This is a genomic window from Alteromonas sp. CH_MED4-4, assembly GCF_037029575.1.
In the GTDB taxonomy this organism is placed as follows: domain Bacteria; phylum Pseudomonadota; class Gammaproteobacteria; order Enterobacterales; family Alteromonadaceae; genus Alteromonas; species Alteromonas macleodii.
Genome location: NZ_JAYMEU010000018.1, coordinates 1 through 57671, shown reverse-complemented (window position 1 = coordinate 57671; position 57671 = coordinate 1). Strand labels below are relative to the sequence as shown.

Annotated in this window: 48 protein-coding genes and 1 pseudogene (1 of these 49 running past the window's edge); 23 read left to right on the top strand and 26 right to left on the bottom strand. The window is 44.7% G+C overall.

Annotated elements, in window-relative coordinates; translation table 11 throughout:
- A protein-coding gene (locus WA381_RS13400) for an ABC transporter permease (protein ID WP_156086161.1) crosses the window boundary here: on the top strand, positions 1–414 show its 3' end. 2109 nt of this gene lie to the left of the window's left edge; only the last 414 of its 2523 coding nucleotides appear in the window; its start codon lies off the left edge, out of view; the stop codon is at positions 412–414.
- A gap of 335 nt (positions 415–749) precedes the next feature.
- Here the strand turns inward: WA381_RS13400 and WA381_RS13395 are convergent, their stop codons facing one another.
- Both WA381_RS13395 and folX read right to left on the bottom strand, forming a co-directional pair.
- Positions 750–1646, bottom strand: coding sequence for a TIGR01777 family oxidoreductase (locus WA381_RS13395; protein WP_156086162.1), 897 nt, complete (start codon positions 1644–1646; stop codon positions 750–752).
- A 23-nt stretch (positions 1647–1669) separates the two neighbouring features.
- Positions 1670–2038 carry a dihydroneopterin triphosphate 2'-epimerase gene (folX, locus tag WA381_RS13390; RefSeq protein ID WP_012517852.1) on the bottom strand — a complete coding sequence of 123 codons (369 nt, stop codon included), beginning with the start codon at positions 2036–2038 and terminating at the stop codon, positions 1670–1672.
- Between the two features lie 73 nt (positions 2039–2111).
- Between folX and WA381_RS13385 the strand changes: the two genes are divergently transcribed.
- Positions 2112–3152 carry an AI-2E family transporter gene (locus WA381_RS13385; RefSeq protein WP_014948934.1) on the top strand — a complete coding sequence of 347 codons (1041 nt, stop codon included), beginning with the start codon at positions 2112–2114 and terminating at the stop codon, positions 3150–3152.
- A 204-nt stretch (positions 3153–3356) separates the two neighbouring features.
- Here WA381_RS13385 and WA381_RS13380 read toward each other — a convergent pair whose 3' ends face one another.
- The 3 genes from WA381_RS13380 to WA381_RS13370 are packed head-to-tail and all read right to left on the bottom strand — an operon-like array spanning position 3357 to position 5630.
- A complete protein-coding gene (locus WA381_RS13380; protein ID WP_156086163.1) occupies positions 3357–4688 on the bottom strand; it encodes an ATP-binding protein in 1332 nt (443 codons plus the stop codon).
- Positions 4685–5359, bottom strand: a complete 675-nt coding sequence (locus WA381_RS13375) for a response regulator transcription factor (RefSeq protein ID WP_014948936.1) — start codon at positions 5357–5359, stop codon at positions 4685–4687. Before WA381_RS13375 ends, WA381_RS13380 begins: the two co-directional genes overlap by 4 nt.
- Before the next feature lies 1 nt (position 5360).
- Positions 5361–5630 (bottom strand): PepSY domain-containing protein, encoded by a 270-nt coding sequence (locus tag WA381_RS13370; RefSeq protein ID WP_014948937.1) that lies wholly within the window; start codon positions 5628–5630, stop codon positions 5361–5363.
- Positions 5631–6261: 631 nt separating this feature from the next.
- Between WA381_RS13370 and WA381_RS13365 the strand changes: the two genes are divergently transcribed.
- The gene (locus WA381_RS13365) at positions 6262–6726 is read left to right on the top strand and encodes a pyridoxamine 5'-phosphate oxidase family protein (protein ID WP_156086164.1); all 465 of its coding nucleotides are present in this window, start codon (positions 6262–6264) and stop codon (positions 6724–6726) included.
- Positions 6727–7210: 484 nt separating this feature from the next.
- On the opposite strand, the gene WA381_RS13360 is transcribed toward WA381_RS13365, so the two are convergent.
- Genes WA381_RS13360 through WA381_RS13330 form a run of 7 tightly spaced genes read right to left on the bottom strand, consistent with a single transcriptional unit; the run spans position 7211 to position 14317 of the window.
- Positions 7211–7510 (bottom strand): YciI family protein, encoded by a 300-nt coding sequence (locus WA381_RS13360; protein ID WP_014978829.1) that lies wholly within the window; start codon positions 7508–7510, stop codon positions 7211–7213.
- Between the two features lie 4 nt (positions 7511–7514).
- Positions 7515–8324, bottom strand: coding sequence for a tryptophan synthase subunit alpha (trpA, locus tag WA381_RS13355; RefSeq protein ID WP_014978830.1), 810 nt, complete (start codon positions 8322–8324; stop codon positions 7515–7517).
- Positions 8324–9505 carry a tryptophan synthase subunit beta gene (gene trpB / locus WA381_RS13350; protein ID WP_014978831.1) on the bottom strand — a complete coding sequence of 394 codons (1182 nt, stop codon included), beginning with the start codon at positions 9503–9505 and terminating at the stop codon, positions 8324–8326. The genes trpA and trpB overlap by 1 nt, the downstream gene beginning before the upstream one ends.
- Positions 9506–9525: 20 nt before the next feature.
- A complete protein-coding gene (gene trpCF / locus WA381_RS13345) occupies positions 9526–10935 on the bottom strand; it encodes a bifunctional indole-3-glycerol-phosphate synthase TrpC/phosphoribosylanthranilate isomerase TrpF (RefSeq protein WP_014978832.1) in 1410 nt (469 codons plus the stop codon).
- The gene (trpD, locus tag WA381_RS13340; RefSeq protein ID WP_014978833.1) at positions 10928–11959 is read right to left on the bottom strand and encodes an anthranilate phosphoribosyltransferase; all 1032 of its coding nucleotides are present in this window, start codon (positions 11957–11959) and stop codon (positions 10928–10930) included. Before trpD ends, trpCF begins: the two co-directional genes overlap by 8 nt.
- Positions 11952–12584: an aminodeoxychorismate/anthranilate synthase component II gene (locus WA381_RS13335; protein WP_014978834.1), complete on the bottom strand. Its 633-nt coding sequence runs from the start codon at positions 12582–12584 to the stop codon at positions 11952–11954. Before WA381_RS13335 ends, trpD begins: the two co-directional genes overlap by 8 nt.
- Positions 12581–14317: an anthranilate synthase component 1 gene (locus WA381_RS13330; RefSeq protein ID WP_014978835.1), complete on the bottom strand. Its 1737-nt coding sequence runs from the start codon at positions 14315–14317 to the stop codon at positions 12581–12583. Before WA381_RS13330 ends, WA381_RS13335 begins: the two co-directional genes overlap by 4 nt.
- Positions 14318–14595: 278 nt before the next feature.
- Between WA381_RS13330 and WA381_RS13325 the strand changes: the two genes are divergently transcribed.
- From WA381_RS13325 to dkgB, 6 genes are all read left to right on the top strand, one after another.
- Complete coding sequence (locus WA381_RS13325) at positions 14596–15453, top strand: PHP domain-containing protein (protein WP_041449827.1); 858 nt, start codon at positions 14596–14598, stop codon at positions 15451–15453.
- Between the two features lie 226 nt (positions 15454–15679).
- The gene (locus WA381_RS13320) at positions 15680–16300 is read left to right on the top strand and encodes an L-threonylcarbamoyladenylate synthase (RefSeq protein ID WP_014948946.1); all 621 of its coding nucleotides are present in this window, start codon (positions 15680–15682) and stop codon (positions 16298–16300) included.
- A gap of 194 nt (positions 16301–16494) precedes the next feature.
- A complete protein-coding gene (locus tag WA381_RS13315) occupies positions 16495–17358 on the top strand; it encodes a segregation and condensation protein A (protein WP_156086165.1) in 864 nt (287 codons plus the stop codon).
- On the top strand, positions 17345–17938 hold the full coding sequence (gene scpB, locus WA381_RS13310) for an SMC-Scp complex subunit ScpB (RefSeq protein ID WP_061485340.1): 594 nt from the start codon (positions 17345–17347) through the stop codon (positions 17936–17938). The genes WA381_RS13315 and scpB overlap by 14 nt, the downstream gene beginning before the upstream one ends.
- A 40-nt stretch (positions 17939–17978) precedes the next feature.
- Positions 17979–18875 carry a 23S rRNA pseudouridine(2605) synthase RluB gene (rluB, locus tag WA381_RS13305; RefSeq protein ID WP_061485342.1) on the top strand — a complete coding sequence of 299 codons (897 nt, stop codon included), beginning with the start codon at positions 17979–17981 and terminating at the stop codon, positions 18873–18875.
- Between the two features lie 215 nt (positions 18876–19090).
- Complete coding sequence (dkgB, locus tag WA381_RS13300) at positions 19091–19894, top strand: 2,5-didehydrogluconate reductase DkgB (protein ID WP_061485345.1); 804 nt, start codon at positions 19091–19093, stop codon at positions 19892–19894.
- A 225-nt stretch (positions 19895–20119) separates the two neighbouring features.
- Here dkgB and WA381_RS13295 read toward each other — a convergent pair whose 3' ends face one another.
- The gene (locus tag WA381_RS13295; RefSeq protein ID WP_061485347.1) at positions 20120–20683 is read right to left on the bottom strand and encodes a sugar O-acetyltransferase; all 564 of its coding nucleotides are present in this window, start codon (positions 20681–20683) and stop codon (positions 20120–20122) included.
- A 40-nt stretch (positions 20684–20723) separates the two neighbouring features.
- Positions 20724–21395: a hypothetical protein gene (locus WA381_RS13290; RefSeq protein ID WP_061485349.1), complete on the bottom strand. Its 672-nt coding sequence runs from the start codon at positions 21393–21395 to the stop codon at positions 20724–20726.
- Positions 21396–21988: 593 nt separating this feature from the next.
- Between WA381_RS13290 and WA381_RS13285 the strand changes: the two genes are divergently transcribed.
- A complete protein-coding gene (locus WA381_RS13285; RefSeq protein WP_156086166.1) occupies positions 21989–22483 on the top strand; it encodes an arsenate reductase family protein in 495 nt (164 codons plus the stop codon).
- 12 nt (positions 22484–22495) lie between these two features.
- A complete protein-coding gene (locus tag WA381_RS13280; RefSeq protein WP_156086167.1) occupies positions 22496–23782 on the top strand; it encodes a DUF445 domain-containing protein in 1287 nt (428 codons plus the stop codon).
- A gap of 133 nt (positions 23783–23915) precedes the next feature.
- Here WA381_RS13280 and tmpT read toward each other — a convergent pair whose 3' ends face one another.
- The 6 genes from tmpT to WA381_RS13250 form a co-directional block, all read right to left on the bottom strand.
- Positions 23916–24569, bottom strand: a complete 654-nt coding sequence (gene tmpT, locus WA381_RS13275; RefSeq protein WP_156086168.1) for a thiopurine S-methyltransferase — start codon at positions 24567–24569, stop codon at positions 23916–23918.
- A gap of 104 nt (positions 24570–24673) precedes the next feature.
- Positions 24674–25030: an outer membrane protein assembly factor BamE gene (locus WA381_RS13270; protein WP_012517879.1), complete on the bottom strand. Its 357-nt coding sequence runs from the start codon at positions 25028–25030 to the stop codon at positions 24674–24676.
- Positions 25031–25154: 124 nt separating this feature from the next.
- Positions 25155–26840 (bottom strand): DNA repair protein RecN, encoded by a 1686-nt coding sequence (gene recN / locus WA381_RS13265; RefSeq protein ID WP_061485355.1) that lies wholly within the window; start codon positions 26838–26840, stop codon positions 25155–25157.
- 402 nt (positions 26841–27242) lie between these two features.
- Positions 27243–27752, bottom strand: a complete 510-nt coding sequence (gene dps, locus WA381_RS13260; RefSeq protein ID WP_014976104.1) for a DNA starvation/stationary phase protection protein Dps — start codon at positions 27750–27752, stop codon at positions 27243–27245.
- A 259-nt stretch (positions 27753–28011) separates the two neighbouring features.
- Positions 28012–28887, bottom strand: a complete 876-nt coding sequence (gene nadK / locus WA381_RS13255) for an NAD(+) kinase (protein WP_014948959.1) — start codon at positions 28885–28887, stop codon at positions 28012–28014.
- A gap of 90 nt (positions 28888–28977) precedes the next feature.
- Positions 28978–31320 carry a fatty acid cis/trans isomerase gene (locus WA381_RS13250; protein WP_061094673.1) on the bottom strand — a complete coding sequence of 781 codons (2343 nt, stop codon included), beginning with the start codon at positions 31318–31320 and terminating at the stop codon, positions 28978–28980.
- Positions 31321–31530: 210 nt separating this feature from the next.
- On the opposite strand from WA381_RS13250, the gene WA381_RS13245 reads away from it, so the two are divergent.
- Positions 31531–32718: an iron-containing alcohol dehydrogenase gene (locus WA381_RS13245; protein ID WP_336182968.1), complete on the top strand. Its 1188-nt coding sequence runs from the start codon at positions 31531–31533 to the stop codon at positions 32716–32718.
- Positions 32719–32788: 70 nt separating this feature from the next.
- On the opposite strand, the gene WA381_RS13240 is transcribed toward WA381_RS13245, so the two are convergent.
- From WA381_RS13240 to WA381_RS13225, 4 genes are all read right to left on the bottom strand, one after another.
- Positions 32789–33556, bottom strand: a complete 768-nt coding sequence (locus WA381_RS13240) for a 3-hydroxybutyrate dehydrogenase (RefSeq protein WP_156086169.1) — start codon at positions 33554–33556, stop codon at positions 32789–32791.
- Positions 33549–34619, bottom strand: a complete 1071-nt coding sequence (locus tag WA381_RS13235; RefSeq protein ID WP_156086170.1) for an extracellular catalytic domain type 2 short-chain-length polyhydroxyalkanoate depolymerase — start codon at positions 34617–34619, stop codon at positions 33549–33551. The genes WA381_RS13240 and WA381_RS13235 overlap by 8 nt, the downstream gene beginning before the upstream one ends.
- Positions 34616–36037: an E22 family MetX-like putative esterase gene (locus WA381_RS13230; protein ID WP_156086171.1), complete on the bottom strand. Its 1422-nt coding sequence runs from the start codon at positions 36035–36037 to the stop codon at positions 34616–34618. Before WA381_RS13230 ends, WA381_RS13235 begins: the two co-directional genes overlap by 4 nt.
- A gap of 105 nt (positions 36038–36142) precedes the next feature.
- Positions 36143–37438 carry a GntP family permease gene (locus WA381_RS13225; RefSeq protein WP_014976110.1) on the bottom strand — a complete coding sequence of 432 codons (1296 nt, stop codon included), beginning with the start codon at positions 37436–37438 and terminating at the stop codon, positions 36143–36145.
- Positions 37439–37701: 263 nt separating this feature from the next.
- Between WA381_RS13225 and WA381_RS13220 the strand changes: the two genes are divergently transcribed.
- The 3 genes from WA381_RS13220 (at position 37702) to WA381_RS13210 (ending at position 42075) form a co-directional block, all read left to right on the top strand.
- A complete protein-coding gene (locus tag WA381_RS13220; RefSeq protein ID WP_156086172.1) occupies positions 37702–40080 on the top strand; it encodes a TonB-dependent receptor in 2379 nt (792 codons plus the stop codon).
- Between the two features lie 243 nt (positions 40081–40323).
- A complete protein-coding gene (locus WA381_RS13215) occupies positions 40324–40992 on the top strand; it encodes a response regulator transcription factor (protein WP_061485364.1) in 669 nt (222 codons plus the stop codon).
- Positions 40993–41181: 189 nt separating this feature from the next.
- Entirely contained in the window at positions 41182–42075 is an 894-nt protein-coding gene (locus WA381_RS13210; RefSeq protein WP_156086173.1) for an aspartyl protease family protein, read from the top strand.
- 81 nt (positions 42076–42156) lie between these two features.
- Here the strand turns inward: WA381_RS13210 and WA381_RS13205 are convergent, their stop codons facing one another.
- Complete coding sequence (locus tag WA381_RS13205) at positions 42157–45672, bottom strand: hybrid sensor histidine kinase/response regulator (protein ID WP_156086174.1); 3516 nt, start codon at positions 45670–45672, stop codon at positions 42157–42159.
- Positions 45673–45918: 246 nt separating this feature from the next.
- Between WA381_RS13205 and WA381_RS13200 the strand changes: the two genes are divergently transcribed.
- From WA381_RS13200 to WA381_RS13180, 5 genes are all read left to right on the top strand, one after another.
- Positions 45919–46824 carry a tetratricopeptide repeat protein gene (locus WA381_RS13200; protein ID WP_156086175.1) on the top strand — a complete coding sequence of 302 codons (906 nt, stop codon included), beginning with the start codon at positions 45919–45921 and terminating at the stop codon, positions 46822–46824.
- 212 nt (positions 46825–47036) lie between these two features.
- Positions 47037–47660, top strand: coding sequence for a nucleotide exchange factor GrpE (gene grpE, locus WA381_RS13195; RefSeq protein WP_014948971.1), 624 nt, complete (start codon positions 47037–47039; stop codon positions 47658–47660).
- Positions 47661–47779: 119 nt separating this feature from the next.
- The gene (dnaK, locus tag WA381_RS13190; RefSeq protein WP_014948972.1) at positions 47780–49708 is read left to right on the top strand and encodes a molecular chaperone DnaK; all 1929 of its coding nucleotides are present in this window, start codon (positions 47780–47782) and stop codon (positions 49706–49708) included.
- Between the two features lie 200 nt (positions 49709–49908).
- Complete coding sequence (gene dnaJ, locus WA381_RS13185; protein WP_014948973.1) at positions 49909–51039, top strand: molecular chaperone DnaJ; 1131 nt, start codon at positions 49909–49911, stop codon at positions 51037–51039.
- A 311-nt stretch (positions 51040–51350) separates the two neighbouring features.
- Complete coding sequence (locus WA381_RS13180; protein WP_156086176.1) at positions 51351–51836, top strand: c-type cytochrome; 486 nt, start codon at positions 51351–51353, stop codon at positions 51834–51836.
- Positions 51837–51958: 122 nt separating this feature from the next.
- Here WA381_RS13180 and WA381_RS13175 read toward each other — a convergent pair whose 3' ends face one another.
- Entirely contained in the window at positions 51959–52105 is a 147-nt protein-coding gene (locus WA381_RS13175; protein ID WP_156086177.1) for a hypothetical protein, read from the bottom strand.
- 101 nt (positions 52106–52206) lie between these two features.
- On the opposite strand from WA381_RS13175, the gene WA381_RS13170 reads away from it, so the two are divergent.
- The 3 genes and pseudogenes from WA381_RS13170 to WA381_RS13160 all read left to right on the top strand — a co-directional run.
- Positions 52207–53469 (top strand): hypothetical protein, encoded by a 1263-nt coding sequence (locus tag WA381_RS13170; protein ID WP_014976117.1) that lies wholly within the window; start codon positions 52207–52209, stop codon positions 53467–53469.
- A 306-nt stretch (positions 53470–53775) separates the two neighbouring features.
- Positions 53776–56364 carry a bifunctional diguanylate cyclase/phosphodiesterase gene (locus WA381_RS13165; protein WP_156086178.1) on the top strand — a complete coding sequence of 863 codons (2589 nt, stop codon included), beginning with the start codon at positions 53776–53778 and terminating at the stop codon, positions 56362–56364.
- Positions 56365–56553: 189 nt separating this feature from the next.
- Positions 56554–57594: pseudogene (locus WA381_RS13160) on the top strand (AMP-binding protein); the annotation flags it as partial.
- Between the last annotated feature and the right edge of the window lie 77 nt (positions 57595–57671).

Below are 57671 nucleotides of genomic sequence, written 5' to 3'. Positions count from 1 at the left end.
CAATTGCGAGAGATCGTTGATCAGGTGTCTGTTGCCGTTGAATTTATTTTGGTGCTGGTATTGTTAGCGGGCAGTCTGGTATTGATTGCACAAGTACAGGCGAGTATGGATGAACGCAGACAGGAAATAGCCATACTTCGGACGCTCGGTGCAAAGGGGGCGTTGATAAGAAAAAGTGTTATTTTTGAGTTTGTTATCATTGGTGTAGTAGCAGGCTTTATGGCAGCAATGGCCAATGAGTTGAGCCTTTATTTACTTCAAACCTCTGTATTCCAAATGGAAGCAAGCTTACACCCAGAATACTGGGCAATAGCGCCAAGCGTTGGCGCTATCGTTGTAGGCATATTAGGTGCGTTTGGATGCTGGCGTCTGCTTACACTTAATACCGGTCAGATGCTGCGGAACATGGTTTAGGTATTGTTGCGTTAGTTTAAAATGCGCTTTAATACAAAACGGACAGACACTCGGTTAAGTGCCGTTTAGATTAAGGGCAGTGTAAGGGTAGTGGACAGTCACTCAATTCAAATGAGTGTCTGTCCACAGTGTATTTCACAGCAAAGTTCGCTAATTATGAAAGAGTGATTTTCGCTAAGAGTTTGAGAAGTACTCTGGTTTGAAAGTAAATAGAAGTTTTTGAGGTCTGTGACTAAGCAGCATGCCTCGCGATAATGTTGTGCAATGAATGTGGACACACTTGCTTGGCAATTCAAGTGACTGTCCACAAGGCATAACGAATTTCAGTTATTCAACTAAGCGCTATATATATCACTTAGCGCCTCGTCGATAGAAGGGAATTCAAAACTGAAGCCGGCGGTAGTAAGCTTTTGAGGAATGACTCTTTGCCCCTCAAGTATCATCGTCGACGATTCGCCCATGGCTACTTTCATCACAAAGCCCGGGACATTGAACAGGCAAGGTCGGTTGAGTGATTTTGCGAGCGCTTTAGAGAACTCCTTGTTCGTCACTGGTTCTGGTGCCGTTAAATTAAATGCACCAGAACATGTACTATTCTCGAGCAAGAAGGAGATAGCACGCACCATATCTTGTAAGTGGATCCAGGCCAAATACTGACTACCACTCCCAAGTGTACCTCCGGCCCCCAATTTAAACGGTAGTGCCATTTTCCCTAACGCTCCGCCTTTTTCGGTGAGAACTACACCAGTTCGAAGCGTTACGACACGTGTCTTAGCTTGATCTACACTTTGGGCAATAGTCTCCCATTTAGCGCACAGTTCATGGGTGAACTCGTTATGAGGAGGAGTTTCTTCAGTTACAAGCTTGTCTCCTTGATTGCCGTAGTAACCAATCGCGGAGCCCGATAAGAAAACAGGCGGAGGCGCATCACAACTATTTATTTTTGAGACTAGCTCAGAAGTGATGTCCCAGCGGCTATTGCAAATTATTTTCTTTTGAGTGTCTGTCCAGCGCTTATCGGCGATAGGCTCACCAGCTAAATTAATTACTGCGTCGAAACTTTCAAAATTTTCTATCGAAGAAACGTTCTCGACGATTTTGACGTTATCCCCCAATTTGCTCTTTGCCTTTAAAGTGTCGCGAGAAATCACCGTGAATTCATGTTCTCGAGAATATTGACGAATAAATTCGCTTCCTATCAGCCCTGTTCCACCGGTCAAAAGAATGTTCACAATTAGCTCCTCGAGGTATGACCTTATCCTGTCTTATTGCAAGATAGTGTCAGTGACACGGAATCAGAAAATCTAAGGGCATGTGGCTTATCGACCTCAACCTCAGCGTAGCGCACCGAAGAATGTTCTGCGGCAATGCTTAGCACATCGGCGGTAAGTTTTTCCAGAAGAGAAAAACGGTTGTCTTCTACAAGCTTGATGATTGCCTTTGTAATCGTTTTATAGTTAAGCGCATCACTCATATCGTCGGTGTTCGTCGCTTTTTCAGCGTCGTAATCAATTTTCACGTTAACAACAACGTCCTGCTTGTTTTTTATTTCATCTTCATTGATGCCAATGTACGTGCGTAGTCTTAAGTTTTTAATTTTAATAGTGGCAAGATTAAAGTTCATTGAAGTCTCTTGTTTGTAGTTGTTTATAAGTCGTTGTAAAGTGTTGTCGTTTCAGTCAGGAATGTAGCACAAAATGTCAATGGAACTACGCTCGCCAACAGCAAAAATTCTAATTGTTCTAGCATGTTTAGTAGTGGTAATGGCTGGTATTAAAGCCGCCAGTACGATCATGGTACCGTTTTTTCTCTCTATTTTTATAGCGATCGCGTGTAGCCCAATAATACGTTGGACCTCGAAATTCGGCGTGCCTAAATGGCTCTCTATAACTTTTGTTATACTGCTTATCGTTGTTTTTGGTTTTCTTTTAGCTGGCTTAGTCGGCCAGTCTATGACCGAGTTTCGAGAAAATTTGCCAGAATATAGAAGTAAGCTTGATACAGAGTTTGCTTGGGTTGTGTCCAAATTGGCTGAATTTAATATTCACATCAATAGAGAGTTAATTGCTTCGCACCTTGATCCAGCAACGGCTATGTCAGTAGCAACAAATTTCATCAGCGGGATGGGCGGCGTACTTTCAAACCTATTCCTTATTCTTCTTACTGTCATATTCATGCTTTTTGAAGCAGACAGTATTCCACGCCGGTTGCATATTGCCCTTGCTGATCCTGGAATGAAACTAAAGCATATCGACAGATTTATTCGTTCTGTGAACAGTTACTTAGCGATAAAAACTGTGGTCAGTTTAGGGACAGGTTTAATTATTGGCATTTGGTTGTATGTGATGGGAGTAGATCATTTCATGCTTTGGGCTGTCCTGGCGTTCATGCTCAACTTTATTCCTAACATTGGATCTATCATTGCAGCTGTGCCAGCTGTACTCATCGCATTTGTTCAACTTGGCCCTGCCTCAGCAGGTTTCGCCGCACTTGGCTTTGTGCTTGTTAATACCATCATGGGAAATATGGTGGAACCGAGATTGATGGGTAAAGGCATGGGGCTCTCGACACTTGTGGTATTCCTTTCGCTAATATTTTGGGGGTGGCTGCTAGGCACCGTTGGAATGTTGCTATCAGTTCCGTTAACCATGGTGGTTAAAATAGCACTAGAGTCTCGCGAAGAGAGCAAGTGGCTTGCGGTGCTGTTATCGAGTGAAGGTGAGAAGTCTGCGTCGTAACTTAGTGGAAGTAGAAAGTGGACAGACACTCTATCGATTTAAAAAAATCTCTCATTGGTCCCTAGCTAAACAGTCAATTGAGAATGTGTCAGTCCCCCAAAAACTTTTGTGCAAGATTAAGTGTCTGTCCACTTTCATACTCGAGCAATTGAAAGCTCAAGGATTTAACGGTCATGCACAAACTTCGTTGTACTTTTTAAAACACTATTCGTGATTGGGAAATTGAATAACGATACGAGCGCCGCCAAGCGAACAGTCCTCGATGAGCATTCTACCTTCGTAGATTGAAACTAAATCGGCCGCCAACGCCATGCCTATTCCGTGGCCTTCTGTATAGGTATCAAGTCGAGTTCCTCGCTCTAACAAAAGCACCTTTTTGTCGTCAGGAATACCAGGGCCGTCGTCTTCTACTTTAATTGTTAGCCAACCAGCACGCTTCGACGCTGATACGATAATTCTATTGGTCGCTGCTTTGCATGCATTGTCTAGAAGGTTGCCACACAGTTCCATGAAGTCGGTCTCGTCTCCTTTAAACTGAGCATCCTCATCCAGTTCAAACTCAATAGTAAGGGCTTTATCTTGGTAGACCTTGTCCATTGCATCGGCAAGCTTGTGCAAAATGGGTAATATATAGATAGCTTGTTGCCAGCCAGATTTTCCAGCACTCGCTCTTTTCAGCTGGCGTTTAATGATTCGGTCAATTTGCTGTAATGCTTCGTTTACCTCAGTAGGTAAATCGCTAGTGCCCGATGCTACTGCCAAAGGCGTTTTCAAACTATGTGCTAAGTCTCCTAAACTGTTTTTATATCTCGCCCTTTGGGCGGCCTCAGTTTGAAGCAAACCATTAATGGATTGTTTTAAGGAATCGAATTCAACTGGATAGCGTGATTCTAACTGGCGTTTATGTCCACTTGAGGCTTGTGAAATTTCGTCAATTAACTTCCTAACAGGAAGAAGTACTAGGCTAATCCCGATAATAATAAAAATTAGGAGCGCTATACAGAGCGTGAAAATCCACTGCCACGTCGTGTCTAAGAACGTATTCCGCTCTGCTTCAAAAAGTGCTTTATTGTTAAATATATAAAACCGAACAGGCTCGAAGTCTCTACTTGAAGCAAATTCCGCAGTAAAGGCGTATACAAAAAACTCGGAATCTTTTTCAAACTTAGGTGTATGAGAATCCAAAAATAACTCGTTACCGACTGCAACGTCTATCTCAGGTGGTGCAAAGGTATATTCAAGAGCTGAGGCTGACTGCCAAATTACTTCGTCTCGAAACACAATCACGCCAAGATAACCTGATCCCGGAAGGTTTAACTGCTCTTCGTATAAAATTTCAGGCATATAGGGCAGGTCGCCATCTAACTCGAAAGCCGATAGCAGACCTAAGTTCATCAACCTAAGCTCACTCATCTTGGCTTGCGTAAGGCTATCAGTATATGCCTCATCTAAAATGACAACAGTAAAGGGCGCAAATAACGCTAGAAGAACAATCGCTAGAAAGATACTCCGAAGACGTAGCGACAATTGCCTCATAAACTTCTATTTATCCTATAGCCTCTACCTCTAAGGGTTTCGATTGGCTTTAACTCACCGGTCGGGTCCAGCTTTTTCCGCAGTCTTCCCACGAAAACCTCTATGACATTACTATCTAAATCGAAATCTTGGTCATAAATGTGCTCGGTTAGCTCTGTTTTTGAGATGACCTTTTGCGGGTTAAGCATAAGGTACTCCATGACTTTGTATTCGTAAGCTGTTAGATCCAGAGCTTGACCGTTTAACGATAGTTCTTCACTAACGGTATCCAGCGAGATAGGGCCGAACTGAATGGTTGGGTTCGCTTGTCCTGAAGCTCGTCGAATTAGTGCTTTTGTTCGAGCAAGTAACTCTTCGTTATGAAAGGGTTTGGTGAGGTAGTCATCGGCTCCGGCATCAAGGCCTTCCACTTTCTCTTGCCACCTATCTCTAGCAGTTAAAATGAGTATAGGGCAGGAAATATCAGCTTGACGAGCTTTTCGTATAACCTCAAATCCGTCTAGCTTTGGCATGCCGATGTCGACGATAGCCAGGTCATAGCTATATTCTTTAATGAGAAAAAGCGCGTGCTCACCATTATCTGCGAGGTCTACGCTATAGCCATTTTGCTGAAGGAGCGCATCAAGCTGGGTTAATAATCTGCTATCGTCTTCGGCTACGAGGATACGCATGTTAGTCCTTATCTTTATTTGTTTTTACCTTGCCTGAGCGCTTGTCTACATCTACTGATACTACTCGCCCTGACTTTTTAAGTACTTTTACCCGGTAGTTTTTTGAGGTCTGTTCAACTTTTAAGACGCGTCCATTTACAGCAACGCGAGCACGCTCAGCAGCTTCGCTTTTTGATATATCGCCGCCAGAGTCTTGAAACGCCAAAGCTGGCGCTGTGTTAGACAAAGCTAACACTAAACAAACTACTGCAACACGAAGCGATAATTTCATACAACCTCACAATTATTATCCCACTCAGGCCAAACTACAGATAAGTATAACTTGGTTAACTGAACCCATTCTGAACTAGGTTTAGTCTACCTTGCGGAGCAAAAGCTGTATATAAGCCTTAAGTAAATGGCATTTACGAAAGAGCAAATATTGTGGACAGACACTTAATTGCTAAGAGGCCGGAAGTCAAAATGAGAGTGTCTGTCCACAAGTCTATTTCTAAGCTTCAAAGTGACGCATATATTTAAGTGCTCTCGTTAGTAAATCATATTGAGTAATCTTTACTCCTACTTTGAAAAAGTGTCTGTCCACTTTGTTGATTGTTATTAAGGGGAACCAATGTTTATCGTGCAAACGAGTGACTGTCCTCGGTTTTTGTAAAATAGTTCACAACGCTCATTTGGATGTACGAGTGTGTGTCCAAAGCTGTACCTAACTGGCGTGTAGTGAAGAGCTTACGTTTCTCAATAACTCTTTTGGCAGCTGAGCGGGGAGATATTGACTTTTCTGGCATACCACGTGCGAGGAATAAGCTTCAGATGAATCAATAAAATGAAAATAAGGCGTTTAGTTCAACTGCTCAATTCAATAGTAACGTCGGACAGACACTTATTTTCAACAAGGAGGAGCTATGTCTAACGATATTAAGAAAACAATGTGGAAAGCAATGTCAGATAGTCCAAAAGTCATGGTAAGTCTGGTTGGTGAGGATATGCATGCCGAGCCTATGTACGCCCAACTTGATAAAGACGCTGATAGCGAGTTTTGGTTCTACACTAGTCGAGAAAACCGCATTGCTAAAGGTGGAAAAGCCATGGTTCATTTTGCATCCAAAGGTCATGATGTATTTGCTTGTATACGAGGCAACCTCACTGTTGAATCACGTAAAGAGGTGATTGATAAATACTGGTCTAATCCAGTAGAAGCATGGTTCGAGAAAGGTAAAGATGATCCTTCTTTATTAATGCTTCGCTTTGAACTTATAGATGCAGAAGTGTGGGATGCAGACCCTTCACTCAAAGGTATGTTTAAAATGCTTACTGGCAAAACGGTGAAGCCAGAAGAGATGGGTGAGCACGAAAAGGTCGACCTTTAAACGCAGCATCATGGGCCAATTTTATGACGAAGCTTTGAGGCGTTGGGGCACTTACTCAGAGGTGCGAGTGTCTGTCCACAAGGGATTGTTTAAAATGCTTACTGGTAAAACGGTAAAGCCAGAAGAGATGGGTGAACACGAAAAGGTCGATCTTTAAACGCAGTATTATGGGCCAATTTTATGACGAAGCTTTGAGGGGCTGGGACGCTTACTCACAGGAGCGAGTGTCTGTCCACAAGGGATTGTTTATTACGGTTGTTGGCTGATTATTAAGTGACTGTCCATTATCAACCAAAGGACGCTTGGCAAACAATTCCGAGTGTGTGTCCTCATTAGTCTAGCAAATGAGTGTCTGTCCACACTAGTTTAATAAATAAGTGTTAGCTTCATTACTGTTGAAGCAACGAAAAAGCCCCTAAAAACCAGATTAATCCGGTCTTAAGGGGCTTTCGTTATTTTTTACGCTACAGCGTTTAGCTAAAAACTAAGGCAAAACCTTTTTGTAAGGTTTAACTACAACACTATCGTAAACACCTGCTTCGATGTACGGGTCAGCGTCTGCCCATGCTTGAGCAGCTTCTAGTGAATCAAACTCTGCGACTACTAGCGAGCCGGTAAATCCGGCTGGGCCTGGGTCTGGGCTATCTACAGCAGGGAAGGGGCCTGCCATAACTAAACGGCCCGCATTTTTTAATGCATTCAAACGTTCAAGGTGAGCAGGTCGCGCCGCTAGGCGCTTTTCTAGACTGTCCGCCACATCGGTTGCACAAATCATGTATAGCATGCGCTTATCCTTTTGCCGTAGCGGCTTTCATGCTTTCAACAAAGCTGCCGAGCTCGCTCAGCATTTTGTGGCTGTCCGATAAATTAGCGGCGATGATATTCACTGTCGCCGAGCCTGAAATTGCGCCAGCGGCACCTGCGTCAATAGCAGATTTAACCTGTTCAGGTGTAGAAATACCAAAGCCTAACAATGCTGGTGCTGCTTTGTGTTTGTTCAAGCGCTCAATAAGCTCTGAAGCAGGCACGTTTGCGGCAGTTTCTGCGCCAGTAACGCCCGCACGACCCAGCAAATACGTGTAGCCTTTCGAGTATTCCCCGATTTTTTCCATGGTTTCGTCAGTAGCATTGGGCGGTGCAATCAAAATCTGAGAAATGCCAGTGGCTTCGGCTGCTTTTTGGAAAGGTGCAGCCTCGCGAATAGGAACGTCAGCGACCAAAATTGAGTCAACGCCTGCCTCTTGCGCTTTATTGTAAAAATTCTCAATGCCTTGTGCCATTACTAAGTTGCTGTACAGTAGCAAGCCGATAGGCACATCTGGATATTTTGCGCGAACACGTAAAATAACACCCAAGCAATCTGCTACCGTCACCTTGTTACTTAATGCGCGAATGGCAGAAGCTTGGATAGTCGGGCCATCAGCAATGGGGTCAGAGTAAGGTATACCTAACTCAAGTGCGTCAGCACCGCTTTCTACCAGCTGGCAAATAATGTCTTCAGATTGCGCTAAATCGGGGTCACCTATCATTACGAAAGGTACGAATGCGCCTTGGCTCTTTTCATCAAGGCCGGCAAACATCTGTGCATATCTATCCATTATAAATCGTCCCCTAAAATGTTGATAACGTGCGCTAAATCTTTGTCGCCACGACCTGATAAGTTAACTACGATGATGGTCTCTTCTTCCGCTTCATCCGCCATATTAAGTGCGTGCGCTAAAGCATGCGACGATTCAAGGGCTGGAATAATACCTTCTTTCCTGGCAAGCAATTGGAATGCATTCAGTGCTTCTTCGTCGGTAGCGGCAACGTATTCCGCTCGACCAATGTCGTGAAGGTAAGCATGCTGAGGGCCAACAGCAGGGTAGTCGAGACCAGCAGATACTGAGTAGCTCTCTTCAATCTGGCCTTCTTTGTCTTGCATGATGAAGGTGTAAGCGCCGTGAAGAATACCTTTTGTACCCGTCACGATAGTTGCGCCGTGCTCTTTGGTGTGCACGCCTTTACCTGCAGGCTCAACGCCCACTAAGCGCACAGAGGGCTCATCAATAAAGTCTGCAAACATACCGATAGCATTTGAGCCTCCGCCCACGCATGCTACTACAGCGTCAGGTAAGCGACCTTCTTTTTCCATAATTTGAGCGCGAGTCTCTTCACCAATCATGCGGTGATATTCACGAACAATGGTCGGGAAGGGGTGAGGACCCGCTGCTGTGCCTAACAAATAGTGCGCTTTATCATAGTTCGCTGACCAGTCGCGCATAGCTTCGTTTACGGCATCTTTAAGGGTACCAGAGCCTGCATTTACAGGAATAACCTCTGCGCCCATAAGCTTCATACGGAACACGTTTGGCGCTTGACGTTCAACGTCTTTTGCACCCATATAAATACGTGCTTTAAGCCCAAGCAACGCACACGCTAAAGCGGTTGCAACACCGTGCTGGCCCGCGCCAGTTTCGGCAATAACTTCTTTTTTACCCATGCGCTTAGTAAGTAGCGCTTGGCCTAATACCTGGTTAGTTTTGTGTGCGCCACCATGAAGTAGGTCTTCACGCTTTAGATATAATTTTACCTTTGGGTTACTCACAAGGTTGCGAGTTAACGTCATTGATGTTGGACGGCCGGCATAGTCTTTTAACAGAGATAAAAACTCTTCGTTGAACGCTGGGTCGTCCTTGGCATCCAAAAATGCTTTTTCCAGTTGGTCTAGTGCTGGAATAAGTAGCTCGGGCACGTACATGCCACCAAATTCACCAAATTTTGTATCTAACTGGTTCATTACGTTGTCCTGTATTTAAATTAGTAACGGCGGCAAATGGCAAAAAGCGCGTCGAGTTTTTCTTCGCTTTTCACGCCGGGTGCGGTTTCTACGCCTGAATTCACATCAATAGCACCACAGCCGGTTGCAATAGCTTCTGCAACATTCTGGGCGTTAATACCGCCAGCAAGCACTAACTTATGCTTCGCTTCGATATCGTTTAATAACTGCCAATTGAACGCTTCGCCTGTACCGCCTTTGGCATCACCCACTTGGCAATCCAGAAGAACGCGGCTGATAAGGCTGTTATTTAAGTGTCTGTCCACTGTTTCTGGTAGTGCGTCAGAAGAGGTTGCTTTAACACCTTCGACTTTCCAAATTTCACAACCTACTGGAAGCTTGGCAGCAAGCGCTGAAATGTAGGTATCATCTTCGCTGCCGTGAAGCTGCACGGCAAAAAGGTTGAGCGAGGCGGCGAGTGATGCCACTTCATCAATGTCGTGATTAACGAGCACACCAACAAAAGCACCGTCAACGCTCTGCGTTATAGTCAAAGCCTGTGCTTCGCTCACACAGCGTGGCGATTTTTCAGCGAAGATAAGCCCGCCAAAGCTAGCGCCTTTATCAAACGCCATTTGTGCTTGTTCGGGGCTGGTAAGCCCACACACTTTAACTGCACCATTCACTAACGTTTTTACTGCGCGCGGTAGGTCAGCCTCGGCCATTAACGCACTGCCCACCAAAAAGCCTTGGGATACAGGCGCTAAACGAAGCACGTCTTGGTGCGTGTATATGCCCGACTCTGAAATAACCACGTAGTCGTGCGTGGCTTTTTCAAGCATGGGCACAAGGCGTTCGGTGGTGGCTAAATCGGTAGAAAGGTCGCGTAAGTTGCGATTATTGATACCAATGATGTTGGCTTCAAGGGCAATAGCGCGCTCCATTTCTTCTTCATTACTTACTTCGGTAAGAATGTCTAATGACAGAGCATTGGCAACGTTTGCCAACTCGCGATATTCGTCATCATTTAGCACACTAAGCATTAATAGCACTGCGTCGGCATTATAGTGACGGGCTAGATACACTTGATAGGTATCAACGAAGAAATCTTTGTTAAGCACAGGCTGAGCAACACGCTCAGTAACATAAGCTAAGTACTCAAATTTACCTTGGAAGTACTTCTCGTCTGTCAGCACAGAAATACCGGCAGCATAAGGCGTGTAAGCCGCTAAGATCTCGTCTAAATCGAAATGCTCTCGAATAAGGCCTTTTGAAGGCGATGCTTTTTTGCATTCGAAGATAAAGCCTGCATTTGGCTCACTAAGTGCCGCAAATAAACTCTTTTCAGAAGGAACTAGATTCGCCTTGAAGCTTTCTAGCGGCAGTGCTTCTTTGCGTGCGGCCACTTCTTCTCGTTTGTCTGCAACAATTTTCTCAAGCACATTAGCCATTCGTGCTTACCTCCTGAGTAATTTTGGCAACCTTCGTTAATAACTGCATGGGTAACCCTTCGGCCATAGCGTTCATCGCCATTTCAGCCCCTTCTTTGAAGGTTGATGCTTTGCCGGTTACTTTCAACAGTGCCCCGCAGTTCATAGCGATAGCGGCACGGTGCGCCTCTTTACCTTCGCCGTTTAGCGCTGCTTCAACAAATTGTCTGTTTTCTTCAGGTTCACCGCCCTCAATCGCAGCAAGAGGATAATGAGGTAAACCGAAGTCTTTAGCGGTAACGGTAAGCTTGCGAATATCACCGTGCTCAAGGTCGTAAATCATTGATTCGCCGTGAAGCGCCAGTTCATCCAAGCCATCGCCATGCACTATCATTGCGCGGTGTTGGCCAAGCAGCATAAGGGTTTTTGCGTAAGGTTCAAGCAGTTCAGGCGAGTATACGCCGAAAACGCCGTGAGTTGGACCTGCTGGGTTTGCCAGTGGCCCAAGAATATTGAACAGGGTTCTGGTCTTCATCGCAGCGCGCACGGGGGCTGCGTGGCGCATACCTGCATGATAAACCGGTGCAAAAAGAAATGTGAAATTTGCTTCATCTAAGCACTTGCGAGAAGTTTCTGGGCTAATTTCTAAATTAAGACCGAACTGTCGAAACAAATCAGCAGAGCCAGACTTACTCGACACACTGCGATTACCGTGTTTCGCCACCTTCACGCCACAAGATGCGGCAACTACACCGGCTGCACTGGAAATATTAATGGTGTTGTGGCCATCTCCGCCTGTACCAACGATATCTGCAAACTCATAAGACGGTGTGGGAAAGGGCAGTGCATTAGCCACCATTGCGCTCGCCGCACCCGCAATTTCGCTGGGTGATTCTTTTTTCATTTTCAGCGCAGTCAGCACTGAAGCAATCATCACCTCGCTTTGCTCACCGTGCATGATGCTGTTAAACAAGCTGTATGCCTCGGTTTGCGACAGTGATTCTCGCAACATAATTTGTTCTAGTAGAGGGCCTGCGTTAAGCATGGTTCGCTCCCTGTAACGTTAAATAGTCAATACTTTGCTTTAACAGCAAACTGCCGTGGGCTGTTAAAATAGATTCTGGGTGAAATTGGAAACCCAACATGCGATCTTCGCTGTTGTAAACTGCCATTACGGCCTCACTGCCGTCATCGTTTACCGTAGATGCGCAAACGTTAAGGTTTTCAGGCAATGAATGTGCCACTAAAGAGTGGTAGCGTGCTACATGTAAGGGCTGCTGTAAGCCTTTGAACATGGCGTCTTCAGAATGGGAAATAGCAGAAGACTTGCCGTGCATAACTTGGCTGGCGCGACCTACGGTGCCGCCGTAATGCTCAACAATAGCTTGATGGCCTAAGCAAATACCAATTACGGGGAACACGCCGTGTACTTTTTTAAGTAGCTCAGGCATACAGCCGGCTTCACTTGGTGCGCCTGGACCTGGCGACAACATAAGAAGCACAGGGCCTTTCGTTGCTTGTTCCTGCATTCTTTCAAACAGAGCATTTGCTGAAACCGTGTTGCGATAAACCTTAATGTCTAGGTTTAAGGTACGCAGTTCATCCACAAGGTTGTAGGTAAATGAGTCTACATTATCGAGCAAAAATAGGGTGGTCACTTGCTGATTCATGCGTTGCCTCCTTCATTTAATGCAACGTTGATACTTTCAGCTTCTTCTTGTAGCGCTGCTTTTACTGCACCAATTACCGCTTGCGCCTTAGCGCGGGTTTCATCAGCTTCAGCTTGTGGAACCGAGTCATATACTACACCTGCACCCGCTTGAATATAAGCCGTGCCGTTTTTCACAAACGCTGAGCGAATGACTATACAAGTGTCCATATCGCCTTGACCATTCAAGTAGCCAACCGCGCCGCCATAACTGCCGCGGCGTTTTTTCTCTACTTCACGAATTAACGTCGCTGCGCTTACTTTTGGTGCGCCAACTAGGGTGCCCATATTCATGCAGGCTTGATAAGCGTGCAGTGGATCTAAGTCGTCACGTAGCTGGCCAACCACGCGCGATACTAAGTGCATCACGTGTGAGTAACGGTCAACTTTTAGCAAGTCTTTCACATAGCGCGTACCTGGGCGACTCACTTTTGCAACATCGTTTCGGGCAAGGTCAACCAGCATAATGTGCTCAGACTTTTCTTTGTTGTCTTCGCGAAGGTTAAGCTCAATACGGCTGTCTAAATCTCTGTCGATACTGCCATCAGGGCGCTTGCCACGTGGACGGGTACCGGCAATCGGGTAGATCTCTACCTGATTACTTTCTCTTTCGTATTTAAGCGCTGATTCAGGAGAGGCGCCAAATATGATGAAAGCGGCATCTTGCATGTAAAACATGTAAGGGCTTGGGTTTGATTCTTTAAGTTTAGCGTAAGCAAGTAGCGGCGACGGGCAGGGGAGAGAGAATGTACGCGAGGGCACAACCTGAAAAATGTCGCCGGCTAAAATGTGCTGTTTTAAGTCCAGCACATGGTTGCAGAACTGTTCATCACTTAAATCAACACTCACTTCGACGCTTGGGTCAAAAGAAGAAAGTGACTGTCCGTTTTCAGTTGCGTTTGAGTTTTCTGAGTTGGAAACGAGTGACTGTCCGCTTTGTGCTTCACTTTCTACATCAGCAATCTTTGCTGTATTTGCACCTACTAGTGCTGGCTCAGCGGGCATATCGTGTAGCTGCTGATGAATTGCTTCTAAACGCTGAGCAATGGCAAAGTATTGCTGGGCAACGTCTTGTCCGCTAAAAACACTGCCAATTAAATGTGTCTCGCGGGTTTGGTGGTCAACGGTAATTAAGGTCTCTGCTAAGTAAAACACAAAGTCTGGACAGTCATTTTCACCTTCTGCAACATCAGGTAGCTTTTCAAAGCCTGCCAGCATGTCGTAGGCAAATACACCGCCTAAGAAAACCGCGTGGGGATGTTGGCGAATTGGCGTTATTTTATTGATAACAATGCGAAGCGCGTCCATTACGCTTGCGGCCTTTAAGCGGCTGTCTTCGTCAAGTTCACCGTCGGCTTGATCGCACACCAATGTAATTGAAGTGTCTGTCCTTTCTTTGATGTGTAGGCCGTCAGGGGCGTGGTCAACAAATAAAGGTAACACTGAAGCGCCGTTGCCTGTCAGTGCTTTCACTTCAACGCGGTTGCCCCGGCATTCCATGCGCAGTGCTGCATCAACCATTAACAAGCTTTGTAAATCGTCTTTAGAATCAATTTCTGCCGACTCTAAAAGCAGTGCGTTATTTTTATTGCCACAAAGGTGGGCAAACGCGGCAAGTGGATCATCGACATAGTGTCCCACCTGCTCAATTGTCTCTACCTTACCTGGAGAAATCCCCAGTTCCGCTAAACTCATTTTTGCTACTCTCCAACTGCAAAAAGACAAAAAAAAGGCCCGTATAAACGGGCCTTTATGTGTATTCATTCACGCACTACAGTGCACACCGCCCGTTAAGTTAGGGAGTGCCACCACCAAGCTGCAACTGTCATTGCTGTCGAAATGTCGTATGAATGCATGAATTACTCGTTGTTTTTCCAAACTTCAATAGGATTTGAAGCCGTTAGTACGTATACTTTGTGTGTATAGAAGAAAACAAATTGCCCTTTGTGTCAACCTAAAATTTGCATAAGACATTGAAAATAGATCTACATAGTCATACAAAATTCTCTGATGGCCACTTAACCCCAGAAGAATTAATCCTTCGCGCGCACACCATGCAGGTGGATGCGCTTGCCGTTACCGACCACGATACCGTAGCCGGTTTAGAAGAAGCGCACGCTACTCAAGCAAAACAAAAACGAGCACTCACCATAATTGATGGTGTTGAAATTTCCACCACTTGGCACAGTTTCGATATCCATATAGTTGGATTAAATGTGGACAGACACTGCCCAACGTTTCTTGAGCGGCTGCAAGGCCAGTCTCAAACCCGAGAAGCCCGAGCTGAAAAAATTGCTGATAAGCTCGAAAAGTGTGGGTTTGAAGGTGTTCTAACGCGAGCAAAAGCGCTAGCGGGCGTTGGCCAGGTGACACGGGCGCACTTTGCGCGCGTATTAGTAAACAACTACGGTGTGCCAAGTATGGACGCCGCGTTTAAAAAGTATCTTGGCAAAGGCAAACGAGCTGCAGTTAAAGCAGAGTGGCCAAGCATTGAAACGGCTATCGAGTGGATACACGATGCAGGTGGACAAGCGGTACTGGCTCACCCAGCCCATTACGACATGACAGCAAAATGGCTACGGCGCTTGGTGGCCTTGTTCGAACAAGCCAGTGGCGACGCCATTGAAACCGCATTTCCTGGCATAAATAAAACTAAACAAGAGCTTATTAACGAGCTTGCGCAAACCCATCAGTTGTTAGCATCGGCGGGCTCTGATTTTCACTTTCCGTCTCGTTGGACTGAGCTGGGTAAGAACCTCGGCATTAGCAGTAAGCTCACACCCGTATGGCATAATTGGAAACAATTTGAAGGGCAGATGGCCGAGAGCTAAGGAAATCTAATTTGTAACGCTCTCGGTATAAATGGGCAAGGTAAGGCAAATGGTTCACGTACGGTTGATGAGCGCTAAAGCTAATTAAAATGCCGAGAGTTGGTTGGTAAAAAGCTTAAAAGCGAGTTTTACCAACGAGCTTAACCAGCAAGCTTTACGAGTGGACAGACACTTACCTCGTTGGCAAAGTAGTATAGTTCTGCGCGTTTAAGAAAAGGAAGTAATTATGAGTCAATTTTTCTATGTGCACCCCGACAACCCGCAAAAGCGCCTAATTAGTCAGGCTTGTGAGTTAATTCGAGAGGGGGCAGTGGTGGTGTATCCGACAGACTCAGGCTACGCCATAGGTTGCCAAATGGAAGACAAAAAGGCGCTTGAGCAGTTGTGTCGTATTCGTCAAATCGATAAAGATCACAACTTTACCTTAATGTGTCGAGACATGTCTGAGCTATCAATTTACGCAAAGGTAGACAACACGGCGTTCAGGCAAATTAAGAACAACACACCAGGGCGTTACACCTTCGTGTTGAAAGCGACCCGCGAAGTACCAAAGCGTTTGCAAAACCCTAAACGTAAAACCATTGGAATTCGCGTGCCCGATAACGCCATTGCACTTGCATTATTGGAAGAGCTGGGCGAACCATTGATGTCTACGTCTTTGATTCTGCCAGGTAACACCATGGCTGAATCAGACCCAGATGTCATTCGCGACAACTTAGAAAAGCAAGTAGGGCTTATTATTCACGGTGGTTACATTGGAGAGCAGCCCACTACCGTGGTTGATTTGTCGGAAGACACGCCAGTCATTGTGCGGCATGGCACGGGCGATCCGTCTCCCTTTGAGTAACTTTCGTTAGGCTGGTTTTAAATAGCTTGTTTTGCTAGTTGCAGGTGAAAGTTATTGTAGGAAGCTATAAGCTAAATTTCTGGGGCCTGGTGAGCGTTGATGTACAGCAACGCACATCAGGCCCTTTTATGAACGCGTAAATAATAATATCAATAATCGCCGCTTTGTTAGCGCGTAAAAACGGTTGTGGAACTGTGTCAGAGCTTGTTGAAGAAAATAACAATGATAATAAGGCTCCTGTTGAGCAGGGGCTTTCGACACCTGTTCAGCAACCGTTGCCACTTGCGTTTATTAATGGCGAAGCGCTAATTGAAAAGCCTGAAGATCTCTTCATTCCCCCCGATGCCCTAGAGGTCATATTAGAAACCTTTGAAGGGCCGCTCGACTTACTGCTTTATCTTATAAGAAAGCAAAAGTTTGATATCACTACATTGCCCATCGCTGATGTTACCAAACAGTATATGGAATATGTGGATGCCATGATGTCGCTAAAATTAGAGCTGGCGGCAGAGTACTTGCTGATGGCAGCCATATTGGCAGAAATTAAGTCCAGACTTCTACTGCCTAAACGCAGTGACGATTCCGACGAAGAAGAAGACCCTCGCGCAGAGCTTATTCGCCGATTAAAAGAATACGAGCTAGTAAAGCAAGCGGCAGAAGATTTAGATATTCAGCCTAGACTTGAACGGGATATTTTCACCACTCACGTTGAACTAAGTGAGAATGTGGCGCCAATTCGTATTGAGCCCGATGTGTCTTTAGCTGAAATTGTATTGGCGTTCAGTGCGGCCATGAAGCGCGCTGAAGCGTTTGAACACCATACCATTGCACGGGAAGCACTGAGCACGCGAGAGCGCATGTCGCTCATCTTGTCTTTACTCACAACAACAGAATATACGCCACTTGAACGCCTATTTACGGTTGAAGAAGGTAAAGCTGGCGTAGTGGTTTGCTTCTTAGCAATTTTAGAATTAGTAAAAGAACAGCTAATTTTATGCATTCAGGCAGGTCCTTATGCAAAAATTCATGTAAAATTAGGTGCCCATGAAGAAAATTAACACGGCGCAGCTTAAACAATTGGTTGAGGCAGCAATATTTGTTGCTGATAAACCTATTTCAAAGCAGCATTTAAAAGAAACGGTACTCAATGAGTTTACCGTCGCTGATAGAACCTTGAGTAAGGTGCTTAACGAGCTAAAGTTAGATTATCAGCCAAGAGGCATTCAACTGGTGGAAGTAGCAAGTGGCTATCGCTTTCAATCGTTAGATGCGTTAAGCCCGTGGTTAAGCAAATTGTGGCAGGAAAATGCGCCAAAGTATTCTAGAGCAATGCTCGAAACCTTGGCACTCATTGCTTATCGGCAACCTATAACCCGCGGAGAAATAGAGCAGGTAAGGGGCGTGGCGGTAAGCAGTAATATTATAAAGACACTCACAGAACGAGACTGGGTAAAGGTAGTGGGCCACAAAGAAGTGCCTGGGCGACCAGCGCTTTACGCAACTACCAAAGGTTTCTTAGACTATTTTTCGATGACGTCGTTGAGCGATTTGCCCAATGCCGACGCTTTTGAAAATATGGCAGAAAGCGTTGCATCAGACTCGCCGCTTAAGGTGTTAAATGAGGCACCGTCTGAATAGACCGTGCGACCGTAAACAAGCAATTAAAGAGTGAAAAACCATGACTGAAAAGTTGCAAAAAGTGCTAGCTAACCAAGGGCTAGGCTCGCGACGAGAAATGGAACGTTGGATTGAAGAAGGCCGAGTATCGGTTAATGGTACAAAAGCGACATTAGGAGATAGAGTCGATCATACTGCACAGATTCGTGTGGATGGTCATTTGTTATCTCGTCAAACAGAACAGCCTGTCTGCCGTGTGTTGATGTACAACAAGCCTGAAGGTGAATTGTGTAGCCGTCACGACCCTGAAGGGCGCGATACGGTATTTGACCGTCTTCCCGCTATTCGATTAGGACGTTGGATCACGGTTGGTCGTCTAGACATGAACACCAGTGGTCTACTGTTATTCACCAACGATGGTGAATTGGCTAACCGCCTAATGCACCCAAAATGTGAAGTAGAGCGCGAATATGCCGTGCGTGTGTTCGGCGAAGTTACTGGAAAAACGCTTCATACCCTGCAAAAAGGGGTAGAGCTGGAAGACGGCGAAGCAAAATTCCTGACAATTTCAGGTGCGCCTACGCCGCAGCATGCTGAAGAAGAAAGCATGAACCGTTGGTACAATGTAACGTTGAAAGAAGGGCGTAACCGCGAAGTACGTCGTCTTTGGGAGTCGCAAGGCGTGCAGGTAAGCCGTTTGATCCGTGTTAAATATGGTCCAATCGAACTGCAAAAGCGTTTACCGCAAGGTGCGTGGGTAGAACTAGGATTAGAAGACGTGAACGCCCTTCGTACCCATGTTCAACTGCCGGATGAAACGCAAACTATGGTTAATGTACGCCAGGGTAAACTTGACCACGCGCGTTTAAGTCGCATGCGTCGCTCGGTTAAAAAGCATAAAGTGCGTAAGCAACAAGGTTTGAATAAACGAGCTGGGCGCCCCGCTAAACGTAAGTAATATCCAACTATATCTATTTGAATACTCAAGGCCGCGAGCAAATGCTAGCGGCTTTTTTTATGCCAGCATAAAACACAAACCTACTAACAATCAGAGTGGGTAACTTAATGCTACTAATCAATTAGCGCATTGCGATCTTCTTTTCAAACGATGGCGTAGGAACGTATGAATCTGCTACATCAAGTAGCAAATGTCACACGGAAAAGGAGAGAGTAATGAAAGATATGCCTCAGTTAGGAATGGGAACGTTTCGATTGAAAGGTGACGAGGCCCGTGAATCAGTCAGTAAAGCACTAGAGGTTGGTTTCCGACACATTGACACCGCACAATTTTATGGCAACGAAGCACAAGTTGGCGATGCAATAAAAACCAGCGGCCTTGATAGAAGCGAACTGTTTGTCACCACCAAGGTGTGGTATGAATCTTTGGGAGACGATCACTTTATACCAAGCGTTCACGAAAGCTTAGAAAAGCTGAAGCTAGAATATGTTGATTTGCTTCTTATCCATTGGCCATATCCAGGAAATGATATTTCACTAGAAAGTTACTTAGGCAATCTTGCCAAGGCGAAAGAGCTTGGGCTTACTCGTCATATTGGGGTGTCTAATTTCACTATTGATTTGTTAGATAAGGCCGAAAAGATTCTTGGTAAAGGCGAGATTTACACTAACCAAATTGAAATCCATCCTTTCATGCAAAATAAGAAAGTTGTTGAAGCGTGTAAGGAAAAAGGCATAAAAGCGACCGCATATATGCCATTTGCGGTAGGAAAAGTAATGAAGGACGAAACTTTATTGCGAATAGCGCAAAACCACGATGCGACGCCGGCGCAAGCTGTTCTGGCGTGGATGGAGAAACGCCACATTTACGCCATTCCTTCATCAACCAGTAAAGTACATTTGGCGGAGAATTTAGCTTACGGTGGTGTACATCTCACTGATTCAGAGCTCGAGCTTATTGATGATCTAGATAACGGTGACCGAATTGTAAGCCCAGATTTTGCTCCAGACTGGGATTAACGATTAATAAAGCACGTTTGTCTTTAGACTACTAACGGGGATAGCGTTTAATTTTACCTAGCTCTGTTTACTAGGCTAAACTTTGGGGCCGCCTTTGAGGTACTGATGGCGGCCCTTGAAGAGTCTTTGAATTATCGGTTCAGATTAAATCGATAGATGTGACTTGGTATGGACTCGTGTAAAGGTGTTTTTTTAAGGCATGTGATACCGAAAACATCACATGCTCTATTCGGCTTGCTCTATTTCTTTGATGACTTTGGCAGGGTTACCACCTATGACCACATTGTCGCCAAAAGACTTAGTTACCACCGCGCCAGAGGCCACAACCACATTGTCTCCCAACGTTACGCCAGGGTTTATGACCGCCATACCACCAATCCAGCAATTATCGCCAATAGTAATGGGCTTGGCGAACTCGATGCCGGTTGCCCTTTGTACAGGATCTAATGGATGCGTAGCGGTGTACAAGCCGACTTGAGGCGCAATCATGCAGTTATCACCTATCGTGACCTTCGCTGCATCTAAAATCACACAATTGAAGTTAGCGAAAAAATTTTCGCCTACGTGAATATTTTCGCCGTAATCACATTTGAATGAAGACTCGATGTAAAGCCTTTTTCCAGTACTACCAAACAGCCCTTTTAGTAGTCTTGTACGCTTTTTGTGGTCACTTTGACAAGTTGTGTTGAGCTCGTCTAATTGCATACGGCATTGCTTGCGCAATGCCGATAATGTTTTGTCTGACGGAAAGTATAAATCGCCAGCAAGCATCTTTTCTTGTTCAGTCATGCATTTCCAGTAGGTAAGCTTAAATGATTAAGCCAATACGTTACTGTGCACTGCCGTAGCTTACAATGACTTTTTGTTTTAGTTCATCGCTTTCAATGTCTAGGTTAACAGGGCGGTGCAAAACAATGCTGCCGTTTACAGTAACCGATGCACTAATCGATAGGGTAGGTTTGTTGTCTGATTTCTTGCCCCAAGCGCTTTCACTTTCCTTATATACGATATCGCCTAAAACGTGAGAAGAGCCAGACAAAGTAATATCGCCATTGAGTGTTTTGATGTGTTTTTCAATGGTTGTATCAACGGCTGTTATGTCTCCATTCACTGTTTCAACGCTACCGCCAATTGCACTTTGCGTAGGAAGCGTAACATTTCCATTCACGGTCTCTACACCCTTAAGCACATTGAGGTGTGAAGCTGCACTTACATCGCCATTTACAATGTCGATATTTCGGACAGACACATGGCTACCCATTTCAAGATTTCCGTTAACGATGCTGACTTCATCCGCGCCACCATGATCGCTAATTTCCACATTGCCATTAACAGAAGAAATATCGCCAGCGTGCTTCCCTTCAGCTATGTCAATGTTGCCTAGAATAGAACTGAAATCGCTGCCTTCTAATGCACTAGCGTCGCCAACATGGATAACGCAGCCAGTTAGCAAAGAGGCTGAAAGCAACATCGCTGCACTAGCAATAATAGACTTTTTCATATTCTTATATCCTTGATTGTTTTATAAATACTTAATAACACGCTTTGACGGTATTGATATCAAACACAAATTTTGTTGTGCATTTATAAAATACATATCACGTATCATGCCACTCTTAAAAAACATTTTAAATCAAAAGGTTAGTTTGATATGTCGAAGAGGGGTAGACTGGTTCAATGGTGTAATGACTAATTTTATAGTTTCATCTGTCACCGGATGGCGAATTTGACCATTCTGTACCACATGGCCCTAAGCTCAGAAGGGGACAGACACTCGCTTGAAGAAATTATTTAAAGAAATGGACAGACACTTAATGTGAATACATCTGTTTGGTTACAAGCTGCTTTTTTGAGTGTGTGTCCAACGAGTACAGGTAAGGTTTTAGCCTATGTGAGTGTCCGTCCTCGAATTGTATTTGGCCATAAACTGTTTTTTAAGTGTGTGTCCAAGAAGTACAGGTAGCAATTTGAGTGTGTGTCCAACGAGTACAGGCAAGGTTTTAGCCTATGTGAGTGTCTGTCCTCGAATTTTACTCGAATTTTAATAGTATGTTGGTATATGTGGTTTTTACTTTTTAGTGAGGTTAGGTGGCGATGATAAAGATTTATCACAACCCAGAGTGCGGCACGTCTAGGAATGTACTGGCGGTGATCAATGCCGCTGGGTATGAGGTGCAGGTTATTGAGTATTTACGTGTTGGGTGGGAACGTGAACAACTAACTTATTTATTGAATGCAGCTAACCTTAACCCTCGACAAGCGCTTCGCACAACAAAGTCGCCTGCTGCTGAATTAGGGTTACTTGAAGAAACAGTGAGTAACGAAATCATCTTTGAATTGATGCTGGAACATCCCGTTTTAGTGAATAGGCCTATTGTTTGCATTCCCAAAATTGAAAACGAAAAAGCAGTTTCTTTACCTCTTGGGAGAGTTGAAGGTAATTCCTATTCTGATAACGCGAAAGAAACAGTGAAATTATGCCGGCCAAGTGAAGCTGTACTGGATATTTTGCCTGTATGGCCACCAGGCCCTTTTGCTAAAGAAGACGGCACACCACTTATAGACCAAGATGGTAAACGAGTAATTTAAACGGAGTAGTTTATGCAGGACAAGTACACGCAATTGAATAAGGCTAAAAGGCTTGCATTGGCCTGTTTGATTTTTGCCGCAAGTGTATTTGTTTTAACGGTTTTACTTCCCAAGTTTTATCCAAGCTTGCAAGGAGCATGGTGGTTGGGGCTTATTAAGATGGCCAGTGAAGCGGCGCTCATCGGTGGTCTAGCTGACTGGTTTGCAGTGACGGCATTATTTAAGCCAATTCCAGCGAAGTACCCCATTCCGCACACCAATATCGTGGCTAGTAACAAGTCTGTTATTGCTAATAACCTGTCATTGTTCGTTAAGGAAAAGTTCTTTCATCCTGAAGCAATAGAGAAGCTAATTCGGGACAGCGACCCTGCTAAGGGTGCGGGAAGGTGGTTGTCACAAGATAGAAACGCTACCCGTTTAAGTCGCTTTCTATGCGATGCTTTTGCAGGCGTTCTGCGTGTGCTCGATGACAAACCTGTGAAAGCGTTTATCGCTAAAACCGCACAGAAGGGCATTAAACAACTTGATCTTAGGCAATTGATGGCAACCTCGTTAAGCGCCGTCACGAAAGAGCGCCAGCATCAGGTAGTGCTTGATAGGGTGTTAGGGAAATTGGCCTCACTGCTTGCAGAGCCAGAAACCCAAATCTACATAGCAGATACGTTAGTAGTCTGGCTAAAAACCGAATACAGTCGTATTGAAAAGCTATTGCCGTCTAGTTGGCTAAGCGAGCAGGGGGCACTCATAGCTGTTAAAGCGGTTTCAAGTATTTTGGAAGATGTATACGAAGATGAGCATCACCCCATTCGCCATGCATTTGATGAGCAAGTACACGAATTCCTCTACGAACTACAGCACAGCCCGTTAATGGAGAAAAAGGTAAACAGCTATCGGGAAAAAATTGTTAATGACCCAGCGTTAAACGCGTATGTTCAGCAATCATGGGCCAAGTTTCATCAATGGCTCTTAACGTCTCTTGAGCAGCAAAATGGTAAAGCAGAAACAAAGGTGTCGAGCCTTTTAAACGATTTAGGTACTACGTTAACGCAAGACAGTGAGTTAGCAAAAGCATTTAATAAGCACATTGGAGAAGCGGCTAAATATATGGCGCCTGAGTTGGCTGAATTTCTAACCCGTCACATACGCGACACTATCAATAGTTGGGATGAACGTGAAATGGCTGAGCAGGTGGAGTTGAATATTGGTCGCGATCTTCAGAAAGTTCGCATAAACGGCACGATCGTAGGCGGGTTGATAGGTGCAATATTGTTTGGCATAGAGGCACTGCTTGGCCTCTAGCCATTTATTTAAGCAAGTCGCATTAGCAGGTGTGGGTATGAATAGCTTAAGTGTCTCTAGTAATCAGCGCTAAAACGCAAACCATTAAGCAACCATTTCAACGCTTTGTATTGGCAACAAATCTTAAAAAAGTCTACTTCGCCGTTAGTGCAAATACCAAATTATCAGCGTCTACTTTGCCTTTCAAACCGCCTTCAAGCACCGAGCGCTCTAACCTTTGAATGTTGTAGTCCACTGAATAAAGAGCGTCAACGGTTTTTTCGTTTACGCTAAAGGGAGGGCCGGCCATTTCATTCTGGTCATACTCGAAAGAGATGATTAGCTGGGGGGCGCATTGAGTAATGGCCATTAAATGCGCAGCATATTGCTCGCGAAGCGGGCTAGGCAGCGCGACTAAAGCTGCTCTATCGTAAATGCCTGTAACGTCACCTAAGTCGCTTGATGTGAGTTTAAAGATATCACCTACGTAAATGGTTAAACCGTCTTTAGCGTAAATTTTACCGTTGGAAGTAGTGGTAACGGTAGGCTCTACACCTAGCTCTTCAAACAGCTGTATAATAGCCACTTCGCTTAGCTCAGCACCAACCACTTCACAACCCTTGGAGAGTAACCAACCAATATCACAGGTCTTTCCACATAGTGGTACAAAAATGCGCTTTAAAGATGTGCTAGGACTATCGTCGCCAAACAGAAAAGACGCATACTTTACTAAAAGTGCATTCCCTTCAGGTTCGTGAAATCCAATCTCGTTCTTTTGCCATTTACTGTGCCAAAAACTATGTTCCATATAAACCTCAAGTAGGTAAGCGATATATCTCTAAAAAACAGGCGTTTTTATGAAGGGTATTAGAAACAAAAAAGGTAGCGAGAAACGCTACCTTTTACACAAAATTAGTTATCAAGCGGTGTATTGAAGTCTTCAGATAACTCGAAGTCACCTTCAACCGTTGTCACTTTGTTGTCTACAAAGTTAATCACCATTTGCTTTTGAAAATCTTCACCACGCTTTTTCATACCGCGCTTCATATCGTAAACGTAGTACCAAGTGTCATCGTCGAATGAGTCTTGAACAACAGGGTTACCTAGTACATAAATAACCTGTTCTTTTGTCATTCCAACACGCAGCTTTTCCACATCTCTTTGATCAAGGAAGTTTCCTTGAGGAACGTCGATTCGATAAATCCAGTTCGAGCAAGCGGTTGATGTAAGTGTGATACCAAGAATTACTAATAGGTGTTGCAACTTCATGCGTTAATTTGTCCAGTATTGCCTTTGTTAGTGTCAATGAACTTCGCTAAAGCGAATTTCGAGACTGTTTTATTGCAAGCGCGAAGGCATGCTACATTGACAACTATGACCAATCAACTGCATTTTAGTTCGATGCTGCGCTTTTAAGCAGTTCTTTTGCATTCGCTAGCGCCGATTTGGTTACTTTATCACCGGCTAATAGTCTTGCAAGCTCATCGATCCTGTCTTGCTTCGTCAACGCCAACATCTGGGTTTCAGTACTTTCCCCGTCGGTAAGCTTGGTAACAAACAATTGATTATGTGCCTGTGCCGCTACTTGAGGTAGATGGGTAACACACATTACTTGCGATTGTTTACCTAATTTACGTAAAAGCCCGCCAACGATTGATGCTGTTGGGCCGCTAATGCCCGTATCGACTTCATCGAAAATCATAGTAGGGGTAGCGTGATGGCCGCTCGCGATAACCTGAATAGCCAGTCCTATACGAGAAAGTTCACCACCTGATACGACTTTTTCTAATTTGTCTGCATCTTGACCAGGGTTGGTAGACACTTTAAATTCTACGGTATCTAGACCTGTGCTCACCGGCTTCTTAAGTTCGTCGTATTGAATCTGAATATCCACTTTTGCGTGGGGCATATTCATTTGGCGAATTTGCACTTCAATATCTTCGCTTAGCTTACCAGCAGCACGTTGCCTGCTCTCAGAAAGCGCTTTGGTCGCGGTTAAATACGTTGCTCGTGCTTCTTCTACTTCGCCTTCAAGCGTACCTAACAGTGTTTCCTGTTCCGATAAAGCATTGAATTCGGCGGCTAGCTCTTGGTGATGCTGATAAAGTCCCTCTGGCATCACAGTATGTTTACGGGCAAGTTCCATCGCCTTCGCATAGCGCGCCTCAACTTGCTGTAAGCGAAGTGGATCGATCTCTAAGTGATCGCAGTAGCTACGTAGCTCTCCTGCCGCTTCTTCTACTTGAATTGCTGCATCATTAAGCATTGCAATGATTGGCGTTAAACTAGCGTCGTGCGCCTCTAATTCGCCTAAACGTTCAATACTGCTTTGTATAACTGACAGTGCGTTGCCTTCATCGCTTTCATATAAATTGTATACGCTAGTCTGTGCTTGCTCTAAAAGGCTTTGCCCGTTACTCAGGCGTTTGTGCTCTATTTCTAACTCTTCAAATTCACCCTCTTCAATGGCGAATTCATCAAGTTCTTGAACCTGATAAGTTAACAGCTGAATTCTGTCTTCGCGCTGCTGGGCTTGTTCTTGAAGCGCCTTTAACGTGCGCTGCTTATCACGCCAAAGAGAGTAGGTTTCTCTAACCTGCACTAATATGTCGTTGTGCTTAGCGTAACCATCGACTAATTCCCTTTGATGGTCTTCTTTCAGCAACTGTAGGTGAGTATTTTGACCGTGAATGGCCAACAAAAACTGGCCTAAGCGTTTTAACTGCTGAAGTGAAGCGGGAATACCGTTGATAAAAGCTTTTGAACGGCCTTCCTTTGAAATAACTCTGCGAATAAAGCAGCTATTCTCATCTTCATCTGAGGTGAGCTCATGTTCATCGAGGAAGGCTTTAGCTAATACATTGCCGTCTAAAGAAAAGTGAGCAATGATCTCCGCTTTTGCACTACCTTTTCGCACCGCATTTGCGTCGGCGCGCTCGCCTAAGCACAAACTTAAAGCATCAATGGCGATGGATTTACCAGCACCGGTTTCGCCGGTTATAGCAGTCAACCCGTTTTCCAGTTGAACCGATAATTGTTTTACAACAGCAAAATTTGAAATAGAAAGATGCGCTAACATAACCACACTCGAAAAAAGTTGAACATGATGATATATACAGTAACTGATAATATATACAGTATTTTTTCTGTGTAAAGTTAAGTCGTAAATATTTTACTTAAAAATTAAAGTGGATTGTGAAAAGTTTAAATAAATCAATAGTTTATAGAGCTTTTAAAAAGGAGTGGTTATGAGTAACCCATTAATAATAGGCTGCGCTAGATGCGTTCGTTACAGTGGTTATACAGTAGTAAATTAGCTCAATGCTAAGTAGCTGAATAACTCAAAAGCAAGCGGTAAACAATTCCACAACGCAGTAGAGAACCTGATAGCAAAAAGGAGAGCGTAAGCTCTCCTTAAAATTCAATTTCAATTAAATAGCAGGTAGTCCGAATGACTATGTGGTTTACCAGCAATTATACATTATTGCTGAAGTTCACCGCTGCCAGACTCAATGTGCGCGCGCACAAACCACTGGAACTGTTCTAAATCTGCAAGTTGGCCGGTGATCATATCTTCCGATACTGGGTCAATTTCACCTAAAAGCTCTAACGCTTTTCTATGGTCACCATTTACACCGTCATATACGGCATCCAGCGCCTTAAGGTGGTCAAGTACTAAACCTTTACCCAACTCATAATCGTTCCAGCTGCGACCTTCAACAATGGCTTTCGGTGTACCTTTAGGTACGCCACCTAACGTGGCAATTCGCTCTGCAATTGTGTCGGTCATTTCGCGTACCGCATCTACCTGCGGGTCCAACATTTCATGCACACCGATAAAATTTGGTCCTACTACATTCCAATGAATGTGCTTCAACGTTAACTGTAAATCTAATAGTGCAACCAATCGCTGATCCAATACCTTGATTGTTTTGGCAGCTGCATCGTTATCCATTCCAGGGGCTGTAAATTTGATATTGGTGTTACTCATGATATCTCCTATTGAATGCAAATAAGTCAGCGGGATGCGAAACATCATTTAGGCCAAATAACAAAGACCTTGTGCTGACGACTTGTTGTAATAGGTGCAACAGGTATGCCGAAAACTTATATTTCTATAAGTCTTGGTTTTCGTTAAGGAAATTAGAGAAGATTAAAAAATCTTTATTTTTCAAGCCTGTAGCAATCAAGAAAATGCTACAGGCTTATGTAATAAATGCACATGGAATCAACTAAATGGAGCAGGGAGGTTAGTAAAGCTTACTACCCCAACCTAACTTTTTACGAAGTACATTGAAGTAGCTGTAGCCCTTAGGGTGAACAAGATGGAGTTTGTCTACGCTTTTGTTTATTCGAATTTCATCGCCAGGTAGCACCGGCAGGACAATATGGCTATCGCAACTCACTTGTAGCGAGTCACTATTAACCTTTGATACTTTCATCGATACCTGACTGTCAGCATCAACAACGATTGGACGGCTGCTCAGTGTGTGAGGAAACATGGGTACCAACGTAAGTGCATCTAGTTTGGGCATAATAATAGGGCCGCCCGCTGATAAAGAGTAAGCCGTTGAACCTGTAGGTGTGGCTACTATTAATCCGTCGCTGCGCTGACTGAATACAAATTGCTCATCGATGTAAATTTCAAATTCCATCATATGGGCAACTTTTCCGTGGTGAAGTACCACTTCGTTTACAGCAGAGTTGTTACTTTTAAGCTTTTCGTGTCGATAAACTTCTACTTCAAGTAAGAAGCGCTCTTCTACTACGCATTCACCGTTAAAGATAAGGTCAAGTTGTTGAACAATATCATCGGGGTGGATATCAGTTAAAAAACCGAGATTTCCGCGGTTCACACCGACAACGTGAATGTCAAAGCGAGCGAGCACACGTGCTGCACCAAGCATGCTGCCGTCACCGCCTACCACAACGGCAAGGTCAGCCTCTTTGCCAATAGTGACAAGGTTACAGCTTTTGAAGTTTTCGGTTTCAAGCTCTTCAGCAATACTTTCCTCAACCAATAATTTACAGCCTTTTGCCAATAAATATTCGGCAAGAATGTTCAGGCTGTCGTGGGTTGCAGCGTGCTGAGGTTTTCCAATTAAAGCAACGGTTTGATAGGGCATGGAATGCTAATGTCCTTTCATTTCCAATGGTTGGACATTAGCACAGGTTTTTTGCAAAAGAAAAGCGTTAAACGGCACACAGCGCAAGGTTTAGCGATCTTCTAGCCGATTATAGTCGAGAAGACCGCCTTCAATAGGATAGCGCTCGCTAGACCATTGCATTAATTTATCACTAAACGCCCAAAAGTTAGGGTTGGTTCGGCGCATGCCAACATCGTCGAGCAAGGCTTTGTAATCGGCTTCGCTTTTAATGGATTTAAGCTTCTCAATCGAAGACGTTATTTCTGAGGCATTGATATACCAGAATGCGTCAGGGTAACTGCCCAACAAACCATGAACTAGCGTGATTGAATCTTTAGAAGGCTCCCGGTTTTCCTCTTCTTCAAATAGGCTATTTACATTGTAATGCGCGCTATTTCTAAGGGCAGTGAACACATCAATGTTGTCTGGGTTCTTGTCGTCTTGAATTACAATCATGGTAGTTTCAGGCATCAACGTCGCTTGTTGAGCAGGAAGCGAATCTAAGCGCTTTAATGCTTCGAACTGTTCAGCTGATAGCAAATGTTTATTGTAGGTTGAGGCGTTCGGTTGAACCTTAGCCAAGTATTGCGATAACAATTGATAAAGTTCTTGTTGAGGATTATCTGTTTCGAACGCTATGCCAGAAGGTTGTTCGAAACTGTTGATATCACCTTCCAAATAATCGGTAAGTTCAGGGCTCGCGTTTTGATACCAATCGTCAAGAAGGTCATGGCGGGTAGTTGGAGGAAGTAGATTAAGGAAGTTCGATTCACCTTCCATGCGCAAGAAATCCATGTACAAACGGGTCAATAACTGATGGCCATAATTGCCGTAAACATCAAAGCCAGCCACAAGCAAATAGTGAATGCGCTCTAACAAGGCATAGTCAATCACCCATGCTGTTTTAGTGGGCTGGCCAACCATCCCTTTAACAACTGTGGCATTATCGAAATGACGAAATACGGTTAAGCTGGCATTAGTATTATCGCCGTCGCCATCCCATATACTCGACACACTCAAATGCTCTTCATTTTTGAATTCATTGTTCAAAAAGGTGGTTCTTGCACGCATATATTCGCCTTGGCGCTTTGCGTATTTAACCCAGTTTACCGCAAGGGCTGAGCTATCTTTTTCAGCGGGAAGGTGAAGGTTTTCTTTTTGAGAAGCGTAAAAAGCATTCACTTTTTCAGAGGCTGCAATGTCTGGGGCGACAAAGAACACCCAGAATCGGTCGTTAATGACGTTAAGCGCGACTTGTCCTCTGCACACGGGACCTTTGATATAACCCATAATGGTGTTTTGCGCGCGCTCAAGCATAAATCGATAACGACTTTCTACTGGCAATAAGGTAAAGGCCGTTAATGGATTGGCCGCCACTTGGGGTTTGTATGATGGCAATGTTTCTACAGAAAATTCTGCGTCGACAAACCACGATTGCCATTTGTCCATCAGTATTTTATTTATGGCGTACGCTTGATGTGTTTTACTCACAATAGTTGAATGCACTGGCTGTAGACGATAGTAAACACGCTCGACCTCCGGATCGTCGAAGGGCCTGCGGGTTGCAATGATATCTAACGTTTGTCCAGGTGGAGTGCGTGAGCGCACCAAATTAAAAAACTGAGGGGTTTTATCTTTTTCTGAGATATCTTCAAAATAGAGATGCGACGTAAACAAGTGCTCGTAGATGTAACGGGCAGAAAGCTGCATCTCATTGCTATCACCATTAAGCCATGCCTCCAATTCAGATACTTTCTCGTTAATCTCTTTTGCAAGCGTTTTGGGCGAAGATAACGGCGCACCATGGTTTAACCACTGAATGAGTGTAGAGTGCTCTGCATCCGACAGGGCTGGCAGTGCGTAGGGCATGCCTCCCAGGGGCTGGCCTGCTATGTACCCGCCCATTTCATCTATTGTTGGGCATTGGTTTTGTCGATTTAAGCTTATATCGAAATTGTCACCTAAATGAGCGGTGTTGGGCAAAGGGTGCTGTTTTTTTAGCAAAAGCATTTGCGCTAGCACCGAAGATTGGGTCGGCGAAGCGTTAGGTTTTTCTTTCGATTCGAGCACGTCGAAAAAGCCACGCTCTCGCCATGCGTCTACGTTGTGGGCGTCGAGAAACATTCTATTGGGTTGGGCAGCGGTGAGTCGTGTCCCTTCATAGACTTTTTCTTTGTTAGCACCTCTGGCTATACCCTCTGGAGATGACATCTTTAGTTGGCATGGCGCATCGTAACAGGCGTGGCAGACAACACAGCGCTGCGTTAGTACTGGGTTTACTTGTGTGTCAAAGAAATTGTCGGGCAAATTCTCCATGGCGGGCATGACGTTGTTTGATGAAAGTAAAGGAGCGTCAGGTTTCGGCCATTGCCATATCGCTATAGCGATAATTGCTATAAGCAACGAAATCATACCGAGTTTCTTCATAATCGTAGTCCACAGAAAAGTTCTAATCAGTTTATCACTCATTTCACGTACGGTGATGTTAATAATTAACCATTAACTCTTGGCAATGGAAACAACCACGTATTTGTATGTATTTGGAGGAAAGCTGGAGAGGTAGTGGGGCGGTAACATTATTTTTACATTGTCATTGCTTTGGGCGTTGTACTAGGTATGCTGATGAAAATAATTCGCAGCGAGGGAAACATGTCTCATCAAATTATTCTGCCAAGAGTGATGCACATAGGGAAAGGGGCGAGTCAGCGGGTTGCTGAAACGCTAAAAGGACTCAACTGCCATAAACCTTTACTGGTTACCGATAAGGTAATGGTTGAGTTGGGATATAGTGCTGCCATAGTACAGGTGCTGGAAGAGGCAGGAATAAGCGCCGATGTATTTTCAGATACGGTGCCAGAGCCCACGGTGAGGTCTATTTATCGCGGTGTGGATGCGTTCAAAACCCACGCTTATGACAGCATCATTGCTTTAGGTGGTGGAAGCCCCATCGATAGCGCAAAAGCCATCGCTATTTTGGGTAAGTACGGCGGCGAAATGCGAGACTACAAATTCCCGCGGGTTGTAGATGAAGCGGGACTGCCGATCATTGCTATTCCCACAACAGCGGGAACGGGCTCAGAAGCAACGCGATTTACCATTATCACCGACGAAGATACCACAGAAAAAATGCTGTGTGTTGGTTTAGGGTTTATGCCAACGGCAGCCTTGGTCGATTATTCATTAACGCAAAGTTTGCCTGCCCGCGTGACAGCCGATACAGGCATTGATGCGCTTACTCACGCTATTGAAGCGTTTGTTAGCCGCAAAGCCAATCTTTACAGTGATGCACAGGCGTTATCAGCCATGGCGTTAATTGCGCCTAATCTACGCACTGTATTTGCAGACCCAACAAATGAAACGGCGAGAGAATCAATGATGCTGGGCTCAACGCTCGCGGGCATTGCTTTTTCAAACGCCTCAGTGGCCCTTGTTCACGGAATGAGCCGGCCTATCGGTGCAGCGTTCCATGTGCCTCACGGATTGTCGAATGCCATGTTGTTGCCCGCGGTTACCGCCTTTTCTATTCCAAGTGCATCAGTGCGTTATGCACAATGTGCTCGCGCCATGGGTGTTGCTACGCAAAGTGACTCTGATGAGGTGGCGAATCAAAAGCTTATCAACGAACTAAAAGCGCTCAATGCAGATTTGCAGGTGCCTACGCCTGCCGATTTCGGTATTGATAAAGAGGCATTTTTTGCAGAGACGTCAACAATGGCAGAACAAGCTCTGGCATCAGGTTCTCCCGGTAATAATCCACGTGTACCTACCATTGAAGAAATGGTTGCCATTTATGTATCTCTTTGGGAATAACGCTTTTGCGAAAACATTAAACGAAAAAAGAAATATTGTGTAAAAAGCTAAGCGTTAAAAAGCTTGCGGGTTACCGTGCCGTCCAGCCCCCATCAAGTACCATAGTTTGCCCTGTTATATTGCGGGCACTGGGTGACATTAAGAAGCTTGCGGTATCGGCAAGTTCTTCAACGCTAACAAATTGCTTTTTAGGCATGGGCTCTAGCATTATTTTTGTTATTACCTCTTCCTCGGTAAGGTTATTTTCTTTTGCCTGTGCTGCAATTTGTTTCTCCACCAATGGTGTTTTCACATAGGCGGGGCAAAGGGTATTGATAGTTACATCGCAATCCCCGGTTTCAAGCGCGATAGTTTTGGCGAACCCTAACAGCCCATGCTTCGCCGCTACATAAGCAGACTTATAGGGCGAGGCTACCAACGAGTGAATAGATCCTACATTGATAATGCGCCCGTAATTTTGCTTACGCATGGCAGGTGAAAACGCTTGGGTTAACAGAGCAGGGCCAACAAGCATGATATTTATAAGCTGCTGCCACTTATCTGCAGGAAAGTCCTCGATGCGTGAAACGTGCTGAATACCGGCATTGTTTATAAGCACATCAACGGTATGTTTCCCTAGTACCTCAGGTAGCGCTGCGACTTGTTCTGCATTGCATACGTCTACCGCTACTGCGCTGGCCGATCCGTCTAAATGCGCAAGTCGAGTCACAGCCTCTTTTGCTGCCTGTTCGTTTATGTCGGCGATGATCACATGGTGCCCTTGTTTCATCATTGACTCAGCAATGCCAAAGCCAATGCCGCTTGCTCCACCCGTGATAAATATTGTGCGCTTAGTCATTGTTACTTCCGTTGGATTTATTTAGTGAAGGTGCACTATTTAATGAAAACAGCAGCTGTTTTACTGCGTTTATTTGTGCGCCGTTCCTGTTGGCGTAATTGCCAGAGGCATAGCCCCACCAATCCCAACAGCCTTGTGGATTTAACGGCATGAATAACGACTTCTTAGTTTGCGGATAAAGCACAACAATATGGTTGTCATCAGCCCATTCATTCAGCCCTGTTTGGGTAGTGTAGGCATCACCTACGGCATCGGCATACTGGTTACAGCCGTGGAAACTAATATGGGCTCTGCATGGCTCGCCTTGTGCACAGCTTTCAGGCACATACACAAAGCCTTCACTTGCTAATGTTTTGGCATCGCTACCGGCTATTTTTTGCTGATCAATTGAATGAATTTGCCCTGACAGTGACTCGTCGGGTGTCGAAACATCTTCAACAAGATGAGAGAGCATGGCACCTGCTGCATCGTAATCGCAGTTTCCAATGAAGGGGCTCTCTGATTTCATGCAGTTAACCCCATTGTTTTTGGTGGGAAAAAGGTGAGCCATCGGTTTGTCATTGATATAGGCAATATTTTGTGTGTCTGTCCACAATTTGTATTGCTCAAATAATAAATCGCTCACTGGTGCAATCACTCTGGTGTCTTGCGTACCGTGAAAAAGCCAGACTTTTGCGTCTTTCATACTGGAAAGCGACGCAATTTTTCCTTCAGTTTCATACTGTTTGGCTTTTTCATTCAGCGCTTCAAGGTTAATTTCTCCCTCTACCTTGTTCACGCACTGTGCCAGGGCAGTGGTTATATCACCTTGTGCACAGAAATACGGGCCGCCAGCAATAACGCCAACGCCTTTTACCCAGTCGCTGTGTGCTAACTGAAATTGTGTTGCCATGTAACCGCCTGAGGATAAGCCAGATACGGTAACGTTCTTTAAATCAAGAGTGAGTGACGGAAGCGCGTCTTGCGCAGATGACTCGTTACCGAATACCGGTACACTAACGGCAAGTGCGCTTAATACAGACAGACAAAGCGCGTGGCGTAAAAAGGGGGTAGATTTCATCATTGCATTGCTGCCTTATCATTTTCTAAAAATTGGCGAATAGCCTGAGCCTGAGCGGATACATTCGTCACGCCTTCCAAATGACCTAATTTGCCATTTAGCGTAACCAATGTGCTGTCGTTATTCATTGAAGTTAAACCTTGGTGTGCACTTTGCGATAAGTAGGGCATAAGAAGCAAATCAGTTTGAGCTGGAATAAACAGCGTTTTCGCCTTTATCGACGCCAGCCCTTGCTCAAGATTACCTTGATGCCCAGCAACGAAGAGCTGGCAAGCTCGAACCAAATATAAAAGGTGGTTTGCGTCCATAGATTTTGCCCGGGTCTTCGCTCGCTCACGTAGCCAGTTCACAATACTGTGTGATTGACGTATGTCATTAAGCGGCGCCGACTCAACATTTTTATACCCTAACGTGTTGCCGGTTTGGTTGAAAAAAGAAGGGGTAAGGGCATTTTGCGTAATTAACATGAGCGAGGCAGCTAAGCCATTAAGGGGGGCTTGCTCTTTGGAATAAGCGCCGTTGTTCCAGTTTTTATCTAGAGTGATTGGCGTTGCCCAGTGTTCCAATGCCGCGGTAGTCCATGCATCACTTTGACCTGCGCCGATAACTGAAATCATACGTTCAACCCAGTCTGGGTAAGCGCTCGCCCAATCGATAGCTTGCATAGAGCCCATAGAAGGCCCAATAACCGCATACAGTTTGCTAATACCTAAACTTTCGAGAAGTGCTTTTTGAACATTGACAAAGTCACGTATTGTCACGACGGGAAAGTCTAAGCCATAGGGTTTGCCTGTATCTGGATTTATTGACGTAGGACCGGTTGTAATAACGTGCGGGTCGTAAGCATTTAGATTGGCCAGCGTATCAACGCTTATTACATAAAAGCGGTCTGTATCAATCGCCTTGCCGGGGCCGATAATACTATCCCAGTAGCCTGGCGCTGGATCGTTTTCATCGTACTTTCCAGCGGCATGAGAAGATCCAGAAAAATAGTGGGTAATCAGTATAACGTTACTCTTAGCATCATTTAGTGTTCCGTACGCCTCCCAGCCAACTTTTACGTTTTTAATTTGTTTACCACCAAAGGTTGTGAAATGAGGCATTTCAAAAACGCGTTTTTCTACCATCAGCGAAGCGCTTGGCAAGGAAGAAACGAGCTCAGAAGTAGGTGCTTTTGAAGAACTGAGCGATGGCGATGTATCGTCGGGTTCGCCAGCAATGCCCTGGCAATGTACCGTCAACATTAGTGTGGCAAATAATCCCACCAAGGAGCGCTGCTTTTTAACTAAATACACCTCAACCAAATTTGCTAATGCTAAGTGTTTCTGCACTCGTTGTGAGCTGAGCTGTTTCAATAGCTTATTGATGCCTTTGCTCTTACTCCACACTAGCGTGGAAGCAAGCGTCTTTTTCCAATTCATACTTTCTTATCCCTTTCTCTGGCCGCATTTTTTAGATGGCAATGTTTTGCTAGAGTGACTTATATATCGTGCGGCCTTAGGCCATATCGTTGGCTTTGACTAATGCTACATAATGCTAAACAGGCCAATGGCCATGGCAAGGCCAATAACTGGCACCACAACTGTTAGCGCACCAACCGCCCAGTAGGCAGCCTGATGGGTTTCGTTACAAATGGCGCGTATGGTAGTAACCACATAGCCATTGTGAGGTAACGAATCTAATGCGCCTGATGATATAGACACAATTCTATGTAGCTGTTCTGGCTCTACGCCTTGGTCAAGGTAATGCGGAGCCACCAAGGGTAAGGCAATGGCTTGTCCGCCAGATGCACTTCCTGTTAATCCTGCAATCACGCTTACGGCAATGGCGGCACCAATAAGCTCGTTACCAGGAATTTGGGTCATAAGCGCTACTGTTGTTTGAAACGCTTCGGTGTTTTTTGCTATAGAGCCAAAACCTACAACAGCTGCGGTGTTACCTATGGCGATCAATGCGCCGGTGGTACCCGCATTTATGGCAACCGGTAAACTGTGAAAATGTTTGTAGTTAATCGCCAGCAAACACAGTACGCCGCCGCCTAACGCCAGAATAAGCGCAAGCTGAGCGAGTTCTTCATGGAATAGAAACGAAATGACTAACACCACGACTAACGGCACAATTCCGGTAAGCGGGTGGGGTAGCGCTCTGTCTCGCACTTCAGGGTCGCTTGCTCTGGCTTCAAACACCTCGCCGTTATTAACGGCTTTTCTGATCATCTTAGCAAGCCACCAGTAACCGAAGCATGCCATGAATATGGCGACGACAAGGCTAACTTCCCACGCGGCAAAAGGGGAGGTACCCAAATACTTTATAGGGATCCAGTTTTGGATTTCTGGCGAGCCCGCGGAGGTCATCGTAAATGTTACCGACCCGAATGCCATGGCAGCAGGTATGAAGCGACGGGGTAGGTTGGCATCTTTAAACAAACTCACCGCCATAGGGTAAACAGAAAACGCTACCACAAACACGCTTACACCACCGTAGGTCAAAATAGCGCAAGCTAGCACAACAGCTAATACGGCACGCTTGTAACCAATTTTGGTGATAATCCAGCGAGAAACAGCATCTGCTGCTCCTGTGTCTTCCATGAATTTACCGAATAACGCACCAAGTAAAAACATGAAAAACCAAGAGGCGATAAAGCCAGAGAAACCACTCATATAGGTTTGAACGAAGTTTACGTCGCCGGTGAAGACGCCGATATTATTGGTAATGGCAACTACAAGCGCACACAAAGGTGCAGCAATAAAGAGGTTCATTCCGCGTATTGTCAAAACAATAAGCAACAACAGACCGCCTACTAAGCCAATCATACTTAACATAGTTATTATTCCTTAAAAAATCTGTGACCGCAGATGATCCGAAACAGTTAAGTCGATTTAAGATTTGCTTACACTCAAAACCACAAAGTGTATACAAATCAGATAAAAAGCGTTCATAACAGACATAAAGTTTGACGTTACTTTTATCAAAATCCCATAGTACGATGGTACTACATACTATTAACAATTAATTAACTAAAGTGATTTTGACCGTAGGCAATACATCCGGCAGTGACCAGAACTTAGAACAACAAGGACTCACTATGTCTCAATCAATACACACAAATGGCTTGGTTTTACCCTACCAATCACATTCAGCCTCTGTTAGCACAGTAGAACGCAAAAGCGATTCAGTTAAGCACCCCATGCACAGCCTTTGTGCCCTAGCGGTGGCTAGCGTTTTAAGCACAGCGCCAGTATTCGCTCAGGATAGTCAAGCTGATGCCGATGCCGAAGCGCAAAAAGGAAAATTAGAACGCATTGAGGTGACAGCGCGAAAAACTGTAGAGTCGCTACAGGAAACGCCGGTAGCTATCACGTCTATTGGTGCGGTTGAACTTGGCGAAAAAGGGATTAGCGTGCTGACTGAAGTGCAGCAGTTTTCGCCCAACACTACGCTACAAACTAGTCGCGGTACCAATTCCACCCTGACGGCATTTATTCGCGGATTGGGTCAGCAAGACCCGCTTTGGGGCTATGAACCAGGCGTGGGTATTTATGTTGACGATGTTTATATTGCTCGCCCACAAGGGGCCGTACTTGATTTGTTAGACGTACAGCGTATTGAGGTATTACGTGGCCCGCAGGGGACGCTTTACGGAAAGAATACCATTGGTGGCGCGGTTAAATACGTTACGAAGGAAATGACCGGCGATACGCAGATGAACGTTGAAGCTACGGTAGGTAGTTACAGTCAGCGGGATATCAAAGTGACAGGTCAAATACCGTTGATTGAAGACACGGTGTATCTAGGCGTGGGTTATGCCAACTTAAACCGCGACGGCTTCGGTGAATATCTGGTAAGCGCGTTGCCCAATCAAGATAAAGAGAACTATAACAAAGATCTCTGGGCAGCCCGTGTAACGCTAGAAGTTCACCCGAGTGAAGATTTGTTTTTCCGTATTGGGTGGGATAAGACCGAAGACACATCAAATGCGAAAGGCGGCTACCGTTTAATCCCAAGTATATTAACTGATGCGCCCGTGCCTGATTCGGTTTTCGATTCGTACACCAGCTTACCTACATGGAATAAAGTCGAGTTAGAAGGCTATAACTGGCTGGCACGATACAGAGTGAATGATGATTTAGAGCTTAAATATATAGGTTCGCATAGAGAGAGCTATTCACCTACCAACATTGATTTTGACAATACGCCTCTGCCTATTTTTGATGTACCGGCAGAGTATGACGACAGTAATGATACTCACGAGATTCAAGCGAATTATACCGGGAACGCGTTTAGCTTAGTGTCAGGGCTCTATTTTTACGATGGTGAGAGTTGCGGTAATTTTGATGCCATTTTAGGTGTGTTAGGTCAATCGCTTGGTGCCTCAGGGTTAACGCGGGAAGTGACGGGTTGTAATAACTCAGAAAGCTGGGCTGCCTATGCGCAGATGAACTATGACGTAACCGATAAACTATCGCTTTCGCTTGGTGCCCGATACACCGATGAAGAAAAGACCGCGTTTGTAAATAACGGTCTGGTATTCGCCAATGTTTATCCTTATACCGGCTGGATTGATGGGTACGTGCGTCCCGACGGACAATTAGTACCTCAAGTACTTGGGACAGACACCGATGGCGATGAAGTGTTAGACGCGCCAGCGGTAGAAAGTTGGTCGCGCTTTACCCCGCGAGTGGGCGTGGAGTATCAAATGGACCGCGATACCATGTTCTTCGCGAGCTATTCACAAGGCTTCAAATCGGGCACGTTTAACCCTCGTGCTCAGACTAACGAGCCTGGTGTTGAACCAGAAGTCGTTGACAGCTTCGAAGTGGGTGTGAAGAGTGACTTAACCGACGCACTTCGTATGAATATCACATTGTTCTCTTACGACCACAAAGATCGTCAGTATATTGGTGTAGAAGGAGATTTGTCTGATCCAACAGCCCTTGACCAGCGACTGCGCAATGCTGCAGAAACGGCTGCAAAAGGCGCCGAGTTGGAGATGACGTGGGTAGCCACGGATAACCTTCAGTTTGACGTTGCTTATGGTTATATTGACTTTGAGATTAAGAAAAACAATGCAATCCCTCCGTTGATTGGTCTAGCAAGTACGCCAGAGAATACCTTTAATCTTAATGCCAACTATCTACTAGAAACGAGTTTTGGGGATATTACTTTCAACGCCAACTACTACTATCGCGATGATTATCTTATCTTTGAAACCAGCGATCTTATTCAACAAGATGCCTATGGTATGGTGAACTTAAGCGCGCGCTGGGAAAGCGTTGAAGGCGACTGGTATGCTGGACTACACGTCAAAAACCTGACCGATGAAGAGTATTTGGTTGGTGGTTATGACTTTGTCACGCAAGACGATGAAGGTAACTTTGGTCCGGGCCTAGGTGGCGATACGACACTTATCGGTTATTACGGTGACCCACGTACAGTTCACCTTACGGTAGGTTATCGATTCTAAAAGGTATGTTCTGAAGAAGACCAGCAACACGTTTCACGCCTAGGCCATTGCGCTTAGGCGTGCTCACGTTTGCTCGACCTCTTTCTTTTGGGTTGGCCGGCGGATATGTCCAGCAGTGAAGGGCGTGGTGCGGACCCTTACCCAATTACAGATACGCAATTACAGATACGCCAATAAGATTAACCTTTTTTTATCGGCGTGGTAGTATGTTGATTAACAAGGTAGTTACAAGTTGATAGCATTATGTCTGTGAAAATCTTGATTGCTGACGATCACCCTCTGTTCAGGGCTGCGATGTGCCATGCGTTAGCTAGTGTGGAGCATATCGAACTTGTAGAAACCTCCACGTTCCCCGATACGCTCACTAGTCTTGAAGAAAATGACGACATCGATCTGCTTTTCTTAGATCTCACTATGCCAGGCAATGAAGGGTTAAATGGCCTTGCTGAGGTACATGCTCTCTATCCTGATGTACTTGTTGTCGTTATTACCGCACAAGAAGAGCCTGATGTTATGGCAAAATCGTTTGCGTTAGGCGCAAGCGGCTTTATACCCAAATCAGCTTCGGTCGATTGCATTATTGACGCGGTAAATACGGTGTTAGACGGTGAAACTTGGATCCCGCCTTCAGTTCATAATGCATCAGCTACGATGCCAAATGCCTCTGCATCGAATGTGAATGGCCACTCTGGCCAAGATGATTTCACAAATCGATTAAAGCAACTTACCCCTCACCAACTTAAAGTGTTGCGAATGGTATCAGACGGCTTGCTTAACAAGCAGATTGCTTATGAACTGGCCATTTCTGAGTCCACCGTTAAACAGCATGTATCTGCAGTATTGAGAAAGCTTGGTGTTATTAACAGAACCAAGGCCGGTATCGCGTTCAAAAATGCAATGCATTTAAGCTAAACGGAAAGCGATAGACGTCTTCAAGACTATGATCATATTGATATCGTTTAAGCACTAACATGTATTAGATGCTTTCCACTAGATTAGGGATTTTCGCACGTACGATTCATCGTGCTAATTCGCTCTCAATCAGCTCATGTGCTAGCGTAAGATTTCAAAGGATTAGTTTACGGGCGTAAAAGGATATTTATGACGCGATTTATTTTACTTTCCCTTCTTTTTTGTCCTTTCAATGCGTTTAGTGCCGTTACAGCATGGACAGATTTCACCCTAGACAACGGTCACGTTTTTTTGCCTGTTACCATAGAAGGCATCGAATCTCGGGTCATGCTGGATTCAGGAGCACAAATAAACAGTATCAATCGCGCGTTTATCGGGAAGCATGATTTAGACCTTGATAAAGGGCGCCCCGTGACCGTTAAAGGGGTGTACGACGTTGAAAGGCGTAACGCTTACAACAATGTAAACGTTGAAATATTTGGTAGTGATTTCGAGCTGGATTCCCTTGTCGAATCCAGCTTAGGTCATCACTCTAATGGTATGTTACTGGGGGCAGGTTTTTTCAATAACTTCATCGTTCAATTGGACTATCCCCACAGAAAAATTCGTTTGGTAACGCGTGATTCGATAGATATGGGGGAGGTGGCAAATGTTCGAGCCAACTCTCAACAGGGTAGTGGAATGCCTATCGCGCAAGTAGAAATTAACGGTGTTGCTTTGTGGCTATTAGTCGATACTGGTAACGCCGGTACAATTTTGATTAACCGTCGAGCGGCGTCCAAGGTTGGGTTGCTTGAAAAAGTGGAAGGCGCAAGCACGTCATTTGGTGCCAATAGTTCTGGGGTCAATGAGTTCGCTACGTCAGATGTCGTGAAGTTTGGTCCATTCGAGATTAGTGACGTTAAGGTTAGCTTTCCTGCTGAGGGGCAAAAGACAAACTTAGAAAGTCAGTATGAAAGAACGGGTAGCCGGATAGGTGGAAAGCGGGTAGTTGGCTTAATAGGCTATGATTTGTTGAAAGACTTCGTTGTAACACTTGATTATCGTTACGGGAAACTTCACATCGCGTTACCGCAAAAGTAAAAAGTATCTTGATGCAAACCAGCTACCAAAAGAAGGCGAAATACCTACTGCCGTACTACAAATGCGATCTCGAGTTCTCTATTAAACAAGCGATTGCTTTAGCAGTCGCTTAAGTGCCGCAGGCTTTAAGGGTTTTGGCAGGTAGCTAAATTGTTGCTCCGCCGCTTCCTCTCTTATGTCGTTACTTCTGTTGGCAGTGACTAAAATCTTTAAGGCAAAACGCACGTTATTTTCAGAAAGAATCGCTGCAACGTCAAAACCGGTTTCGCCATAATTTAGGTGATAATCGGCGACGAGCACATCAAAGTGTTCTTGTGAAATACTCGACACTTCTGCTCCGCCCGCTATCAATGTTGTACTCCCTCCCCAATCTCTCAGTAAGGTACACATTGCATTTGCCACTTGCTCGTCATTTTCTACAAGTAGAAAACGGGTGTCTTTTAAAAATGCATTGTTGTTTTTATTCGCTGAGTCTAAAAAGGGCATTTGATGGGAGTGCCAGGAGACAGGGCGAGAACGGCTGTCTAATGCGCTTTTTTGAACGCTTACTGAATTATTTGGCGCACTTGCTGAGTTCTTCGTTAATACTGATTTATTAAAAGGGGAGTCAACATGATTAGTGTTACTTGCGTGCGCGGTGGGTATCGAGGCTTCGCTTTGAAATGCTCTAGATACAGCCACACTGAAGCAGCTTCCTTTATTTGGCGATGAAGTCAGTCCGACTTCATGACCGAGTAGTCGACATATCTTATCTACAATAGTCAGCCCTAATCCAATTCCTTCGCCTTTGTTGTTGCTCTCTAGCTGGTGGAATTCACTAAATATTTCATGCTGTTGGTGGACGGCGATACCTAGTCCGGTATCGTAAACACAAAGCTTTATAACCTGCTCGGTATTTGTGACTCTTGTGCGTCTCACGCCCACCAAAATACGGCCTTTTGCGGTATAGCGGACTGCGTTGGACAGCAAGTTTTGAAGCACCCGTCGCAGTAGTACTTTGTCCGAGTACACCATAACTCTGGTCGGTACATACCTGAGCTCAATACCTTTTTGCTTTGCAATGACACTAAATTCCTGCACCAATGAAGACAACATATCACTGACTGGAAATTCAGTCTTTTGAGGGGTAAGCACGCCAGCGTCTAATTTCGTCATATCAAGTAGCATTGAAAGTAAGCTCTGAGCATTGTCCAAAGAATTCACCACGCCTTCAGATAGTGTGGCCAGTTCACTGCCTTGCGTCTTTTTGCTGAGCATGCTGGCAAATAATGTTGCGGCGTTGAAAGGTTGCATGAGATCGTGCCCAGCCGCGGCCAGAAATTTGGTTTTGCTCTCGTTAGCTTTGTCAGCGTGTTGTTTGGCTTCTTCTAATTCTGCTGTACGCTGCGCAACCCTTGCCTCCAAGTCTTCTTTTGCACTTTCTAATTCTTTTTGAATTGCTATGTATTCAGTGATATCGCTATAGGTAGTCACGTAGCCGCCACCAGGTAGCGGCGCGCCGTTAAGTTCAATCACTTTTCCGTCAGGCTGTTTGCGAATATGTTTATGACGGGTGCCTTCCAGCATGTAGCTAACGCGCTTTTCGATAGATGAGGGGCTAAACAACCCTCGGTTTGCGTTGTAGCTAAGTATATCGGTAATGGGCATGCCCGCTTTTAGAAATCCTTTAGGGTAGGCAAATAACTCCACGTAACGTTCGTTCCACGCCAGTAGCTGCAGTTTGTCATCAAGCACACTTATGCCTTGCTCAATGTTTTGCACTGACGATTGAAGTACCTCGTGGTTAAACTGAAATGACTGAGAAGCTTCTTCTACCCAGTCAACCAGTTCTGGAAAGCTATCGCTGCCTGTATCTGCGATGGCACCCAGTAATATACGAGCACTAGGTGCTCCTACTTGTGCGGCAAGCAACTTATTTACCCTGTCGATAAGCGCCTGACTGGCATAACCACTGCTAGCGGCGCGATTGACGTCAACTGATAGCTGCTTAACCAGTTGAGAGTGCGTGGCACTTTCGAGCACACGTTCGGTGAGTGCAATTAAGTCCCTCACTTTTACCAGTAAACGAGGTGTGTCGTGATCTGTTAGGAGTGTATTATTTGGCTTCGTGCCACGTCTTGATGTAATCAATGCAACCGTAACGAATGTTAGGCAATTAGCCAATAAGGAAAAGGCAAAGCCCAAACCAAGCGCTTGGTCAGTGGGTGCTGGGTTGAAATAATAACTCGACAGTAAGCTTGGGTAGAGGAGGAATGCTGCCCAACATGTAAACCCTACCAATAAGGCGCAAATAGCGGCAGCTTTGTTGCTTTTCGTCCAGTAAAGACCAAACATAAGTGCAGGCATGCACTGTGCTAATAATGCTATAGCAATCACCCCGCTTTTAACCAGAGGTGCAGCCTGACTTATATTCAAGTGATACCAGAGCGCAATACTAAGTACGACCACAACGGTAATACGACGTATAGACAGTATTTTGTTTGGCTGCATTGAACGATTGGGCGAAGTCTTTAGTCTCGCTTTTAGCCAAAGTGGCGTGACAACATTGTTCGAGATCATTATTCCCAGCGCCAAGGTTGCAACAATCACCATGCTGGTGGTTGCAGAAAGACCTCCTATGAAAGCAAATGACGACAGCGCGATATTTTCAGCATATAAAGGTAGGGCAAGCACATACGCATCAGAGCTCGTATCCACTGGCAGCAGCATTTTTCCTGCAAGTGCAATAGGAATAATAAAAAGGGTCATGCCAAATAAATAGAGGGGAAATAGCCACCTTGCTGTTCTAAGCTCCCCCTCACCGTTCTGCTCAACGAAGTTCATATGAAACTGTCGTGGCAAAACGAACATAGAGCAAACGCCCAAAACAACATGTGATACATAAACCCAGGGTGCGCTATCAGCATAAATGACTTCTCGAGCACTGCCATTTGAAGCGGCGTTAGACACCAAATCCAACACACCATCAAACAGATAGAAGCAAACGAAAACACCTACAGCGCACAGGGCAACAAGCTTTATAACCGATTCAAACGCTATAGTAAGTAGCAGACCGGGGTGTTTGTCGGTCAAGTTGAGTGTACGGGTACCGAAGATAATGGCAAATAATGCGAGCAAGATAGCTACGTAGATACTTAACCATGGCGTGCTTGTATGCGCGTCGTCAGTCAACAAATTTATTGATTTCGTAATGGCGTCTAACTGCAGGGCGATGTAGGGCACTACACCGAAAAAACACAGTAAAGTGATAAGCGCGGCAATCAAGTGGGAGTGCTGGTATTTAAGTGAGATGAGGTCTGCTAAAGAGCTGATGTTGTGTTGTTGACACAGTCTGCTTATATGAAGCACCACAGGAAACGCAAATGCCATAGTCAGCATAATCCCTAAATAAGTAGGGATAACTGCCCAGCCATATTGTGCTGCTTGAGAGGTAGTGCCGAAAAATGCCCAAGATGTACAATGCACGCCCAATCCAAGGCTGTACAATATTGGGTGTTGCCGGTTGTCACGTAAACGCTTATCGCCCCAAAATGCTAAAGCGAAAAGCGCGAGGAGATAACAACCAACAATAGTGCCAACCGTCCAGATACTTAGCATAGATATTCCGTGTAGTTGAACGCATTTATTAGCGCAATTGAAAGCGCGTTTTATTGTTGATTTACATTAACATAGTTTTCACATGCGAGGTATCTTCTGTTGGTACACAAGCAATATTTCGGAGTTAATTATTTGCAATTTGAACGATAAGTGATAGGTTTTTATACAAGGCGACGTCTTTTTGAGCAGTTGGATTTACACATAAGTCGGTCTTAGCCATGACCGAAATAATAAAAAGGGAATTTAATGAAACAAAACTCAGCAAGCACACGTATTCTGCGAATCTCACTACTAATTTCAACTATAATATCTGCATCTGTTTGGGCTATTCCGAATCAACCTGAATGCGCAGACGAAGATTGTTCACTTGCTAAGCTGAATACACTTCGAGCTTTGGCGTCCAGAGGTCATGAACAAACCAGCTTCTCCCTTGGCCATATCTTTATGAACCCTGAATCTGGGGTAAAGACAGATTTAGAAAATGCCTATTATTATTTTGATAAGTCTGCCAAACAGGGCTTCCTGCCAGCTTACCGACAAGCAGCGGGGATGGCTGCACAGGGAATTGGTACACAAAAGAATATGGCTGAAGCCAAGCGATTGATGAAATTTGCTGCAGATGAAGGCGTTAATAGAACGGCAGAGGAATATGCTGTTCTCGTCTTTTCTGATAATGAATCTACCGACGAAGAAAAAGCGACTGCGGTTGAATTTTTGGAAGCCGAAGTTGAAGAAGGAATGAGCTACCTCGCTAACTATGTATTAGCCGCTCTTTATATCAATGGAGAGTTTGTGGAAAAGGATATGGTGAAAGCGAAGTCTCTATTAGCATTTCCAGCGTCAGGTAAATACGCCAATTCGGTAGAGCTACTTCAACAATTAAGTGGAGAGAAAGTTATAGCGCAAGATAATGAGAACCCTAAGTCTACAGCTGGTCTCGATAGCAGCATTGAAACTATTACGGTGACTGGAATTAGTATCAATATGGGCGATGTTCACGGGTTGATGCTAAGTGAACTCAGAAAGCACCATGGGCAAACGGGAAGCAGGATAAAAGGGAATGGTTGCAAAAGAGGTGACCCTCAGTGTGTTATCCTAGATAGTGGTTCAATACGAACGCCAACATTTTGGCAAGTTGGTACCACTAGGTAACTAAATTAAAGAAACTCATTAAAGCGTTAGGAAGCCAAACTTAGTATTGAAGTTTGGCTTTTTTTATATTTTTTTAAAATCACCCACAAAAATAATGTGGATACCCTTGATCACCTTAAATCTAGCCCCATAACTAAGCGCAACAGACTTATTCCCAATAATTTTAACGTTATTGGGCAATGCCTAATTAAGAAAAACGTTTGGAGGTAGGCATGAGCGATAATCGCGACGTGCAGGCAGAACAAGAAAATACAGTTGATCAAACTGTACAAAATGCTGAAGAAGCGCAAGTAGAAGCGTCACAAGCAGAAGGCGTAGAGCTTGATGAAAATGCACAACGCATTTACGAGCTAGAAACTGCACTTTCTGAGGCGCAAGCCACAATCAAAGAGCAGCAAGATGGCGTACTTCGCGCGCGTGCAGATGCTGACAACGCACGTCGTCGTGCTGAAGGTGAAGTAGAAAAGGCGCGTAAATTTGCCCTTGAACGCTTTGCTGGCGAGTTGCTTCCGGTTATCGATAACCTAGAGCGTGCTATCGAAATGACCGATGGCGACAATGAAGCGGTTAAGCCGCTTCTAGAAGGTGTGGAAATGACCCACAAAACTTTCTTAAGCACTATTGAGAAATTTGGATTAAGCCTTATTGATCCGCAGGGCGAAACCTTCAACCCTGACTTGCATCAGGCAATGTCTATGCAAGAAAGTGCAGACCACGAGCCAAATACGGTGATGGCGGTTATGCAGAAAGGTTATCAAATTAACGGCCGCTTGTTACGCCCTGCCATGGTTATGGTATCGCGTGCGCCAAGTGGTGGTGTGGACACGCAAGCGTAAGTCACGCTTTTTGCGATAAACACACAAAAATGTCAGTTTTTTTACTGGCATCTATTGAAAAGGCTGGGGAATAACCCCACTAAAAGTACAGAATTAAGAAACTTTTTCGGAGACACGAAATGGGTAGAATCATTGGTATCGATTTAGGTACAACGAATTCATGTGTCGCAGTTCTAGACGGCGACAAACCTCGCGTAATTGAAAACGCGGAAGGCGATCGTACAACCCCTTCAATCATCGCTTACACAAACGATGGGGAAACATTAGTTGGTCAGTCTGCAAAGCGTCAGGCGGTAACGAACCCGACTAACACATTATTCGCAATTAAGCGTCTAATTGGTCGTCGCTTTCAAGATAAAGAAGTACAGCGTGACATCGACATCATGCCTTTCAAAATTGTAGGTGCTGATAATGGTGATGCGTGGGTAGAAGCGAAAGGCGAGAAAATGGCGCCTCCGCAGATTTCTGCTGAAGTACTTAAGAAAATGAAAAAGACAGCTGAAGATTATCTTGGTGAAGAAGTTACTGGCGCAGTTATCACTGTTCCTGCTTACTTCAACGATTCTCAGCGTCAAGCAACTAAAGACGCGGGTCGCATCGCTGGTCTTGAAGTTAAGCGTATTATCAACGAGCCAACTGCTGCTGCTCTTGCCTACGGCATGGACAAAAAGCAAGGCGACAACGTTGTTGCAGTATACGACTTAGGTGGTGGTACGTTCGATATCTCTATCATCGAAATCGATGAAGTAGACGGCGAACACACGTTTGAAGTACTAGCAACTAATGGTGATACTCACCTTGGTGGTGAAGACTTTGATAACCGTGTTATCAACTACCTAGTTGAAGAGTTTAAGAAAGACCAAGGCATCGACCTTCGTAAAGATCCGCTTGCTATGCAGCGTCTTAAAGAAGCCGGTGAAAAAGCAAAAATTGAGCTTTCTTCTTCTCAACAGACTGAAGTTAACCTGCCATACATCACTGCTGATGCAACAGGTCCTAAGCACTTAGCTATTAAGCTTACTCGTGCAAAACTTGAGTCTTTGGTTGAAGACCTAGTTAAGAATTCACTTGAGCCGCTTAAGAAGGCACTAGCTGATTCAGATCTTTCTGTAGGCGACATTAACGACATCATCCTAGTTGGTGGTCAAACTCGTATGCCGCTAGTACAGAAGTACGTGACTGAATTCTTTGGCAAAGAGCCACGTAAAGACGTAAACCCTGACGAAGCAGTTGCAGTAGGCGCAGCAATTCAAGGTGGCGTACTTTCAGGTGACGTTAAAGACGTACTACTTCTAGACGTTACACCTCTGTCTCTAGGTATCGAGACTATGGGTGGCGTGATGACTGTGCTTATCGAGAAGAACACGACAATTCCAACGAAGAAGTCGCAAACGTTCTCAACTGCTGAAGACAACCAGTCTGCGGTAACAGTACACGTACTACAGGGTGAGCGTAAGCAATCAAGTGGCAACAAGTCTCTTGGTCAGTTCAACCTAGAAGGTATTCGTCCAGCAGCACGCGGTGTACCGCAAATCGAAGTAACATTCGATCTTGATGCTGACGGTATCCTACACGTGTCTGCGAAAGACAAAGACACAGGTAAAGAGCAGAAGATCACTATCAAAGCCTCTTCAGGCCTAAGCGATGAAGAAGTAGAAAAAATGGTAGCTGACGCGGAAGCGAATAAAGAGTCTGATAAGAAGTTTGAAGAGCTGATTCAAGCGCGTAACCAAGCTGACGGTATGGTTCACGCCACACGTAAACAGCTTGAAGAAGTTGGCGATGCACTAAGTGCAGAAGACAAAGCGCCAATCGAAGAGGCACTTTCAGCACTTGAAACTGCAGTTAAAGGCGAAGACAAAGCGGACATCGAAGCGAAAACGCAAGAGCTTATCCAAGCGTCTAGCAAGCTGATGGAAGCGGCGCAAGCTCAGCAAGCTGCAGCCGGTGGCGCAGAAGGTGCAGAGCAGCAAGCTTCTTCTGGTAAAGCAGACGATGACGTTGTTGACGCTGAATTCGAAGAAGTGAAAGACGACGACAAGAAGTAAACTGTTGTGTCAGGCCCGTTACCTAATATGTTAGCGGGCCGTGTAAGCAGTTCAGGCGCAGCAGGAATTTCTTGTTGCGCCTTTGTTGTGTAAATGACTTGGCTTTATTGAATGTGTGTTCAGGTTATTTTCACAACAGTCAGATGTAGATTCGATGAGCATAAAATGCTTATCGACAAAAAGTAGGATATGTAAACGATATGTCGAAACGAGACTACTACGAAGTACTCGGGGTAGATAAAAGCGCAGGCGAACGCGAAATTAAAAAGGCGTATAAGAAGCTGGCGATGAAATATCACCCTGACCGTACGCAAGGCGATAAAGGCCTGGAAGATAAATTTAAAGAAATCCAGGAAGCCTACGAAATTCTGTCAGATTCGCAGAAACGTGCAGCATACGACCAATATGGCCACGCGGGAGTAGATCCTAACCGTGGTGGCGGTGGCTTCGGTGGTGGTGCCGATTTCGGCGATATTTTTGGTGATGTATTTGGTGATATCTTCGGCGGTGGCCGAGGAGGTCGTCAATCTCGCGCACGTCAAGGTTCAGACCTCCGCTACAACTTAGAGCTAACGCTTGAAGAAGCGGTTCGTGGCAAGAGCGTAGATATTCGCGTACCAACTTTGGTCGAGTGTGAAGTCTGTGATGGTTCTGGTGCGAAGAAAGGCTCTTCACCTAAAACCTGTCCAACCTGTCACGGCAATGGCCAAGTTCAAATGCGCCAAGGTTTCTTTGCTGTTCAGCAGACTTGCCCAACGTGTTCGGGCAAAGGCAAGATCATTGAAGATCCTTGTAACAGCTGTCATGGCCACGGTCGTAAAGAAAAGACTAAGACCCTTAACGTTAAAATTCCAGCTGGCGTAGATACTGGTGATCGTATTCGTCTATCAGGCGAAGGTGAAGCTGGGGAGAACGGTGCACCTCCAGGTGATTTATACGTTCAGGTCCACGTACGTGAGCACGATATCTTTAAGCGCGATGGCAACAATTTGTACTGTGAAGTACCGTTAAGCTTCACTACGGCAGCCCTTGGCGGCGAGCTAGAAGTGCCAACGCTAGATGGAAAAGTAAAACTGAAAATCAGCCCTGAAACGCAGACTGGCCGAATGTTCCGTCTACGTGGTAAAGGTGTTAAATCAGTGCGAAGTGGTGCCATGGGCGACTTAATGTGTAAGGTTGTGGTCGAAACACCAGTAAACTTATCATCTCGCCAAAAAGAACTACTTCAAGAGCTTGAAGAGTCGATGGGTAAAGCGTCAAGTAAGCACAGCCCGAAAGCGCAAGGCTTCTTTGACGGCGTTAAAAAGTTCTTTGACGATTTAACGAACTAATTGCTTAGTAGTACATACTTCATTTGAAAGCCCTCAGTTGAGGGCTTTTTTCTTTTTGAAAGGCATTTAAACGCGCTCTTATGAGTGGCCAGTTATCCATGCAGATAGGTATTTGTAATAGAAAGTGCTCACTTTAAGAAGGAAAGGGGGAGTTAGTCTTTTCTTTACTTACTTTTACCGCTAAAAATCTTGCGCATCATCCGACTATTCGTCACGATAACCCAAGTATCGGGACTTTTAGCTTGTTGATTACAAGGCTTAAAAGCCCGTTTGAGACCAATGAATAATATTTACCTAACAAGGGAACAGGCATGAAATTTTCAAGTAAATTGCTACTGAGCGCTGCCACGGCAGGCGCAATCTTATCAGGCTCGGTATTAGCTGCTGACGTGACAGAAGCAACGTCAGAAAAACACGCGGGAGCTGCAACACAATATCGCCAGGCCGTTTTTCAGTTAGTACGCAGTAACATGGGACCGTTAGGTGGCATGGCAAAAGGTGCTCTACCTTTTGACGAAAGCGTTATGGAAACAAATGCCGTACGTTTAGAACAACTTGCTGACATGATGGGCGATTATTTATCAGTTGATACCCGTAAGTATGACGTTGAAACTGGCGCAAAAGATGAAATTTGGGAAAATTTCTCAGATGTAGAAAAGAAAGTGATGGCACTTAAAACGGCAGCACAAGGGCTTCAATCAGCTGTTAAAGCGGGTGATGAAAGCGCGTATAGAGGTGCAATCGGTAAAATTGGTGCAAGCTGTAAATCATGCCATGACGACTATAAGAAAGACTAGCCCAAGCTTGTTTTTCAACACGTGAAAGCGCTCTAATATCGGGTCAGTAAGAATGTGCCTATTGCATTTTACTGACCCAAAACCTCGATTAATACTTCGATGTGTTAATTAGTATTTTATAATTAAATCATATAGATAAATTGAGAATGGCGCTGAAGTGCAGACTCGCAACCTTCTTCAAACAGCAGTGTACTTTTTCGTCCAGGGCTTTGTAGGTAATAAGCATCAGGCATCGCCACACACTTAGCCACCTCAGAAATTGACCTCATTATAGCCTTGTAGAACGTGTCTACGAGAGTACATCGTTAAGACCCATACGCTGTGGTATATTCGTAAGTGCTTAACAACAGATTTTTAATATGGAGATAAGATGCGACCCTCGCTAACGTATGTAGGTACACTGGACGATGTTGTAGAGCGTTTTCCTTGGCAATTCGACGCTGATATAAACTACTTTAATCAATTGCTAGTGAGGAAGGCTATATTAGGAGAGAAGATACTTATCAATGATGGGTATTTACTTAATAATAGTGCGGCAAGGCAAGCTATTCTAAACCCCAGTTGTTCTCCGCTCACGTCACTAATTGAGCAAGGTTTTGTAAGGATCTTATCGCGGAACGCCGATTTAGTCTCCTTACCAGAGAAAATGGCGGATCAAGGTGTTGCCAGTTTCAACGTTTTGAAAAATTCTGCCGAATGGCCAAGTTTGAAGCGAGAATTACGTAAGTGGCAGCCACTGTTAGAAGAAACGGATAATTTTATACCTTGGCCAGAAAAACACATCAGTCATGGCTTTGACCAAATGATCATGCGGTTGGCTGAACGCACACCAGAAAACTTATCAATTAGCAGTGTCAGTCATGACCAGTGGCGACGAGTGTTTGATTTGTATGAACAATCAAATCGATACGACAAAGAGGCTACCCGAACCCGTTGGGAGTCTGCGGTCACTGAGTACTTAGCTGATAACCATCAAGGGCGTCTAGCTATGATGCACCTGGCCTGTGAGGCGTATCACTACAATTTCGGTGTTTGCTTGGGCAGCCAGACGTCTTTGTCGAAACAGCAAATTTTGGTCGAAACACGGTTTAGCTCAGCGTTTGCTGATTTATCCAAAGTAGATCAAGAGTTACAAATGCAGCACGTTTCAATACCCGGATTGCGTGTACCGCAAAATATATCAATGAATAGCGGGCCAAAATGGGCGGAACTAGTATCTCCGTTTAGCGATGTCGGCAAACAGTTGAGAGCATACCGTCAAGCTCAAGATGACTATTTTTCTGGGCAAGGTACAGAAGAGTGTTTAACTGCTGAGGCTCGTGCCTATTCGAAGCAGTTGTCATCTTTGTTTGGTGAAAAGCAATCGGAATCTGCAGTCGCGAGGGTCGCTATTGGCGTAGGCTTTTTCGCTGCGGGTCTTATGGCGGCGGGTCCAGAAGTAGCGGCAGTCCTTTGGCTGACAGAAAATTACTTGTATCCGACAATAACGCGTAAATTCAAGTTGCGTGACCGTGAATTTTTTAGCAAGAATACAGCCCTTCCCACGCAAACTGTTTCTAGCGCGCTAAGCTCAGTAGTGTTAGATCCTGTTCAGATAAAAGAGCTCGCAAGTACTATCCCGGATTTCAAATAGTTAATTCGTAATAATAAGAACTTTCCACGGGTTCGAAACGTTTTAACGGGTTTTTGCTGGAAATTTGTACAATTCTTGGCTATGTTAAACACTCAGGCTTGGCGATAATTTTCTTCGACTGAAGGTACGCGTTTAGGTACCCAATCTTCGCAGGTCCTGCTTTTAAAAAATATAAAACAGCTCGTAGACAACTGAAACAGCAAAACTTGTAAAGCGCTTAAAACCACGACACAACTTTTCATCCTTTTATTGTCGTGCTGCTATCGTTTGTGCTGAATTCGAAGAGATATCAAAAGGTTTGCTTAGATGGATTTACGCAGTGAACGCATGTTGTCAACCATGCGCACAACACAGCAAAACATTTCTGTGTTACTCAATGAAAGTCGAACGAAAACAGAGGCTCTGTGTATATTACTTGCCTCGGTAAACCCTAGCAATGGAAGAGCAACGGTATTATCTTGCGACGTAAACCACCTATCATTAGAAGCCGAGAGTGTTGTTTTTCCTTCACATGTTTTGCTCATGCTCCCGCTTACACCTTTGAGCGCTCCAATACCTTGCAAAGATTTTGTCTTTCCCCCTTCACTCGAACATTATGCTGATAGCTATGTAGTAGTTGCTACCGTGCGAGATATGCAAAATGAAGTAATGGGTGTTGTTCTCACTTTTGTACGCCACAGTGTATTGAGCCCTCTACAACATACATTGATAGATATTACGCGCCAAAAAGTAGAGCTTAGTTACCAATATGAGCTGGCGCGTCATCCCTATTCAGACAAGTTATCCGAACAGCTTGCCTTGTTAGAAGAGGTGAGTTCAATTTCTAAAGTGGGCGCGTGGGAGATTGACAGATTCACAGGCGTACTTTCTCTGACTGAGGTGATGAAAGCCTTATTAGGCTTACCTCGTGTAAAAAGCGTCGGCCTTAACGAAGTGCTCGATATGCTTACCTCGAGTGATAGAAGAGACTTAAAGCAGCGCGTTTTTAAAGCGCTTAAAGAAGATAGAGAGTTCGTAAAGCACTTTGAATTTCACGACAAGCAAGGTCGCAGAAAAAGTATAAAACTAACCGTGTTCTTACAGGTTCAGCGAGGAAATGCTAGCGGAATTAAATTAACCCGGCTTTATGGCGCAGTGCAGGATGAAACGGAAATACAGCGTCTATCGGATTCACAACATAACTACACAGATTATCTGACCAGTTTATTGAATAATGTGGATAGCGTGGTGTTAAGCATAGATGAACATGGCACTATTCTAACTGCAAATGAACGCGTTTATTCTGTATTAGGCTTTGAGCCCGAAGAGCTGATTGGGCAAGATATAAAATTAATATCAACCAAGGTGCAAAATACCGATGCGCCTTCTTGTTTCATAAACATACCAGCGGGTTTAGCATGGTGTAGCGAAAATGGCTCGGTAAACGAATGTCTTCGCCATAAAAATGGTAAACGTATTGCCTGTGAAGTTAATTTGTCGAAATGCTCTGTACATAATCAACAATTAATTATCGCCTCAGTGCGCGATATCACTAATCAAAACCACGAAATTGAGCATTACAAACAACTCGCTTTAATCGATACGGTGACAGGTCTTCCGAACTTACACCAATTTGAGCTATACCTTGGCGATAAAGCTCATGACGACAAGTCATCTAAACCATTTGCCACGTTTATGCGCGTTGCTATCTGTAACATAAAAGAATACGAAAATGCGTTTGGGGAGCCAACGATAGACTATATTCTGAGAATTTTGGCCAGTCGCTTCATTCGCATATTCGAAATTAACAAGCGCAATTCAGCCAGTATATTCAAATGTGAGAGAGGTGCTTTTTATATTCATCTTCATCAATATTTTAGTGAAGAAGCACAGTCTCTAAATGCTGCACACGATTGCGCTATTCTTATCCACGATCACGTGCTAGCGCCAATAACCCTGCACAACAGCCTCTTAAATATTGAAACGCAAACCATAAGTTGCACGGTTCCAAAGCAGCATTTCTCGTTTAAAAAGATAAAAGAACTATTGTCGAGAAAACCTATAAGAGAGGTAAAAAATACTTCTACTTTTAAGTCGGAGCACGAGTATTTTCATGTTAATGCAAGTGATATCGAGCGGTACAATTACATTAAACACTCTCTGAGCAGGGCTATTTCTAACAACGAGTTATATATTGAGCTTCAACCTCAATACGATGCAACACAGAGCGTTATAAGCTCAGAGGTGTTGTTAAGGTGGAAGCATCCTCATATGGGTACAGTAAGCCCTTCTGAATTCATTCCTATTGCCGAAGAGAATGATTTTATTGCTGAACTCGGGCTGTGGGTGTGTAGCGAAGCCTGCGGGTTACTTAGTGAATGCCAGTCAAAGAAAATTAACACTAAGTTGTCTGTCAATATCAGTGCAAAGCACTTAGCGCGAGCTGATTTTGTGAGTAAGTTTGTCGCAATAGTAAATAAGTGGCGCGTGTCACACAAAAATTTAACTCTAGAGCTCACTGAAGGTGCATTGATAAGAGGAGTGAGCGTTATTCAACGTCGCGTTAGAGAATTAGCGGAACAAGGGTTTAGTTTGTCTATCGACGATTTTGGTCTTGGTGACTCAAATTTAAATTATCTTCAAGATTTGCCAATTACCGAACTGAAAGTAGACAGGGTATTTGTCGAAGCAATGGAAGGCTCGCAGCAAAAAACATTATTGGTTACAAGTATTTGCAACATGGCCAAAGCGTTACACATAAATACCGTAGCTGAGGGAATAGAGACAACGGGTCAATTAGATCAAGCTAAGGCATGTGGTTGCGGAGCATTTCAGGGATATTACTTAGATAAACCCATGAGTGTAGATGATTGGAAAAGTAAAATTAGTGAGAAGCAATATAAAGAAGGTAGTTAACCTTACGCAGTCGAGGGCTTATTCAAGTATGCGTTGAAACAACCGCTTCGATACCTCTTGTTATTAAATGGAGAGATAAAGTTTAAATTCATGTAAATCAATTTGTTAGTCGATCTACGCCTGAAGTCTTATTAGTAGATGTCATGTAACTATCGTAGGGTGAAGATAAACCCTACTCAGGACATGGTTATGACTTATAAAGATGAATATATTGCCTCGACCCAGCACCCCGATGAGTTTTGGTTAGAACAAGCACAAAAGCTAGCGTGGTTTCAATCTCCTCAAAAAGGATGCCAATCTACAGATAATGGTTACTTCGACTGGTTTAGGGGAGGGCAGCTTAACACCAGCTATTTAGCGCTTGATCATCACGTAAAAAATGGTCGTGGCGATAAAACCGCGCTTATTTATGACTCACCTGTTACACAAACTACTCAGCACTTTACTTACAAAGAGCTTTTAAACCGTGTTGCCGAGTTCGCAGGCGGCTTATCCCGCTTGGGTGTGACGAAAGGCGAGCGCGTGATTATCTACATGCCCATGATCCCGCAAGCAGTGATCGCGATGCTTGCTTGCGCTCGTTTGGGAGCTGTGCACTCTGTGGTGTTTGGTGGCTTTGCCGCAAATGAGCTTGCAGTACGAATAGATGACGCAAAACCGATAGTTATCGTTACTGCGTCATGTGGCATTGAAGGCAATAAAGTTCTACCGTACAAACCTCTTGTTGATGAAGCAATATCATTAGCAGAGCACAAACCACAGGCATGCGTGTTGTTTCAACGCGCTCAGCTAATTGCTGAGTTAAATGAAGCAACTGACCACGATTGGCTCTCTCTGGTTGAAGCTAGCGTGCCAGCTTCTCCTGTTCCCGTCGATGCAACTGACCCGCTTTATGTTCTTTATACTTCAGGTACAACCGGTAAACCTAAGGGTGTTGTTCGAGATAATGGCGGGCACGCGGCTGCTCTTCATTATTCAATGGGCGCGATTTACGGTATTAGTGAGGACGATATTTTTTGGGCTGCATCGGATGTTGGTTGGGTGGTCGGTCATTCATATATTGTCTATGGCCCGCTCATAAAAGGCGCAACGACGGTACTGTACGAAGGAAAGCCCATTGGCACTCCTGATGCCGGTGCATTTTGGCGTATGATAGAGTCTCACAAAGTGAATGTACTTTTTGCAGCTCCAACAGCATTTAGAGCGATACGAAAAGCGGACCCTGATGCTTAATGCCGATCAGTTAAGAATATTTTCCTGATCGGTTGACCGATCGTTTTAAGACTTCAAAATCCGATATCAGTCTC

What these genes read in the sequence shown, in the direction of transcription:
- folX (WP_012517852.1), bottom strand. Translation starts at nt 2,038, where the DNA reads ATGAACTTTAATCTTGCCACTATTAAAATTAAAAACTTAAGACTACGC.
- WA381_RS13385 (WP_014948934.1), top strand. Translation starts at nt 2,112, where the DNA reads ATGTCAATGGAACTACGCTCGCCAACAGCAAAAATTCTAATTGTTCTA.
- WA381_RS13380 (WP_156086163.1), bottom strand. Translation starts at nt 4,688, where the DNA reads ATGAGGCAATTGTCGCTACGTCTTCGGAGTATCTTTCTAGCGATTGTT.
- WA381_RS13375 (WP_014948936.1), bottom strand. Translation starts at nt 5,359, where the DNA reads ATGCGTATCCTCGTAGCCGAAGACGATAGCAGATTATTAACCCAGCTT.
- WA381_RS13370 (WP_014948937.1), bottom strand. Translation starts at nt 5,630, where the DNA reads ATGAAATTATCGCTTCGTGTTGCAGTAGTTTGTTTAGTGTTAGCTTTG.
- WA381_RS13365 (WP_156086164.1), top strand. Translation starts at nt 6,262, where the DNA reads ATGTCTAACGATATTAAGAAAACAATGTGGAAAGCAATGTCAGATAGT.
- WA381_RS13360 (WP_014978829.1), bottom strand. Translation starts at nt 7,510, where the DNA reads ATGCTATACATGATTTGTGCAACCGATGTGGCGGACAGTCTAGAAAAG.
- trpA (WP_014978830.1), bottom strand. Translation starts at nt 8,324, where the DNA reads ATGGATAGATATGCACAGATGTTTGCCGGCCTTGATGAAAAGAGCCAA.
- trpB (WP_014978831.1), bottom strand. Translation starts at nt 9,505, where the DNA reads ATGAACCAGTTAGATACAAAATTTGGTGAATTTGGTGGCATGTACGTG.
- trpCF (WP_014978832.1), bottom strand. Translation starts at nt 10,935, where the DNA reads ATGGCTAATGTGCTTGAGAAAATTGTTGCAGACAAACGAGAAGAAGTG.
- trpD (WP_014978833.1), bottom strand. Translation starts at nt 11,959, where the DNA reads ATGCTTAACGCAGGCCCTCTACTAGAACAAATTATGTTGCGAGAATCA.
- WA381_RS13335 (WP_014978834.1), bottom strand. Translation starts at nt 12,584, where the DNA reads ATGAATCAGCAAGTGACCACCCTATTTTTGCTCGATAATGTAGACTCA.
- WA381_RS13330 (WP_014978835.1), bottom strand. Translation starts at nt 14,317, where the DNA reads ATGAGTTTAGCGGAACTGGGGATTTCTCCAGGTAAGGTAGAGACAATT.
- WA381_RS13320 (WP_014948946.1), top strand. Translation starts at nt 15,680, where the DNA reads ATGAGTCAATTTTTCTATGTGCACCCCGACAACCCGCAAAAGCGCCTA.
- scpB (WP_061485340.1), top strand. Translation starts at nt 17,345, where the DNA reads ATGAAGAAAATTAACACGGCGCAGCTTAAACAATTGGTTGAGGCAGCA.
- rluB (WP_061485342.1), top strand. Translation starts at nt 17,979, where the DNA reads ATGACTGAAAAGTTGCAAAAAGTGCTAGCTAACCAAGGGCTAGGCTCG.
- dkgB (WP_061485345.1), top strand. Translation starts at nt 19,091, where the DNA reads ATGAAAGATATGCCTCAGTTAGGAATGGGAACGTTTCGATTGAAAGGT.
- WA381_RS13295 (WP_061485347.1), bottom strand. Translation starts at nt 20,683, where the DNA reads ATGACTGAACAAGAAAAGATGCTTGCTGGCGATTTATACTTTCCGTCA.
- WA381_RS13290 (WP_061485349.1), bottom strand. Translation starts at nt 21,395, where the DNA reads ATGAAAAAGTCTATTATTGCTAGTGCAGCGATGTTGCTTTCAGCCTCT.
- WA381_RS13285 (WP_156086166.1), top strand. Translation starts at nt 21,989, where the DNA reads ATGATAAAGATTTATCACAACCCAGAGTGCGGCACGTCTAGGAATGTA.
- WA381_RS13280 (WP_156086167.1), top strand. Translation starts at nt 22,496, where the DNA reads ATGCAGGACAAGTACACGCAATTGAATAAGGCTAAAAGGCTTGCATTG.
- tmpT (WP_156086168.1), bottom strand. Translation starts at nt 24,569, where the DNA reads ATGGAACATAGTTTTTGGCACAGTAAATGGCAAAAGAACGAGATTGGA.
- WA381_RS13270 (WP_012517879.1), bottom strand. Translation starts at nt 25,030, where the DNA reads ATGAAGTTGCAACACCTATTAGTAATTCTTGGTATCACACTTACATCA.
- recN (WP_061485355.1), bottom strand. Translation starts at nt 26,840, where the DNA reads ATGTTAGCGCATCTTTCTATTTCAAATTTTGCTGTTGTAAAACAATTA.
- dps (WP_014976104.1), bottom strand. Translation starts at nt 27,752, where the DNA reads ATGAGTAACACCAATATCAAATTTACAGCCCCTGGAATGGATAACGAT.
- nadK (WP_014948959.1), bottom strand. Translation starts at nt 28,887, where the DNA reads ATGCCCTATCAAACCGTTGCTTTAATTGGAAAACCTCAGCACGCTGCA.
- WA381_RS13250 (WP_061094673.1), bottom strand. Translation starts at nt 31,320, where the DNA reads ATGATTTCGTTGCTTATAGCAATTATCGCTATAGCGATATGGCAATGG.
- WA381_RS13245 (WP_336182968.1), top strand. Translation starts at nt 31,531, where the DNA reads ATGAAAATAATTCGCAGCGAGGGAAACATGTCTCATCAAATTATTCTG.
- WA381_RS13240 (WP_156086169.1), bottom strand. Translation starts at nt 33,556, where the DNA reads ATGACTAAGCGCACAATATTTATCACGGGTGGAGCAAGCGGCATTGGC.
- WA381_RS13235 (WP_156086170.1), bottom strand. Translation starts at nt 34,619, where the DNA reads ATGATGAAATCTACCCCCTTTTTACGCCACGCGCTTTGTCTGTCTGTA.
- WA381_RS13230 (WP_156086171.1), bottom strand. Translation starts at nt 36,037, where the DNA reads ATGAATTGGAAAAAGACGCTTGCTTCCACGCTAGTGTGGAGTAAGAGC.
- WA381_RS13225 (WP_014976110.1), bottom strand. Translation starts at nt 37,438, where the DNA reads ATGTTAAGTATGATTGGCTTAGTAGGCGGTCTGTTGTTGCTTATTGTT.
- WA381_RS13220 (WP_156086172.1), top strand. Translation starts at nt 37,702, where the DNA reads ATGTCTCAATCAATACACACAAATGGCTTGGTTTTACCCTACCAATCA.
- WA381_RS13215 (WP_061485364.1), top strand. Translation starts at nt 40,324, where the DNA reads ATGTCTGTGAAAATCTTGATTGCTGACGATCACCCTCTGTTCAGGGCT.
- WA381_RS13210 (WP_156086173.1), top strand. Translation starts at nt 41,182, where the DNA reads ATGACGCGATTTATTTTACTTTCCCTTCTTTTTTGTCCTTTCAATGCG.
- WA381_RS13205 (WP_156086174.1), bottom strand. Translation starts at nt 45,672, where the DNA reads ATGCTAAGTATCTGGACGGTTGGCACTATTGTTGGTTGTTATCTCCTC.
- WA381_RS13200 (WP_156086175.1), top strand. Translation starts at nt 45,919, where the DNA reads ATGAAACAAAACTCAGCAAGCACACGTATTCTGCGAATCTCACTACTA.
- grpE (WP_014948971.1), top strand. Translation starts at nt 47,037, where the DNA reads ATGAGCGATAATCGCGACGTGCAGGCAGAACAAGAAAATACAGTTGAT.
- dnaK (WP_014948972.1), top strand. Translation starts at nt 47,780, where the DNA reads ATGGGTAGAATCATTGGTATCGATTTAGGTACAACGAATTCATGTGTC.
- dnaJ (WP_014948973.1), top strand. Translation starts at nt 49,909, where the DNA reads ATGTCGAAACGAGACTACTACGAAGTACTCGGGGTAGATAAAAGCGCA.
- WA381_RS13180 (WP_156086176.1), top strand. Translation starts at nt 51,351, where the DNA reads ATGAAATTTTCAAGTAAATTGCTACTGAGCGCTGCCACGGCAGGCGCA.
- WA381_RS13175 (WP_156086177.1), bottom strand. Translation starts at nt 52,105, where the DNA reads ATGAGGTCAATTTCTGAGGTGGCTAAGTGTGTGGCGATGCCTGATGCT.
- WA381_RS13170 (WP_014976117.1), top strand. Translation starts at nt 52,207, where the DNA reads ATGCGACCCTCGCTAACGTATGTAGGTACACTGGACGATGTTGTAGAG.
- WA381_RS13165 (WP_156086178.1), top strand. Translation starts at nt 53,776, where the DNA reads ATGGATTTACGCAGTGAACGCATGTTGTCAACCATGCGCACAACACAG.